Source organism: Methylobacterium sp. J-118 (genome assembly GCF_057836565.1).
In genome coordinates this window covers 3114266-3169935 of record NZ_JBYQFA010000001.1, presented here as the reverse complement: position 1 = coordinate 3169935, position 55670 = coordinate 3114266, and the positions used below count along the sequence as shown (strand labels likewise).

Genomic DNA, 55670 nt, shown 5'->3' with positions numbered 1-55670 from the left:
TATGAAGAAGCGAGGCATCGGCCCGAAGCGTCTCGAGAAGAGGTAATGCTTCGCAATCATTGCTCTAGCTATGGTTAACGAGCACTTAATTTCGGGGCTGGACGGTTTTAACGGCCAACCGGCCTAAAGACCAAGAACGCCTGAAACCATCGTCACAGCCAGAACGAGCCTCCAGCCCGCGCCCTCATCCTGAGGTGCCGCGCTCACGAGCGCCAGCGCAACTCCCGTCGCTCCAGCGGATTGGCGAATGCGCGCCCGTCGCGGGCCGATTCCAGCGCCTCGCGCTTCAGGCGGAAGTACCATTGCGAGGGCAGGTCGCCCTGGCCGAACAGCACCATCGTGGGCTTGCGGTCGAGGCCGTCCTGCGCGTGCTGGAGCACCTGCTGATCCTGGGTCAGGAACTGGCGCATCAGCGGGCGGGCGACCGGCCTGAGCAGGTTCAGGGCCGGCATGCTCCAGTAGAGGGCGTTGGTGAGCAGCGTCCGGTCCGGCGTCAGGGGCGTCGCGAAGGTGTAGTTGGCGACACGCTTCGCACCGGCGCGGATCCGCTCCAGGCGCACGCCCGGCAGGCGGAACTCGATCTCGACCTCCGGTACGCCGCCGAGCAGGCGGTAGACCGGCGAACTCGTCGTGGTGGCGTGACTCGTCATGACGAAGCCGTGGGGCACCGGCTGGAAGGTCTTCACCTTCTCGCGGAGCTGCTTCGAGGGCCGGAACCACCAGGAATCGTGGACGAAGGCCACGTGCCCCGGATCCACCAGGCTCAGGGTTGTGAGATCGAAGGAGGCTTCGACCACGAGTTCCACCACCAGAGCGCCCACCGGCGCGAAATCCAGGTCCGGCACGGCCGGCACGTCCCCGCCGTCCGGTCCCGTATGCGGATTGACCCAGAGGAAGCCGGCGCTCTCACGCACCGGGAAGCGCTGGACCTGGATGCGGGAGAAGTCGGCGGCGTCGTGTTCCGACAGGGTCGGCACGTCGCGGCAGCGCCCATCCGTGCCGAAGCGCCAGCCGTGGAACGGGCACATCAGCGTATCGCCGTCGAAGCGGCCCTTGGACAGGGCCATGCCGCGATGCGGGCAGCGGTCGCGGAGCGCGAACGCGGTCCCGTCGGGGGCGCGGCCCAGCACGATCTGCTCGCCGTTCAGTTCCACGGCGCGGAGGCCGGTCTTGCTGCCCGGCGGGCCGAGGCCGCGGGCCTGGCCGACGCAGTACCACGCGTTCCCGAGCGGCTGGCGCATCGCGTCGGGGTCGAGGGCGGCCTCGTCGGTGGGACGCGGCGGGTTGGTGAAGGGGGCGTTCAAAGGGGTTCGGGCTGACCACGGGGCACCCGTCATACGCCCGGCAGGCGGGGCGGGAAAGCGCGCCCCCGGGGAGGACAAACGGGCGCAGCCCCGGGGCTTCACAAGCCGGCCCGGGCCGCCTACCTTCGCTTCACCCGCAACGAACGAAAGGAGGTGATCCAGTGTCTCATTGTCATCAGCCGTGTGTCTCGGCTCATCGGACCTGGACCGTCGCCTCCGGCGCGTCGCTCTAAGACGCGTCAGAGACCCGATCTCGGGACAGTTCCGCCGGACGACACGGTTCGGCAATGGAAGGGCCACCCTCGCGGGTGGCCCTTCGATGTTTCAGGGTCCTGTCCGAGGGTCGCGTCAGCGCTTCTGAAGCTGGAACAGCGGCTGGGCCAGCGCCTCGGTCCGGGCGCGCCACAGGTCGCGCTCCTCGCGCAGGGCATCGCGCTCGCCGACCAGGGCGAGGCGCTCGGCCGAAGTCCGTTCACGCTCGGCCTTCATGGCCTCGCGCTCGGCGTGGAACCGCTCCCGCTCGGCGCGGATCTCCGCCTGCTCGGCCCGCAGATCGTCGAGTGAGCCGATCTCCTCTTGGATGTGCGCGCGCAGAACCCGGATCTCCTCCGCGAGGATCGCCTGGAGCTCGTCCTGATGCTCGGCCTCCAGACGGAGCTTCGCCTTCAGCATCAGGTTCTCGGCCATCAGCTCGGAGATGTCGGCATCCTCGGCCGCCGCATCCGGCCCGGACGGGGCGACGAACCGGGGCGACCACGTGGTATCGGAGGTGTCGCGCCCGGACTTCGCGTCCGGGCGGATCTCCTCCGGCCGCGGCTCGGCCGGGCTGTGCGTCTTCATCGCCGAGAGCCAGTCCCGCAGCGGGCCGGGCGCGGGACGGCCACCGGCCTCGATCGGCGGCAGGGAGCGGGCGGGTTCCGACATCGGCGGCGTCCTGAGCGAAGAGGACCCGATGACAATCCGAACATGCTTAACGATCGGTAAAGGCAACGCGCTTGGCCGACCTCGATCGCGACGCCACGGCGCAGGAAATTGACTTTCCGTGCCGGCGCGGCTACGCCCCGCCCTCCCGATCCGTAGCAGATCGACCAAAGCCAAGCCGACCGGTCCCGCGAGACTGGAGGTCAACGCCCGACAGCGCGTGTGCGCCCTCGGGCGCGATGGGCGTTGGCCGATCCGCCGCGCCGGGACCCGCCGGCCGAGGCACCCGCATGACGCGAGACCAGCAAGCGTTGACTGAAGCGCTGACCATCGAGGACGCGATCAACGAGACCTGCCCGTGGTCGGGCAAGCCGATCTCGGCCGACTCGCTCACCCTCTACAAGGGCGCCGTGGTCGGCTTCTGCAACCCGGAGTGCCGGGACAAGTTCGCCGGTGCCCTGCGCAGCTTCGAGGCCGCCCTCCAGGCGCGCCGCGTCGAGCGCGCCGGGCTCGAACAGTAAGCGCGGGTCCAGAGCATGTTCGAAGGCCTGTCCGACCGCCTCTCCGGCATCCTCTCCGGGCTCACCCGCCGGGGTGCGCTCACCGAGGTCGACGTCACCGCTGCCATGCGCGAGGTGCGCCGCGCCCTGCTGGAGGCCGACGTCGCCCTCGAAGTGGTGCGCGGCTTCACCGACAAGGTGCGCGAGAAGGCGGTCGGCGCCGTCGTGCTCAAGTCGGTGACGCCCGGCCAGATGGTCGTGAAGATCGTCAACGACGAGCTCGTGGCCATGCTCGGCACCGACGCCGAGACCCTGGACCTCAACGCCCCCGCCCCGGTGCCGATCCTGATGGTCGGCCTCCAGGGTTCGGGCAAGACCACCACCACCGCCAAGATCGCCCGGCGGCTCACCGAGCGTGAGAAGCGCAGGGTGCTGCTCGCCTCCCTCGACACCCGCCGCCCGGCCGCGATGGAGCAGCTGGCGGTGCTGGCGAAGCAAGTGGGCGTCGAGAGCCTTCCGATCATCGCCGGCCAGTCGGCGGTGCAGATCGCCAAGCGCGCCCTGGATGCCGCGCGGCTCGGCGGCTTCGACGTGGTGATGCTCGACACCGCCGGCCGCACCACGGTGGACGAGGCCCTGATGGCCGAGGCCGCCGAGGTGAAGGCCGCTACGAGACCCCACGAGGTGCTGCTCGTCGCCGACGCGCTCACCGGCCAGGACGCGGTCAACACCGCCCGGGCCTTCGACGAGCGGCTCGGCGTCACCGGCATCGTGCTGACCCGGATGGACGGCGATTCCCGCGGTGGTGCGGCCCTGTCGATGCGCGCCGTCACCGGCAAGCCGATCAAGCTCGTCGGCGTCGGCGAGAAGGTCGACGCGCTGGAGGAGTTCCACCCGGCCCGGGTGGCCAACCGCATCCTCGGCATGGGCGACATCGTCTCCCTCGTCGAGAAGGCCGCCGAGACCATCGACCACGAGCAGGCGCTCCGCACCGCGGAGAAGATGCGCAAGGGCAAGTTCGACCTGGAGGATCTCTCCATGCAGCTCGGCCAGATGGAGAAGATGGGCGGCATCGGCGGCCTGATGGGCATGCTGCCCGGCATGGGCGCGATCAAGAAGCAGGTCGAGGGCGCCAACCTCGACGAGAAGATGTTCAAGCGCCAGCGCGCCATCATCTCGTCGATGACCCCGCAGGAGCGCAAGAACCCCGATCTCCTCAAGAACAGCCGCAAGAAGCGCATCGCGGCGGGGTCGGGGGTCGACGTCTCGGAGATCAACAAGCTCCTGAAGATGCACCGGACCATGGCCGACATGATGAAGGCGATGGGCTCCGGCAAGCGCGGGATCGGGCAGGCGCTGGGCTCGATGTTCGGCCTGGGCGGGGGCGGCATGGGCGGCGGCATGCCCGGCCTTCCCCCCGGCATGCCGGAACCGACGCCGGAGCAGATCGCGCAGATCGAGAAGCAGTTCGGCGGCAAGCTGCCGCCGATGCCGCCGGGCCTGGGCGGGGGCGGGATGCCCAAGATGCCGGGGCTCCCGGGCCTGGGCGGTCCGAAGCTTCCGGGTCTCGGCGGGTTCATGCCGGGGAAGAAGAAATGAACGTGCTCGCGGCGCAGGCCGTCGATCCCGAACTCGCGCGCCTGCGCGACAGCATCGACAATTTCGATGCGGCGCTGATCCATCTCCTCGCCGAGCGTTTTCGCTGCACGCAGCGGGTCGGCGAGCTCAAGGCCCGAAAGGGGATCCCCCCTTCCGATCCGGACCGGGAGGCCCGTCAGGTCGCCCGGCTCCGCACGCTCGCGGTCGAGGCCAAGCTCGACCCCGATTTCGCCGAGAAGTTTCTGGCCTTCGTGGTCAAGGAAGTCATCCGGCACCACCAGTCGATCGCGGCGACGCACGAGTCGGCGACCGACACCGAGAGAAAGTCGTAAGAAAATGGCCCTGAAGATCCGCCTCACCCGCGGCGGCGCCAAGAAGCGCCCCTATTACCGCATCGTCGTCGCCGACGCCCGCGCCCCCCGCGACGGCCGCTTCATCGACAAGGTCGGCGCCTACGACCCGATGAAGGCCAAGGACGATCCGGCCCGGATCGTGCTCGACAACGAGAAGATCCAGGGCTGGCTCGCCAAGGGCGCGCAGCCGACCGACCGGGTCCTGCGCTTCCTCGACCAGGCCGGCCTCGCCAAGCGTCCGACCCGCAACAACCCGCAGAAGGCCGAGCCCGGCGACAAGGCCAAGGAGCGCGCCGCCAAGCGCGCCGAGAAGGCCGCCGCCCCCGCCGAGGACGCCGCCGCTTAAGGGCCGCGTCATGGCGCGCCGCCCCGCAGGTCCCTCCCCCCGCGACGGCGGCCGCCGCGGCCGCGCGGCCGTCGGCGCGATCGCGCCCGACGCCGCGACCTCGCCCAAGGCGCCGGCCCCGAAGCCGGCCCCGCCGGCCGACCCGAGCCTCGTCCTACTGGGCGAGTTCGGGCGGGCGCACGGGCTCAACGGCGAGGTCCGCCTCAAATCCTACACCGCCGACCCGCTGGCGATCGCCGGCTACGGCGCCCTGATGACGGCGGATGGGCGCAGCCTGTCGCTCGCGGAGGTGCGCCTCGCGCCGGGCTCCTCGCCCGACATGCTGATCGCCCGGGTGACGGGTGTCTCCGGCCGCAGCGCCGCGGAGGCACTGAATCGCCTCGCCCTGTTCGTCCCCCGCGATCGGCTCGCTGCCCCCGGGGACGACGAGGTCTACGCCGCCGACCTGATCGGCGCCACGGCCGTGGACGAGGCCGGGACGGAGATCGGCACGATCGTGGCCGTGCCGAATTACGGCGGCGGCGATCTCCTCGAACTGCGCCCCCCCGGCGGAGGCCCCACGGCGCTGCTGCCGTTCACGAAGGCCTTCGTGCCGCACCTCGACGTGGCGCAGCGCCGCGTCACCGTGCTGGCGCCGGAGGATCTGTTCGCGCCGCCGGGGTTGAAGCCGACCGACGATCCGGGCTGAGCGTTCGAGGCCTCTGCTTCGCTCCGGCTCGTCAGGATGAGGGGGATGGTTTTCCCTCGGCCGAACCGGAGGGATGCCCTACGGCGCCGCCACCGCGGCCCGGGCGATCACCAGCGGTTCCGCGCTCATCGCCAGCGGCCCGTCGAAGGGGCGCTCGTGCAGGGCGATCAGGCCGAGGGTGGTCACCATCGCCAGCGAGAAGGTCGTCAGCACCGTCGCCTGGGCGGCCGGGTGCTCCGTGTGAACGAGCCCGAGGGCCACCAGGGTCAGCGCCGCCAGGATCAGGAGGGTCAGCCATTTGGTTCCGTCGCTGGCGGTCTGGCTGAGCGCCAGCCGTTCGCCGCGGTCGCCCCGCAGGGCCATGGCGGCGCCGACCAGCGCGGTGTGGGTGGGCGCGCCCGCCTCCGCGGTGATCTTCGGGTCGGACACCGCCTCCAGGAGCCGCCGCAACCCGACCCCGGCCTCCGGGGCGTAGCCGCCCTCGCTCATCCGCGGCCATTCCCGCTCGATCACCGCGTCGAGATAGCCGACGAGGGCCGCCCGGATGTTGCGCATGTCGGAGGCCGAGGCGAGGCTGAGATCGTAGAGCGCCAGGGCGTCGGCGCGTTCGGCCTGGAGGGCGCGGGCGGCCGAGCGCTGGCGCTCCCAGGCATCGTTGGCCACGAAGCCCGTGAGCAGGGCCAGCAGGGTCGCGAGCGCGGTGAAGTAGGTCGGCACCATGCCGGCGCCGAGGCGGCGCATCATCGGACGCGTCCGGCGCAGATGCGACAGCCCGTACAGGACCGCGCTGAGGAGGCCGAACGACAGGGCCAGCACCGCGAAGATCGCCCAGAGCGGTTGATCGAGCCAGAGTCCGAGGAGCATGCGGCGGCCTGCAGCGTGGGCGACGAGCCGCGATGCTGACAACCTTGGGCTGAGAAACCGTGAAGGTCCGCGCCGATTCGCAGGCGTTACCGCCGGGTCGCCCCGTCCCGGCAGGGGTGGATCGCCTCCGGCGCCGGCCGCTGCTCGGGCGCGGGTGCGGCGAACACCGCGAGGTAGGCTCCGCCCTTCAGCGGGTGGAAGCCGGTCTCCCGGTAACCCGCGGCCTTGAGCTCGCAGCGCAGGAGCGCCGGCGGTGTGCCGTGGCGGGAGGGGATGTCGTCGGCGTCCACGATGCCGACGCGACCGCCCGGGCGCATCGCCGAGGCGAGGTTGTGGAGCAGGCCGAAGGGCTGGGTGATCTCGTGGTACATGTGCACGAGGATCGCCGCGTCGACGGCGTTCGGGGGCAGGCGCGGATCGTGCGGCTCGCCCTGCACCACGGTGACGTTGGACAGATCCTTCACCCGGGTTTCCAGGGCGGCGAGGTACTCCGGAGTGACGTCCTCGGCCAGCACGCGGCCGCCCGGGCCGACCCGGGGGCTCAGCCGGACCACGTAGTAGCCGCTGCCGGCACCGATATCGGCCACCGTCTCGCCGGGCACGATGCCCATTCCCCTGGCGACCTGATCGAACTCGCCCGCCTTGTCGCGCTCGGCCTCCGCGGACCAGCGGGGCGCCACGATCTCGGCCACCGGCCGATCGGGCTTCGGGAACGCCCCCGTGGGCGCGCCTGGAGGGGCCAGCGGTCCGGCCGCGAGGGCCGGACCGGCGAGGACGAGGGAGAGAAGGGCCGCCACGCGCATCATCGCCGACAACCCACCGCGCGCGGATCGGTGCCCGGGCCGTTGACCGTGCCGCACCCCGCGCGCGATCAAGCGCCATGACGCGCGCGGACACGCCCTGGCGGGCCACGATCCTGACCCTCTACCCGGAGATGTTCCCCGGGCCCCTCGGCATCTCGCTCTCGGGCGACGCGCTCGCCCGGGGCACCTGGAGCCTGGAGGCCCGCAACATCCGCGAGCACGGGCTCGGCCGCCACCGGGCGGTGGACGATACGCCCGCCGGCGGGGGCGCCGGCATGGTGCTGCGCTGCGACGTGCTGGCCGCCGCCATCGACGCCGCGAGCCCGGCCGACGACCCGCGCCCGCGCCTGCTGATGTCCCCCCGCGGCCGGCCGCTGACCCAGGCGCGCGTGCGCGACCTCGCCGCGGGGCCGGGGGCGCTGATCGTCTGCGGCCGGTTCGAGGGGGTCGACGAGCGCGTCATCGCCGGGCGCGGCCTGGAGGAGGTCTCGATCGGCGATTACGTGCTCTCGGGGGGCGAGATCGCCGCCCTGGTGGTCCTCGACGCCTGCGTCCGGCTCCTGCCCGGGGTGATGGGCAAGGTCGCATCCGGCGTCGAGGAGAGCTTCGAGGGCGGGCTCCTCGAATACCCGCACTATACGCGGCCCCGGGACTGGGAGGGCCGGCCGATCCCCGACGTGCTGTCCGGGGGCAACCACGGCGCCATCGCCCGCTGGCGGCGGGCGGAGGCCGAGCGCATCACCGTCGAGCGGCGCCCGGACCTGCGCGGCACCGGCGCGCCAAATCAGGCCACCTCGAGGTCGATCACCGGGCCGTCGCGATCGTGATCCAGCGGATCGCGCCGCAGCGGCTGGCGCAGCGGCCGCCGGAGATGGCTCGGAAGCGCGACATGGGCCGTTAAGGCTCCAATAACCACAAGCAGAGCAGACCAGACCGCCAGTATCGCGGCGCTGTGGATGGACATGGGCGTACCTCGAACACAACACGGCACGCTGTTAAGGCTAATGCCCGTGGCTTAATCGACGGTTCCACGCCTGTCCGCGGAGAGTCCCGGCCGGGGGCAGGCAGCGAAGATCGCTGGCCCGGCGGGCGCTTGCAAGACAGACGCTTTGGGCGCATGCGCGAGCGCGGGAGGCGCCGCCCCGCCGCGGAGCATCCCCTGCAAGGATGGATTGCGATGACCAGCCGCCCCGCGCAGCGCCCGCGCGTGCCCCATTTCTCCTCCGGCCCCTGCGCCAAGCGCCCCGGCTGGACCCCCGCCGCCCTCGCCGACGCCGCCCTCGGCCGCTCGCATCGCTCGGCCCTCGGCAAGGCCAAGCTCGGCCGGGCCATCGACTTGACGCGGTCGGTCCTGCAGGTGCCCGCCGATTACCGCATCGGGATCGTGCCGGCCTCGGACACCGGCGCCGTCGAGATGACGATGTGGACGATGCTGGGGCCGAGGCCGGTCGAGGTCGCCGCCTGGGAGGCCTTCGGCAAGGAGTGGGTCACCGACGCGCTGAAGCAGCTCAAGATCGATCCGCGCATCCACCAGACGCCCTACGGCGTCCTGCCGGATCTCGCGGCGATCGACACGCGAGGCAGCGACGTGGTCTTCACCTGGAACGGCACCGCGGCCGGCGTGAAGGTGCCCGACGGCGACTGGATCGCCGCCGACCGTGCCGGGCTGACGATCTGTGACGCCACCTCGGCGGCCTTCGCGCAGCCGCTGCCCTGGGACAAGCTCGATGTCGTCACCTTCTCCTGGCAGAAGGTGATGGGCGGCGAGGCGGCGCACGGCATGCTGGTGCTCTCGCCCCGGGCGGTCGCGCGCCTGGAGAGCCACACGCCGGCCTGGCCGCTGCCGAAGGTGTTCCGCCTCACCAAGGATGGGAAGCTGATCGAGGGCATCTTCAAGGGCGACACGATCAACACGCCGTCCATGCTGGCGGTCGAGGATTACCTCGACACCCTCGACTGGGCGGCGCGGATCGGCGGCCTGCCGGCGCTCCACGCCCGGGCGGACGCGAATGCCAAAATCATCTACGATTGGGTGGCGCGCACGCCCTGGATCGCACCGCTGGCGGTCGATCCGGCGACCTACTCGAACACCGGCGTCTGCCTGGTGATGGCCGATCCGGACGTGCTCGCCCGGGGCGACGCGGCGGTCTCGGCCTTCGCGGCCGGGATGGTCGAGCGCCTCGACCGGGAGGGCGTCGCCCTCGACATCGGCGCCTACCGCGACGCCCCGGCGGGCCTGCGGATCTGGTGCGGCGCCACGGTGGAGACGGCGGATCTCGAAGCGCTGACGCCCTGGCTCGACTGGGCCTTCGCCGAGGAGAAGGCGGCGCTGAGCAAGGCGGCGTAGGACCGTTCGCTTTGGCGTGCCAACCGGGGCCGCGGATACGCGACCCCGTATTCGAGAGGGTCTCGTTGCGTCCCTCGATTCGCGCGATGCCTGGGCGCGCTTCAGGAACCTCGCCATGACACGCCACGCCGTCGTCCGCTGTGCCTGGGATCCGGACGCGGCGGTCTGGTACGTCTCCGAAAGTGACGTCCCGGGCCTCGCTACGGAAGCCGAGTCGCTTGACGGACTCAGGCGCAAGCTCCCGGGGATGATTCAAGATCTGCTGGAAGACCTGCAGGACGGGGATCTCGAAGTTGACCTCATCGCCTACGCGCATGATCGTGTGCGCGTTGGGGCGGCGTGACCGATTATACGCCCGATCTCAAGAAACTGCTCCGTGCCAGCGGTTATCGATTCTTCCGCATGGGTCGCGGCGACCATGAGATCTGGCAGCACGCGGAGACCGGCCGCTAGGTCGTCATCGATGGCAGCATCAAATCCCGTCATACGGCAAACGGCGTCCTGAAGCAGGCCGGCCTTCCGAAGGCATTCTGAGAGCCTGTTCGACGAAGGCGGCGTATCCTGGCGCGTGCGCTGAAGGATCGGCCGCACCGCGATCGTACGGTCAAGCACGTGCCTCCCCAAACAAAAAACCCCGGCCCACGCGGAGCCGGGGTTTTCCTCTGGAGGACGCGGCCCCGCAGGGCCGCGCCGGTCGCTCTCAGTAGTTGTAGGCGCGCTCGCCGTGATCGGCGATGTCGAGGCCCTCGCGCTCCTCCTCCTGCGTCACCCGCAGGCCGATGGTCAGGTCGACCAGCTTGTAGAGGATCGCCGAGCCGACGCCCGACCACAGCAGGGTCAGGCCGACCGCTTCGGCCTGCACGATGAACTGGCTCATCATGTCGTAGGCCCCGACCACCATCTCGCCCGGCTTGGTGGAGTAGTCCGGAATGCCGACGCCGCCGAGGTTCGGATCGACCAGGATGCCCGTCGCCAGGGCGCCCAGGATGCCGCCGACGCAGTGCACGCCGAACACGTCGAGCGAGTCGTCGTAGCCGATGGCGTTCTTCACCGTTGAGCACATCACGAAGCAGACCACGCCGGCGACGAGGCCGAGCACGATCGAGCCCATCGGGCCGGCGAAGCCCGAGGCCGGGGTGACGGCCACGAGGCCGGCGATCGCCCCCGAGACCATGCCGAGCAGCGACGGCTTGCCCTTGAGCGCCCACTCGGCGAACAGCCACGCCACCGCGGCCGCGCAGGTCGCCACGAAGGTGTTGAGCATCGCCAGCGCGGTGGTGCCGTTGGACTCGAGGTTCGAGCCGGCGTTGAAGCCGAACCAGCCGACCCAGAGCAGCGAGGCGCCGATCATCGTCATGGTCAGCGAGTGCGGGGCGAGCAGGTCGCGGCCGTAGCCGATCCGCTTGCCGAGCATCAGGCATCCGACGAAGCCCGCGATCCCGGCGTTGATGTGCACCACGGTGCCGCCGGCGAAGTCGAGGGCGCCCTTCTGGAAGAGGAAGCCGGCATCCTTGTTGACGGCGTCGAGGGCCGCCTGCGCGGTCGCCTTCGAGGCATCGTCGGTGGCGGCGGCCAGCGCCTTGGCGGCGTTGCCGACGGCATCCGGGCCGCCCCAGTACCAGACCATGTGGGCCATCGGGAAGTAGATGAGCGTGACCCAGAGGATCATGAACACCACCAGCGCCGAGAACTTCATCCGCTCGGCGAAGGCGCCGACGATCAGCGCCGGAGTGATCATCGCGAACGTCATCTGGAAGCAGATGTAGACGTATTCGGGGATCACGACGCCGTTGGAGAAGGTCGCCACGGTGGAGTTCGGGTCGACGCCCTTCAGGAACGCCTTCGAGAATCCGCCGACGAAGTCGTTGATGCCGGCGCCGTTGGTGAAGGCGAGGCTGTAGCCGTAGAACACCCACAGCAGGCCGACGATCGCCACGATGGCGAAGACCTGGGTCAGGACCGAGAGCATGTTCTTGGTGCGCACGAGGCCGCCGTAGAACAGGGCCAGGCCGGGGACGCTCATCATCAGCACCAGGGCCGAGGAGATCAGCATCCAGGCCGTGTCGCCCTTGTTGGGGATCGGGGACGGCGGCGGCGCCGCGGCTTCGGGTGTCGGCGTCTGCGCGAGGGACGGCTCGATCAGGATGGCGGCGATGGCCGCCCCTCCCAAGCCGAGCATGAGGGCGTGACGAAGTTTCATGGGCACGTGGCTCCCGGTCGTGATTCGTATCGTTTCAAGGAAGTCGGGGGTCTGCGGGCCCGGGCGTGCCGGGCCGCGGATCAGAGGGCGTCGGCGTCGGTCTCGCCGGTCCGGATGCGCACCGCCTTCTCCAGCGGCATCACGAAGATCTTGCCGTCGCCGATCTGGCCGGTGCGGGCGGCCCCCGCGATGGCGTCGATGACGCTCGAGGTCAGATCCGAGGCGACGGCGACCTCGATCTTCAGCTTGGGCAGGAAGCTCACGGCATATTCGGCGCCGCGGTAGATCTCGGTATGGCCCTTCTGCCGGCCGTACCCCTTCACCTCCGTCACCGTCAGGCCGTGGACGCCGATTCCGGTGAGCGCGTCGCGCACCTCCTCGAGCTTGAACGGCTTGATGATGGCCATCACGATTTTCATGGGCGACGCCCCCTTCGCAGTCCGTGGGAACCGTTGCCGACGCCCGATCCGCGCGACGACCCGGCCGGGGTCGTCCGCAGGCTCGGGATGGCCCGCGGTTGAACGTCGCCATTCAAGGACTATGCCACGCAAGCTTGGCCGGGAACCTTTCCGCCCCGGCCAATTCTGCCCATGGATTAGCCGCCGCGGATCAGATCACGCGCACCCGCCGGCGCCGAAATGCACATCAGGCGGGCAATTTGCCCCACGTGCGTGCATGATTCCGTGCCGTTGGCGGACACGGGCGACGCGGCATCTTAATCCGCCTGGGGACGGATAAGCCCCTCCTGCGCCACCGAGGCCACCAGGTTTCCGGCCCGGTCGAAGATCTGGCCGCGGGCGAATCCCCGGGCGCCGCCCGCCACCGGGCTGTCCTGCGCATAGAGCAGCCAATCGTCGATCCTGACCGGCCGGTGGAACCAGAGCGCGTGGTCGAGGCTCGCCGCCTGGATGGTGGGATCGAAGACCGAACGCCCGTGCGGGATCAGCGACACGTCGAGCAGGGTCATGTCGGAGGCGTAGGCCAGCACGGCCCGGTGCAGGGCCGGATCGTCCGGCAGGGCGGCAGCGGCGCGCAGCCAGACGTTGAACACCGGCTCGGGCGGTCGTCCGCCCCCCCCGGCGGGGACGTACCGGTTCAGGTCGACGGGACGCAGGGCGATCGGCCGCGCCCGGCCGAAATAGGCGGCGATCGCCTCCGGCATGCCGCCGCCGCCGGCCGCCGCGAGGGCCTGGCCGTCGAGGAGCCCCTCCGGCCCCGCCACCGCGGGCATCGCCGGCTGGTGGACGAAGCCGTCCTCCGCCACCTGATAGGAGACCGTGGTGGCGAAGATCGCCCGCCCGCGCTGGATCGCCTTGACCCGGCGGGTGGTGAAACTCCGGCCGTCGCGGATGCGCTCGACCTCGTACACGATGGGCGTGCGGGGATCGCCGGGCAACATGAAGTAAGCGTGGAGCGAGTGAACCGGGCGGTCGTCCGGCACCGTGCGGGTGGCGGCGACCAGCGCCTGCGCCACCACCTGGCCGCCGAAGACCCGCCGCCAGCCGGTCTTCGGGTTCTGACCGCGGAACAGGTCGGTCTCCAGCCGCTCCAGGTCGAGGATGGCGATCAGCTCTGCGACGGCATCGGTCATCGCGTCGGTGTTGGCGTCGGTCATGACCCGCGGGGTTTCCGTTCGTTGCGCGCGTGCGACATAGGCCTTTCGGACGAACCAATCCACGCGTCCCGCCCGCGGGATGCACACCGGAGATCCGCCCCATGACGGCCGAGACGCCCCGCCCCGGAAGCCGCAGCCTCCTGATCGCCGGCGGCGGCCTGCCCAGCCTCGCCCTGGCGCTGGCCCTCAAGCAGGCCCACGGCCCGGCTTTGGCCGTGACGGTGATCGATCCGGGGGCCGCCGACCCGGCCCGGCACCGCGGCCGCGCCTACGCGGTGGCGGCGGGCGGCCGACGGATGCTGGAGCGGCTCGGCGTCTGGGACCGGGTCTCGGTCGCGGCCGAGCCGATCACCGAGATGGTGATCAGCGACAGCCGCCTGGCCGACCCGGTGCGGCCCACCTTCCTCACCTTCGGCCGGGAGGCGGGGGACGACCGGGACGACGGCACGCCCTTCGCCCATATGGTCGAGGCCGAGCCGCTGGCCGCGGCCCTGGCGGAGGCCTGCCGGGCGGCGGGGGTGGGCTTCGTCACCGCGGGGGTCGAGCGCGCGGTGGCGGACGGCGCGGCGATCCGCGCGGCGCTGACGACCGGCGACAGCCTGCGGGGCGACCTGCTGGTGGCCGCCGACGGCGCGCGCTCGCGCCTGCGGGAGGCGGCGCGGATCGGCTGGGTCGGCTGGTCCTACCCGCAGATCGGCATCGTGGCGACCATCGGCCATGCCCGGCCGCACGGGGGACGCGCGGTCGAGCATTTCCTGCCCTCGGGCCCCTTCGCGATCCTGCCGCTGCGGGACGGCGGGACCCTGGGCCATCGCTCCTCCATCGTCTGGACCGAACGGTCCGACGAAGCCGACGCCCTGCTGTCGGGCGAGCCCGACGAGGTGCTGGCCGAGATCGAGCGCCGCTTCACCCTGGATCTCGGGGCCCTCGCGCTGGAACACGGGCCGAGCCGGCACCCGCTGGCCTTCGGGCTCGCCCGGGCCTACCACGCCGAGCGCCTCGCCCTGCTGGGCGACGCCGCCCACGTGATCCATCCGATCGCCGGGCAGGGACTCAATCTCGGGCTCGCCGATGCCGCCGCGCTGGCCGAAGCGGTGACCGGTGCGCTGCGCCTGGGCCTCGACCCCGGCGGTCCCGACGTGCTGCGCACCTACGAGCGCGCCCGGCGCTTCGACAGCTTCGCCATGGCGGCGGCCACCGACGGGCTGAACCGGCTGTTCTCGAACGACGCGCTGCCGCTGCGGATCGCCCGCGACCTCGGCCTCGGCATCGTGGACCGGCTGCCGAGGCTCAAGCGGTTCTTCATCGGCGAGGCCGCCGCCGCCCGCGGCTCGCGGCCGCGGCTGATGCGGGGGGACGGGCTGTAGGGGGCGACACGCCGGTGCGGATGCGTGCCGTTCGGAAGCATCGTCCGGTCGAGGGATGGGGCAGTCCGGAGCCGGCGGGCGCCCGCCCTCCCCCCCCCTCTGCGGGGGCGGGTGGCCCCTGCCTCAGCAGGGGTCGGGCCGGGACGTCGTCCTGCAGGAGGGGAACCGGCTTCCGAACAGGGCAGAGCCGGTTTGAAGCGCACAGCCCTTTTCTGAATCGTCGCTCCCCTCTCCCGACCCCCTTCGGGGGCCACCCTCCCCCGCAGAGCGGGGAGGGAGAGACGCAGGTTTGGCCGTTGCGTGCATCCGTGCGCCTCGTCACTCAGGGAGCATCGGTCAGGCCGCCGCCTCCGCCCGGCGCTCCGTGATCCAGCGCGTCGCCTCGGCCCGGGGGGCGACCACGTCGATGTCGGTGCGCAGCTGCGGGCTGTAGGCCGGATCCTCCGCCAGCACGTCGTTCCAACGGCGCAGGAAGCGCGCGATCTGCGGGCCCGGGGCGAAGCTCGCCTGCCGCGAGGCGCTCTCGTGGTGCGCCATCTCGGCGAACGGCGTGTAGACGATCCGGTAGCCGAGCTGGCGCAGCTTGAGGCACAGGTCGACGTCGTTGAAATCGAGGGCGAAATCCGCGTCGAACCCGTTGACCGCCTCCAGCACCGCCTTGCGCGTGGCGAAGAGCGCGCCGGTCACCGCCGAACAGTCGCGCTGGGTGAGCGCCCAGTCGCCGTAGGTCGGCTCGGCCGCATCCCGGTTGTACCAGGGATGGGCGAAGACATCGAAGATGCCGCCGGTCATGCCGGCGTGCTGGAGCCTGCCGTTCGGGAACAGCAGCCGGCCGCCGACGCCGCCGACGCCGCGGTCCAGGGCGAAGGTCAGGAGCGCCTCGATCCAGCCCGGCCGGCGCACCACCAGGTCGTCGTTCATGAGGATGACGAGGTCGGTCTCGGCGGCCCGCCAGAGCAGGTTCATCTTGGCGGCGTAGTTGAACGGCTCCCCCGGCGCCCGGGTCGTGAGCAGGCGGGTCACCCGGAAGCGGTCGTTGCGGCCGCGGTAGATCGCGTCGTTGTCCGTATCGTCGCCGATCAGCACATGGATCCGGTCGGCCGAGTAGGTGCTGCGGCCGAGACTGTCGAGGAGGTTGATCACGTGCGGCTTGGCACCGTCCAGCGCCCGGCCGTCATCGTCCTTCGGACGGCTCTGGTTGGTCGGCACCACGAGGGTGACGGCCGGCCGCGCGTCGAGGCTCCGGCGGATCTCCAGCGTGTCGGGCGTCAGCCCCGGGGTCGCGCGCAGGGGCACGCCGGTCGTCTCGAACCACCGGTCCAGGGTGTGGCCGCGGGCCGTGCGGGTCGCCTTCGGGCGCTCCAGCGGCGAGGCGATCAGCGTCTCGGGGATGCGGTCGATCCCGATCCCCGCGGAAATCGCCGCGAGCAAGAACCGGAACCAGGCGGCGCTGCCGTGGCGCAGGCCGAATTCGGGGCCGATTCCCGTTAGGACCGAGGCGCGGATCAGGAGCGGGAAGCCGATATAGTCGTCGGCCATCAGCAGGGCCGGGTTGAAGGCCGGCTTGCAATGGACATTCCGGACCTGACCCGCGCCGTCAACCACGGCGTCGTCGCCGTAGAAGATGCCGATATCGGGCCACGCCGCCATCGCGGCCGTGAGATGCGCCACGAGGGCGGGGTGCAGCTCGGAGGCCGCGGGCGCTACGAACAGAGCCCGGCAGGCCGGCAATTGCCCGGCGGCAACCTGGCCGAGCCGGCGCTCGTCGACGGGGCGGAACTGCGCGTCGAGGGGCAGCGGCAGGATCGAGTCCGGCCACGGACACGCCCCCCAGGAGGCCGACGGGGCCGGGACCGGTTTCTTCTTCAGCACGGGTCGCGTCTCCGGGGCGTCAGGAACGTTCGGCGGCGAGGAGACGCGACAGGCTCGCCTCCATGGCGGAGGCCACCGCGGCGATCGACAGCCGCGCGCGGATGCGCGCCCGGGCAGCGGCACCGATCCGCCCCGCATCCCCGCTCGCCACCGCCCGGGCGGCGTCGGTGAGCGCCCGGGCGAGGTCGGCCTCGTCCACCTGGCCCCACTCGGCGCCGCGCAGGTACGGACCGTAGGTCCGGTCCAGGGCGGCGATCTCGGCCTTCACCGGGAAGCCGCAGGTCGCGTCGAGGAAGTCGCGGCTGCCGCCGTAATCGGTGGCGACCACGACCTTGCCCATCTCCATCGCCTCGGCGATCGTCAGGCCGAACCCCTCGGACGAGTGCGACGAGGCGTAGACCGCACAGAGTTCGAACAGGGCGCCGAGTTCGTTCTGGGAGAGGGGCTGGTCGATCACCACCACGTCCCCGGTCCTGCCCACGAGGTCGAGGAGCTTCCTGCCCTCCTCGGGCAGGTCGAAGACGTGCTTGGTCTTGAGCACGAGCTGCCAGCCCGCCTGCCCCAGTCCGGCCGCCCGGAAGGCCCGGATCAGGGCATGCGGGTTCTTGCGGGCGAGGTAGCTCGACCCGTCGAAGGCGTAGAGGATGACCTTCTTGGTGGCATCGATGGCGAAGGCCTTGCGGAGGTTGGACTTGGCGGCGGCGCTGGCCGGCTCGCCGGCCTCGTTCTCGACCACGTAGGGGACGACATCGACCGGGATGTCGGTGATCTGCCGGAAGATCGCCGCGCAGAATTCCGTGGGCGCCCAGATCGCGTCGAGCCCGTCCACGGTGGGGAGCCAGCCCCCGGGCACGTGGGAGGTCTCCCAGACGAACAGCCCGACCTTCAGCCGCGCCTGCGCGGCGATGGCCTGCTGCCGGTCGCTCATCAGGGAATGCCAGCTGTCGCCGTTGAAATGCACCAGGGCGACGTCGGCCGGGCCCGAGAAGGTCCGGGCCTGCCAGGCCGGCGCCACCCGGGCGTGGACGTGGAACGGCCGCTCCATCGGATGGACGTTCAGGGCGAAGGGGGCCCGGTGCAGGGCGCGGGCGTAGCTGCGGGCCGCGACGCCGAGCCCGTTGGCGTAGTTCATCGGCGAGACGAAGGCGACGCGCAGGGGCCGGTCCGGCGCCTGGGGGCTGCGCAGGTCGGCCCAGATCTTCGCGCCCGGATACGTGTAGGTCACATCGAGCCGGTCGAGGTCGAAGCCGCGCTCGGCGATCGCCTCCCGCACGGCCGCGCCGCCGATCGCGGCGTGCTCGCCCAGGAGCGAGCGCTTCACGAACGGGAAGCCCTGCGCCAGCATGTTCTCCCAGTCGAACAGGGTGCGGTTGTTGCGCGGGTCGTTGACCAGCGACATGTGCTTGTTCTGCGCCGAGAACAGGCTGCGCATGCCGAGCCCCGCCGCCCGCATCCGTCCGGAGAAGGTCAGCTCGTACTCGGTGATGACCGCGTTCTTGTCCGGCCAGTTCGCCACCGCCTGGAGGAAGCGGTTGAACGCATAGGACGACAGGCAGCGCCGCTTCAGGGCCAGGAAGAAGCTCTGCAGGTGGTGACTGTAGTAGAAATTGTCGGCGAGCCCGATCACCGCCTCCGGGAAGGCGTCGATCTTGGCCAGCAGCCCGGTGAAGTCGCCGCGGTCGAGGGGGCCGACGAGGCTGTCATTGGCGAGGTACAGGGTCTCGCAATCGAGCAGGTCGACATCCTCCAGCAGGACATGCGCCCAGGCGGCGAAGTCGAAGCCCCGGTTCTCGCGCAGGTAGACGGAGGCGCAGAGGTCCAGGATCGCCTGCGGGACGGCGTTCTTGTGCTGGTCGGCCGCGATGATCAGGACGATGTCGATACCGTTCTGCGCGAAGGCCTCGAGATAGGGCTCGACATGGCCCCGGATCCGGCCCTCGGGGGCGTGGGTGATGAACAGGGCGGTGCGGTCGTGCCGGCGCGGTTCCCGCTTCAGGCAGGACAGGCGGGCCTCGGCGGCTTCCGGCACGGCGGCCTCGGCGACCCGGCGGGTCAGGCGCCCGGCCTCCAGGCCGGTGGTGACGTAATCCACGAGCGGGTTGAGCCCAAGGGCTGCCACCTTCGGATAGCGGGCGCGGTACCAGGGCGCGTCGAAGCGCGGCGACGGGCTGGTGGTGCGGCCGCCATCGGCGAGGAAGTGGACCAGCGGGTTTGGCCCGGCCGGATCGTCGGCGAGATGGGTCTTCGTGTACCAGCGCGTGTCGAACCAGGGGCCCGGATCGAGCCCCTCGGCGGCGCCGTGTTCCAGATAATGCACCAGGGGGTTGAGGCTGTCGGCCCGCACCGCGGCGGATTGGGCGGCGTACCAGTCCGGATCGAACAGCGGGTGCGGCGCGTGGCGGCGGTAGCCGCCGGCCATCACGTAATGCTCCAGCGGCTCGAGCCCGCTGGTCTCGGCCTCCGGGCAGCGCCCGCGGTAGAAGGCGGCATCGAACAGGCCGGACCGGCGGATCAGGTCGACATGCCGCGACAGGCCGGCGAATTCCTCCGGGTTGCGCAGGTAGCCCTGCTTCCGGCCGGTCTCGTAGAAGTGGCTCAGGGCATTGCCGCCGGCCGCGCGGGCATCCGGATAGCGGGACAGGTACCAGGCGCTGTCGAACAGCGGCGATGGGTCGGTGTCGGTCCGGCCCAGGAAGTCGAGGAACGCCCGGCCGCGCTGCCCGGCGCCGCCGAGATAGCGCTCGGCGTACCAGTCGGGATCGAACAGCGGGTTCGGGCGGATCCCCGCCGCGGCGCCGCGGTCGAGGTAGTGGAGCACCGGGTTGATGCCCTCCGCCCGCAGCCCCGGGACGGAATCGAGGTAGAGGTCGCCGTGGAACAGCGGGTGCGGCCAGCGTCCCTCGCGACCGCCATGGACCGCGTAGTGGAGCGCGGGGTCGAGCCCCTCGCCGACCACGTCGGGGTAGCGCCGGGCGTACCAGGCCGGGTCGAACAGGCCGGATTCCTTCACCGCGCGGATGAGATCCGCCTGCCGGGGCTCGGTGCGGCGGCGGCGCTTCAGCCGCCGGGTCAGCGGACGCGCGAGGGTTTGCGCCGCCCCGGCGAGGCCGGCTTTCTCCGACGATCCGGCGACGAACACATCTCGAAAACGCATGGTCAGGTCCGGATACGCGGGAAGCCCGCAAAGCTGCCCACGCCGCGATCCGCGAGAGACATCAGAGGGTTCGGCCGGCGGTCGCAGGCACGACCGTCCCGGCATGCGCGCCTTCCTAATGGTCCGGGCCGCCCGCGCCAAGGGCGGGGTCCGGTGCCGTCCCGGTCGCGGATCGGGGTGGATCGGCGCCGAAGGCGGGCGCCCCGTGCCGGAACGCGTGCTAGGGGAGACCCATCGGGCACGCCGCGCGACACGATCGGGCGCGCTCGCACGCCAAAATCCAAGCCGTGACCCATCAAGCCGTGACCCATGGAGTCGACCGTATGAGCGAACGCATCATCCTCCGCGCCGGCGAGGCGCTCGTGGCGGGCGGGCCGCCCAACACCGCCTCCGAACCGGAGGTCATCATCGGCGAGCTCGACGGGCCGGTCGGCACCGCGATCGCGACGCTGACCGGCGATCAGGTCGTCGGCCACAGCCGGGTCTTCGCGCTGCTCAACACCGACATCATGGTCCGGCCGGTGACGCTCTGCGTGTCCAAGGTGAGCGTCACCGAGAGCAAGTACACCTCGATCCTGATGGGCACGGTCCAGTTCGCCATCGCCAACGGCGTGCTCGACGCGGTGCGGGCGGGCTACATCCCCAAGGAGAAGGCCAACGATCTCGGCATCATCTGCTCGGTCTGGCTGAGCCCGGGGGTGATCCAGGCCGAGACGGTCGATCACAAGGCGCTGTTCGAGATCCAGCGCAGGGGCATGACCGAGGCGATCCGCAAGGCCATGACCAACGAGCCGTCGATCGACTGGCTGCTGGAGAACCAGGACAAGATCGTGCACAAGTATTACACGATGGGTCTTGAGGGGAAGATCTGATTATTTAAGCGCAAAGATCTCCCGGAACCGTTGGCCGCAAACCGGGCACGACCTCCGCGGATCCGCCGGGCGCCGCGTGAGGCCCCCGCGCGCCGCGTGAGGCCGCCGCGGAGGCGTCGCCATGGCGCAACGATGGCGGCGTCTCCGAGCCCGTCACTTCTCGCGCCCCCGGATCTCCCCGCGAATCACCGTGCGGCGATCCCGACCTTGCCAGCCCGGTGCGAACGGCCCCACATTGGCCGGATGACCGGTGGGGTCCCGCGGGACTCCGGGGGCAGGAGATGGACATCGGCATGACGCAGGGGATCAGCCCGGCCACCACCCTCGACGACGGTATCGTCGCCACCGCGGAGAGCTGCCTCGCCGCCGTCGGCGCGGCCCGGGACGCGATCCACGGGGTGATCTTCGGGCAGGAGAAGGTCGTCGACCTCGCCCTCGTGACCATCCTGGCCGGCGGCCACGGCCTGCTGGTCGGCCTGCCCGGCCTCGCCAAGACCAAGCTCGTCGAGACGCTGGGCACCGTGCTCGGCCTCGACGCGCGGCGGGTGCAGTTCACCCCGGACCTGATGCCCTCCGATATCCTCGGCACCGAGATTCTCGAGGAGGATGCCGACCGCCGCCGCGCCTTCCGGTTCGTGCAGGGACCGGTCTTCACCCAGCTCCTGATGGCCGACGAGATCAACCGGGCGAGCCCCCGCACGCAATCGGCCCTGCTCCAGGCGATGCAGGAGGGCCACGTCTCCGTGGCCGGCGCCCGCCACGACCTGCCGCGGCCGTTCCACGTGCTCGCCACCCAGAACCCGATCGAGCAGGAGGGCACCTACCCGCTGCCCGAGGCCCAGCTCGACCGGTTCCTGCTGGAGATCGATGTCGGCTATCCCGATCGCGCCGCCGAGCGCCGGATCCTGATCGAGACCACCGGCGTGAACGAGGTGCGCCCGCGGGCCGTGATGTCCACCGAGCAGCTGCTCACCGCCCAGCGCCTCGTGCGCCGGCTGCCCGTGGGCGAGGCCGTGGTCGAGGCGATCCTCGACCTCGTGCGCGCCGCCCGGCCCGAGGGCGGCGCCGCGCTGGTCAAGGACAAGCTCCTCTGGGGGCCCGGCCCCCGCGCCAGCCAGGCGCTGACGCTCGCCGCCCGCGCCCGGGCACTGATCGAGGGCCGGGTCGCTCCCTCAGTGGCCGACGTGAAGGCCCTGGCCGAGCCGGTGCTCAAGCACCGGATGGCCCTGAGCTACACCGCCCGCGCCGACGGCGAGACCATCGAGGGCCTGATCGGCAAGCTCGCGGAGACGATCTGACCTTGGTCGCCACCCACGCCCTCGACGCAGGCAGGCGCATTCCCGGCCGGCGCGAGAGCGAGGGCGCGACGGCGCTCTCGGACAAGATGCCCCGCCTCGTCCTGGAGGCGCGGCGCGTGTCGAGCCTGCTGGCCCACGGCCTGCACGGCCGTCGCCGGGCGGGACCCGGCGAGAGCTTCTGGCAGTTCCGCCCCTTCGTCACCGGCGAGGCCGCCGCGCGGGTCGACTGGCGGCGCTCCGCCCGGGACGACCGGCTCTACGTGCGCGAGCGCGAATGGGAGGCGGCCCACAATATCTGGCTGTGGATGGACCGCTCCGCCTCCATGGGCTTCTGTTCGGACCTGGCGTCGGCGCCCAAGGTCGAGCGTGCGCTCATCCTCGGTCTGGCGCTGGCCGACGCCTTCGTGGAGGGCGGCGAGCGGGTCGGGCTCCTGGGGCTGACCCGGGCCACCGCGTCCCGGGGGATCGTCGAGCGGATGGCGCAGTCCCTCGTGGCCGACAAGGCCGGCCTGACCCAGGATCTGCCGCCGCAGGCCCATCCCGCCCGGTTCGATGAGGTCGTGCTGATCGGCGACTTCCTGACGGAGCCCGACCGGATCGCCGCCTCGGTCCAGAGCCTCGCCGGCCGTGGCAGCCGCGGGCATCTGCTCATGATCGTCGACCCGATCGAGGAGACGTTCCCGTTCACCGGCCAGGCCGTCCTGCACGACCTCGAAGGCGGCCTCAGCCTCGATATCGGCGATGCCGATGCCTGGGGTGCGCGCTACCGCGCCCGGATCGCCGCGCACCGGGCGGCGCTGGCCGCCATCACCCGCGGCCAGGGCTGGACCCTGACGATCCACCGCACCGACCGGCCGGCGAGCGAGGGGGCCCTGCGGCTCGCCACGCTGATCGCCGCCCGCGGCCCGGAGTGAGGGCGCCATGCTGGGTCTGACCTTCGCCGCCCCGCTGGCGCTCGCCGCCCTGATCGGCCTGCCGGCCCTGTGGTTCCTGCTGCGGGTGACCCCGCCGCGGCCCCGGCGGATCGAGTTCCCGCCGCTCAAGCTCGTGGCCGACCTGATCCCGCAGCGGCAGAATCCGGCGCGCACGCCGCCCTGGCTGCTGCTGCTGCGTCTGCTGATCGCCGCGGCCCTGATCCTGGCGGTGGCCGGGCCGGTCTGGAATGCCGGGGGCGTCGGCGCCGGGGGCGGGCGCAGCGCGCTCCTCGTACTCCTCGACAACGGCTTTCCCGCCGCCCACGATTGGCGCGACCGGCTGCGGGTCGCCACCGATGCCGTGGAGGGCGCGGCCCGGGACGGCCGGCCCGTGGCGGTGATCGGCCTTGCCGACGCTCCGGCGGCTTTCGAGGCGAGGACCCCGGCCGCCGCCCTGGAGCGCCTGCGCGCCCTGGCGCCCCGCCCGATCCTGCCCGTCCGCGACGCGCATCTCGCGACGATCGAGACCTTCCTGGGCAAGAACCGGGGCGCCGGCCTCGTCTGGATCAGCGACGGCGTCGCCGGAGCCGCCGACGAGCGCTTCGCCAAGGGCCTCGCCGACCTCGTCGGCGGCAGCGGTGCGGCGCTGACGATCCTGCGGGCCGACCGGCCCCCGGCGCTGGCGCTCACCGCCACCGAGAATGCCGGCACCCTCGTCGCCCACGCCCTACGGGCGGCGCCGAACGGGCGCGACACCGGCGTGATCCGGGCGCTCGACCAGAAGGGCCTGCCCCTCGCCGAGCGCGACTTCGCCTTCGCGGCCGACGCGACCGAAGCACAGGCCGCCTTCGAGATGCCGGTGGAGCTGCGCAACAGCATCAGCCGCCTGGAGATCGCGGGCGAGCGCTCGGCCGGGGCGGTGGTGCTGCAGGACGAGCGCGGCAAACGGCGGCGGGTCGGGCTGGTCTTCGGCGGCACCCTCGACCAGGCCCAGCCCCTGCTGGCGCCGACCTACTACCTCGCCCGGGCGCTCCAGCCCTTCGCGGACGTGCAGGAGCCCCGCGGCGCCAAGGGTACGGCGGAGTCGATCAACCAGCTCCTCGACAATCAGGTCTCGGTGCTCGTCCTCGCGGATGTCGGCGCCCTGGACGACAAGACCACGGCCCGGATCGAGAGCTTCGTGAAGGCGGGGGGCATGCTGCTGCGCTTCGCCGGCCCGCGCCTCGCCGCCGGCAACGATCCCCTCGTGCCGGTGCGGCTGCGCCGGGGCGGCCGGACTCTCGGCGGGACGCTCTCCTGGGACAGCCCCAAGACCCTGGCGCCGTTCCCGCCCGAGAGCCCGTTTGCCGGCCTCAAGCCGCCGGCCGATATCGGTGTGCGCCGCCAGATCCTGGCCGAGCCGGACGGCGATCTGCCGAACCGCACCTGGGCCTCGCTCCAGGACGGCACGCCGATCGTCACCGCGCAGAAGCGCGGCCAGGGGACGATCGTGCTGTTCCACGTCACCGCCGACACGACGTGGTCGAACCTGCCGCTCTCGGGCCTGTTCATCGACATGCTCCGGCGGGTGGTCGCGCTCGCCGGCGCCGCGACGCCGATTCCGGGCGAGGCGCCGCGGGCGGCCGCCCCGGTCCTGGCCCCCCGGGTGACGCTGGACGGGTTCGGCGCGCTGGGCTCGCCGCCCGCCTCGGCCACGGCGGTGGCGGCCGACTATGCCGACCGGGCGAACCCGGAGCATCCGCCGGGCTTCTACGGCCCGCCGGACGGAGGAATCAGCGTGAACGCCCTGAAACCGGACGATCGGCTGAAACCCCTCGACGCCGTCGCCCTCGACGGGGCCCGCACCGGCTCCCTCGCCGGGGCCGAGACCGTCGATCTGCGCCCGAGCCTGTTCACCCTGGCGCTGCTGCTGCTGGCCCTCGACACCCTGGCGGGGCTGTGGCTCGGCGGGTTCCTGAGCCGGAGCGGGCTGATCGGACGCCTGCGCGGACGCCCGGCGGTGCTGGCCTTCGCGGGCCTCCTCCTGATCGCGGCCCTGCCGATTCAGCCCGTGCGCGCCGAGGAGCCGCCGATCAACCGGCCGAACGGCATCGAATCGGCGCTGGTGACGCGCCTGGCCTACGTGATCACGGGCGATGCCGCCGTCGACGAGGCGAGCCGCACCGGCCTCACCGGCCTGACCCAGATGCTGGCCTCGCGCACCGCCCTGGAACCCGGCGAGCCCGCGGGGATCGATCCGGCCAAGGACGAGCTGGCCTTCTACCCGCTGATCTACTGGCCGATCGCGCCGTCTCGGCCGCAGCCCTCGGAGACGACGATCCGCAAGATCGACGCGTTCATGCGCAACGGGGGCACCGTGCTGTTCGACACCCGCGACGCGCTCACGGCCCGGCCCGGCGGGCCGCCCTCCCCGGAGGCCGCCTACCTGCGCAAGATGCTGGCGACGCTCGAGGTGCCCGAACTGGAGCCGGTGCCCCTCGACCACGTGCTGACCAAGGCGTTCTACCTCGTGGACAGCTTCCCCGGCCGCTACGCCACCGGCCAGACCTGGGTGGAGGCCCTGCCGCCGGCCGCCGAGGGTGCCGAGCGCCGCCCGGCCCGGGCCGGTGACGGGGTCAGCCCGATCATCATCACCGGCAACGACCTCGCCGCCGCCTGGGCGGTGGGCCGGGGTGGGGAGCCGCTCTACCCGGTGGTCGGCGGCGACCAGCGGCAGCGCGAGATGGCGTTCCGGGGCGGCGTCAACATCGTGATGTACACGCTCACCGGCAACTACAAGGCGGACCAGGTCCACGTGCCCGCGCTGCTGGAGCGGCTGGGGCAGTGATTTTTTTTCATGACGAGACGCGCAACGCCGCTCCCCCTCCCCCCTCTGTGGGGGAGGGTGGCCCCCGGAGGGGGTCGGGAGAGGGGCAGCGCGACGTCTCAGGATCTGACGCCCGTCGCGACCTCTTCGGCACCGTCGCTCCCCTCTCCCGACCCGGCCTGACGGCCGGCCCACCCTCCTCCGCAGAGGGGGGAGGGAGACGCCGCATCACGGATCCGGAGCGCTCCGCCCCATGCTGAGCCTCAGCTTCACACCCCTCCTGCCCTGGCCGGCCATCGCCGTGCTGGGCGTCGTCGTGGCCGTCCTGGCGGTGTTCGCCGTCCTGGCACGGGGGCGGACCGCCCTGCTCCGCGTCCTCGTCCTCGCCCTGGTGCTGGCGGCGCTGACCAACCCCGCGCTCGTGCGCGAGGACCGGGAGCCGGTGAAGGACGTGGCCGCCATCGTGGTCGACCGGTCCGGGTCCCAGCAGCTCGGCGACCGGCCGCAGATGACCGACACGGTCCGGGCCGAGTTGCAGCGCCGCTTCGGGGCGCTCACCGACATCGAGCCCCGCTTCATCGACGTGCCCGACGCCAAGGACGGCGACGACGGCACCAAGCTGTTCACGGCGCTGGGCCAGGCCCTCGCCGATGTGCCCCCCGAGCGCCTCGCCGGGATCGTGATGCTCACCGACGGGGTGGTCCACGACATCCCCGCCTCCCTGGCGCAGCTCGGCATCAAGGCGCCGCTCCACGTCCTCGTCACCGGCCATCCGGACGAGCGCGACCGGCAGATCAAGCTGCTCGAGGCGCCCCGCTTCGGCATCGTCGGCAAAGACCTGACGATCCGCGCCGAGGTCATGGAGCGCGGCGGCACCGGCCATGCGGTGGTCACCATCCGCCGCGACGGCGAGGAGATCGGCCGGCGGGACGTCGCCACCGACAAGCCGTTCTCGCTGACCACCCGGATCGAGCATGGCGGCCCGAACGTGGTCGAGATCGAGGTCGAGCCGCTCCAGGGTGAACTGACCAACGTCAACAACCGCGCGGTCCTGCCGATCGAGGGCATCCGCGAGAAGCTTCGGGTGCTCCTCGTCTCCGGGGAGCCCCACCAGGGCGAGCGCACCTGGCGCAACCTGCTGAAGTCCGACGCCAACGTCGATCTCGTCCACTTCACCATCCTGCGCCCGCCCGAGAAGCAGGACGGCACGCCGATCTCCGAACTCTCCCTGATCGCCTTCCCGACGCGCGAGCTGTTCGTCCAGAAGATCAAGGATTTCGACCTGATCATCTTCGACCGCTACGCCAACCAGAGCGTGCTGCCGCAGGCCTATTTCGACAACATCGTCCGCTATGTCCGCGAGGGCGGCGCCCTGCTGATCGCGGCCGGACCCGAATTCGCCGGGCCAGCGAGCCTCGCCCGCACCCGGCTCGCCGGCATCCTGCCGGGGGACCCGGACGGTCGGGTGGTCGAGAAACCCTACAAGGCGACGCCGACCCCGATCGGCCAGCGCCACCCGGTGACCCGTGCCCTGCCGGGTTCGGACACCAATCCGCCCGCCTGGGGCGATTGGCTCCGCATCGTCGAGGCGCGCACCCGGCCCGGGATCGAGCCGATCCTGTCGGGGGCCGAGGGCCTGCCGCTACTGGCGCTCTCCCGGGAGGACAAGGGCCGCGTCGCCCTGCTCCTGTCCGACCATGCCTGGCTCTGGGCCCGGGGTTACCAAGAGGGCGGCCCCTATCTCGACCTGCTCCGCCGCCTCGGCCACTGGCTGATGAAGGAACCGGCCCTGGAGGAGGAGGCCCTGCGCGCCCAAACCACCGGGCGCGGCCGGGAGGTGCGGGTCGAGCGCCAGACCATGGCGGATCAGGCCGAGCCGGTCACCGTTACCGGCCCCACCGGCAAGGTGACGACGCTGACGCTCAAGCCTCAGGAGCCGGGCCTGTTCAGCGCGACCTTCGAGGCCGAGTCCCTGGGGCTGCACACGCTCCGCTCCGGCACCCTCGTGGCCTTCGTCAGCGTCGGCCCGGCCAACCCGCGTGAACTCGCCGACGTGTTCAGCGACACCGAGCGACTGAAGGGCGTGGCGGAGGGTTCCGGCGGCTCGATCCGGCGGATCGCCGAGGCCGGGAGCGCCATCCAGGTGCCGCGCCTCGCCACCGTGCGCAGCGGCCGCCTCGCGGGGGGTGACTGGATCGGCTTCCGGCCGAGTGACAGCGCCAATATCCGCGGCGTCGAGGTCTATCCCCTGACGCTGGGACTGGCGGCGCTCGCCGCTCTGGCGGCAGCGGTGCTGGCCATGTGGCTGGTGGAGGGAAGGCGCGGGCGGACGGTTTGAGGTTTCGTTCTCTCGCGCGTTGAGAGCTGGCCAACCGGATCGTAAAACCGCAACGCCCTCCCCCCTCGGCGGGGGAGGGAACCGTGCGACGCGTCACGCCTCGTTCGCGCACCGACCCGCAGACATCCGATCTCGACGCCCGGGCCGCCCCCGGCCTAAGACCTTCGTGAACGCTGAATGCCCCCGCACCCCCTGGTGCGCCGACATGGAGACAGCCTGCCCGTGACCGGACGCCTCCTCGCCGCGACGCTCCTCGCCGCCTGCCTCCAGCTCGCCCCGGCCCGCGCGCAGGAGCCGTCCGCGATGCCGTCGCCGCCGGCGACCCTGCCCGCCGCCACCGGCCAGTGGACCCACGCGATCACGCTGATGGGCCAGCCGAAATACGGCCCCGACTTCACCCATTTCGACTACGCCGACCCGGCCGCCCCCAAAGGCGGCCTCGTGCGCCTCGGCACGCAGGGCGGGTTCGACAATTTCAACATCATCGTCTCGGGCCTGAAGGGCGACCTCGAAGGCGGCATCCAGCAGATCTACGATCCGCTGATGACCCAATCCTCGGACGAGCCGTTCACCTCCTACGGCCTGATCGCCGAGGCGGTGCGGATCGCCCCCGATCTCGGCTCGGTCTCGTACCGGCTGCGCCAGGACGCCCGCTGGCACGACGGCCGGCCGATCACCCCCGAGGACGTGGTCTGGTCCTTCGACGTGCTGAAGGCCAACAGCCCGTTCTACGCCGCCTATTATCAGACGGTGGCCAAGGCCGAGGCGACCGGGCCGCACGAGGTGACCTTCACCTTCACCGAGACTGGCAACCGCGAGCTGCCCCAGGTGATCGGGCAGCTCCGCGTCCTGCCCAAGCACTGGTGGACCGCCAAAGATTCGAGCGGCAAGCCGCGCAACCCCACGGAGACCACCCTCGAGCCGCCGCTGGGCTCCGGCCCGTACCGGCTCGCGAAGTTCGACCCCGGCCGCAGCGCGACCTACACCCGCGTGCCCGATTATTGGGGCAAGGACCTCCCGGCCAATGCCGGCCACTACAACTTCGATACCGAGCGCTACGAGTATTTTCGCGACGGCACCGTGCTGGTCGAGGCGCTGAAGGGCGACCTCTACGATTTCCGCGTCGAGAACATCGCCCGGAACTGGGCCACGGCCTACGACGAGTTCCCGGCGGTGAAGGAGGGGCGCCTGATCAAGGAGGCGTTCCCCGACCGCGGCATGGGCATCATGCAGGCCTTCGCCTTCAACACCCGCCGGGACAAGTTCAAGGATCCGCGAATCCGCCGAGCCTTCAACCTGGCGATGAACTACGAGGAGATGAACAAGGCCCTGTTCTACGGCCTGTACAACCGGATCAATTCCTACTTCTTCGGCTCGGAACTCGCCTCCTCGGGCCTGCCGGAGGGTGACGAGAGGGCGATCCTCGAGAGCGTCAAGGACAAGATCCCGGCTTCGGTCTTCACCACGCCCTACGCCAACCCGACGAACGACACGCAGGACGCCGTGCGGAAGAACCTGCGCGAGGCGGTCGGCCTGCTGCGCGAGGCGGGCTACGAATTGCGCGGCGGCAAGATGGTCAACAGGGCGACGGGTGAGCCGCTGACCGTCGAGTTCCTGGAGTTCCAGAACACCTTCGAGCGGGTGATCCTGCCGTTCTCGGCGCAGCTGAAGCTGATCGGCATCGACGCCACCCTGCGGGTGATCGATGCGGCGCAGTACCAGAACCGGATCCGCAACTTCGACTTCGACATCACCACGACCTCGTGGGGCGAGTCGCTCTCGCCGGGCAACGAGCAGCGCGAATACTGGGGCTCTGCGGCGGCCGACAAGCCGGGCTCGCGCAACCTGATCGGGATCAAGGATCCCGGCATCGACGAGCTGATCGAGAAGGTGATCTTCGCCAAGGACCGGCCGGCGGTGATCGCGGCGACCCGGGCCCTCGACCGGGTGCTGCTGGCCCACGATTACGTGGTGCCGCAATGGTCCTCGAACCAGCAGCGGACCCTGCGCTGGAACCGGTTCGCCCACCCGGCGATCCTGCCGCTCTATGCCAGTTCCGGCTTCCCGACGACGTGGTGGTACGACGACAAGCTTGCGGCCAAGACCGGGGCGCCCCGTTGACCGGCGCCCCCTGGCCCCCGAGCCGGCGGGCCCTCCTCCTCGGCGCGGGCGCCCTTGCCACGGTCCGGCCAGTCCTGGCAGCCGACGCGGAGCGCCACGGCCTCTCGAGCTTCGGCGAGCTGAAGTATCCGCCCGGCTTCGAGCATTTCGACTACGTGAACCCGATCGCGCCGCGCGGGGGGCGCTTCTCGGCGCAGCTCGCGGCGACCATCGGCAACCAGGCGCTCAACACCTTCAACACGCTTAACATCTACGTGCTGCGTGGCGAGGGTGCCGCCGGGATGAACCTGACCTTCGACAGTCTGATGGTCCGCGCGCTGGACGAGCCGGACGCGGTCTACGGGCTGGTGGCGCGCGCCGTCGCGGCGAGCCCGGACGGGCTGACCTACACGTTCTCCCTCCGTCCACAGGCCCGGTTCCATGACGGCTCGCGGCTGACCGCGCGGGACGCCGCCTTCAGCCTCAAGCTCCTGCGCGACAAGGGCCACCCGGAGATATCCGAGGTGATCCGCGCCATGACCGATGCCCGGGCCGAGGGCGACGAGCGGCTGGTCGTCACCTTCGCAGCCGACCGCGCCCGGGACCTGCCGCTGTTCGTGGCGCAATTGCCGATCTTCTCCGCCGCCTATTACGGCACCCGCGACTTCGAGGCCTCGAGCAAGGAGGCGCCCCTGGGCTCGGGCCCCTACCGGGTCGGCACCGTCGATCCCGGCCGCTCCATCGGGCTCGAACGGGTTCCGGATTACTGGGCCGCCGAATTGCCGGTGAATGTCGGCCAGAACAACTTCGACACCCTCCGCTACGAGTATCTTCGCGACCGCACCGTGGCGTTCGAGGCGTTCAAGAGCGGCGCCTTCACGTTCCGGGAGGAGTTCACCGCCCGGGTCTGGGCCACCGGCTACGACTTCCCGGCGCTCGCCGAGGGCCGCGTGGTCCGCGAGACGGTACCGGATTCGCGGCCGAGCGGCACGCAAGGGTGGTGGATCAACACCCGCCGCGCGGCGTTCCGCGATCCGCGCGTGCGCGAGGCGATCGGCCTGTGCTTCGACTTCGAGTGGTCGAACCGCAACCTTATGTACGGCGCCTACGCGCGGACCGCCTCGTTCTTCGAGAACTCGGATCTCAAGGCGACGGGCAAACCCTCCGCAGCGGAACTCGCCCTGATGGAGCCCCTGAAGGACCTCCCCCCGGAGGTGTTCGGCGAGGCCTGGACGCCGCCGGTGTCGGACGGGTCGGGCCAGGACCGGGCGCTTCTCAAGCGCGCCGACGCGCTGCTGCGCGAGGCCGGCTGCACCCGGCAGGGCGGCAGCCTCCTGCTGTCGGGCGGGCAGCCGCTGACCCTCGAATTCCTCGACAACGATCCCGTGTTCCAGGCGGTCACGCAACCCTTCATCCGCAACCTGGGCCTGCTCGGGATCAGGGCCACGCTGCGCACCGTCGATCCGTCGCAATACGAGGCCCGCCTCAAGGAGTTCGACTTCGACCTCACGGCGCGCCGCTACGGCAGCGGCGTGACCCCGGGGGCGGAGCTGCGCGAGACCTACGGGTCCCGGTCGGCCGGGACCGCCGGGTCCAACAACCTGTCGGGGATCGCGGACCCGGCGATCGACGCGCTGCTCACCGCCGTCGCCGACGCCCAATCCCGGGCGGACCTGACCACGGCGTGCCGGGCCCTCGACCGGGTGCTGCGGGCCGGGCGCTACTGGGTGCCGATGTGGTACGGCTCGACCCACCGCCTCGCCCTGTGGGACGTCTACGGCCGTCCGGCCAAAGCACCGACCTACGACCTCGGCGCACCGGGGACGTGGTGGTTCGACGCCGGGAAAGCCAAGCGGATCGGGCGGGACTGACGCGATGATCGCCTACATCCTGCGCCGCATCGGCCTGATGATCCCGACCCTGTTGGGGATCATGCTGATCACCTTCACCATCGTGCAGTTCGCCCCGGGCGGGCCGGTGGAGCGGGTTCTGTCGCAGCTGCAGGGCCAGCGCGACGGCACGATGTCGCGCGTGACCGGCGGCGGCGGCGACCTCGGCGGCGGCAGCCGGCCGGCCGGCGGCGGGGAGGCGAGTTCCCGCTACCGCGGCGCGCAGGGGTTGAGCCCGGACTTCATCGCCAAGCTGGAGAAGCAGTTCGGCTTCGACAAGCCGGCCCCGGAGCGCTTCGCCAAGATGCTGTGGGACTACGTCCGGTTCGATTTCGGCCGCAGCTACTTTCGCGATGTGACGGTGATCCAACTGATCCGGGAACGCCTGCCGGTCTCGGTCTCGCTGGGCCTGTGGATGACCCTCCTGTCCTACGCGATCTCGATCCCGCTGGGCATCCGCAAGGCCGTGAAAGACGGCGAGCGCTTCGACCGCTGGACCTCCTTCGTGGTGATCATCGGCTACGCGATCCCGGGCTTCCTGTTCGGGCTGATGCTGATCATCCTGTTCGCGGGCGGCTCGCTCTACCAGTGGTTCCCGCTCCGCGGCCTGACCAGCGAGGGCTGGGAGGGGTTTTCCCCCTGGCACAAGGTGACCGACTACGCCTGGCACATGGTGCTGCCCCTGACCGCCCTGGTGATCGGCGCCTTCGCCACCTCGACCCTGCTCACCAAGAACTCGTTCCTCGACGAGATCCGCAAGCAATACGTGCTCACCGCCCGGATGAAGGGCCTGTCCGAGCGGCGCGTGCTCTACGGCCACGTCTTCCGGAACGCCATGCTGATCGTGATCGCGGGGTTCCCGGGCGCCTTCATCTCGGCCTTCTTCACTGGATCGCTGCTGATCGAGACGATCTTTTCGCTGGACGGCCTGGGTGAGCTGTCCTTCCGCGCGATCGTGGGACGCGACTATCCGGTGGTGTTCGCCACCCTCTACATCTTCTCGCTCCTGGGGCTGGCGGTGAACCTGCTGTCGGATCTGATCTACGTCTGGATCGACCCGCGGATCGATTTTTCCGCGCGGGCGACGTGAGAAGACCCAGCGGCATCAGCCCGCGCGCCGTCAGAGGACCAGCTTGGATCGGCTGACCAATCCGGGCGGACGCCGCGGATTGGACGGAAAGGCATTGAACTTCATCACGCCAAGCCCCGTCGCGATCAACCTGTTGACGATAAGATATCCGTAATTCGACTGGATCGCGCCGAGTCCAGTCAGTGTCAAATTGGTCGACGGGGCGTAGATGGTACCGTTAAGGCTTATCGAACTGCTACCAATCAAGTTCAGTGCCGAATTTGCCGCCGATCGAGAATAGAAAACGACGATCCCTTGATAGACCCCGTTCGGAGGGGCAGTGAGATTGATCGACGCCAGGCCGACCATCGTGAATCTCGATGCCGAATCGAGGTAGATCATGACCCCGTCGCCCTGGAGAATTGATCCTCCCAGAAGATTTAAAGTCGCGCTCTGGAACTGATAAATTCCGGGATTGAGGGTTACAGATCCGATTACGGTGATCGTTCCCGCATAACATCCCGGATTGAGGACCCCTCCGATCGCCGTGACGTTCGAGTTTTGGCAATTCGCGAAAGGAGCCGGCTCGGGGATGGTCGACAGGGGATCTGTTTTCACAGGACATCCGGTTGTCGGATTGGGCGTGAAGACGCCCACGCCCAGCGATAGATAGCCACCGACGTCACAGATCTGACTGACGTTGACGGTATACAATCCGACCGTGGTAATGGCGCTGTTGCTGCTCGAGTTGACTTGTAACCCGCAACTGGAGGTGAACGTCACGCCGCCAACGAATTGCACGGCGCCGGAGGAAGATGGATCCAGCGCATAAAGGCATGTGCTTGTTGATGCGGTGGCAATCGATGAAGCGTGGACAGAGTAACCGCTCGATAGGCCGATCGCTCTCGTAAAGACCCCCTGGATCGCGTTTCCATGCGCGAAATCACGGGCCGTCTTCACGCGGACTGCGGTCGGATTCGACGCTGTGACTTGAAATGCTCGGCTCGACGCGTCGTAGATACCGAGATCGATATCGGACGCACCGACCACGTTTGACGTGCCTTGCGGAGCATTCATCTGCGCCAGCTGAGCCGCGCTCGCTTTCGCCGTTGCCGGATTGCTGATCGCATCCGCCCCCGCTAGGGCTCCGGCATCGGCCGCCAATTGCAGTTGCGCCTGATTGTACCGAAGATTGGCGAGGTCGAAGGTCAGCGCGCACAATCCCATCGCGACGGGCAGGATCAACGCAAAGATGATCGACACCCCGCCGGCCCGGCTCCTCGCAAGGTTCATCAGCCCCCCTCCGAAATAAACGACGCTTTTGTCGTCAATGTCGAAGGTCCGTAGACCGTTTTGAGAAATTTGATCGGCGTAGCGTCAGCGATGGCGATCGTTACCGTTACAGTATAGATACCATTCGACAGGACGACGGGTGGAATTACGGCCTTCGATTGAACCCAGGCGGGCAATTGATTCCGCACGGTCGAGGCGGCATTCGTGGCTTGCAATTGTCCAATCGCGACCTGTCGAGCGACTTGCCAACCACTCTGTTGTGCGGAATTGAACGTGTAATATATGAAACTGAAATCGATCAAAGCGCCAATCATCGCAATCAATATTGGCGATATCAGCGCAAATTCGACGGCAATCGAAGCATTCGCTTTGCGGCCGAATGCGGTGATTGGAGCCCTACGCAGCCAAACGGCAAAGTGGTATGATTTCCTCATCCGAAATCAGCCTTGCGGAAGCGGTCATCGCTATACGCCTTCCCTTACCAAAATACTAATTTCTAGTTGTATTCAATAATTGTTCGCCCTCAGGTTGCAGTGCCCGATCGGCGAATTGCCTCGACCGCTCTGTAGGCCCCCGAACCGTGAGCGTGTTGCAACCCGGAGTCCCGGAGGTGTCAGCGGCAAGATCCACCTGGTTTCCGGATTTCGTTCACCGCCTGATGCGGCAAGCCGACACCGGACGGCCGGGCGGATGTCGAGCCGCAGAACCAATCCTCACGGCGCGCCGCTCACGACAGGGGTGAGCCGGGATCCGGCAGCGCGATGGTCGAGGTCGCCTCGAGGATCTGGTCCGGGCCGCCCTTCGGCGGCCACAGGCCGGACGCGTAGACCTCCCCGCGGAGACGCGCCCGTTCCTCCAGGCTGGAGAAGGCCCAGATGTGCATGATCCGCGGTGCGCCGTCGAGGGCGTACAGGTTGGTCACGAGATGGGCGGTGTAGGTCCGGGCCGGCCCCATCGCCGCCTCCCAGGCCGCCAGTGTCGGTGCGAGGCCGCCGGGCCGGAGCCGGTAGGTGCGGACCTCGTAGACGCCCCCGCGCGGGCCGGTCCGCAGGGGCGGCAGGAACGGAAACGGCGCATAGCTGTCCATGGTCAGACCCGTGAGCAGATCGCCGACGTGGAACGGCCCGGCGCTCATCAGGGCGCGCCGCCGCTCCGTGGTCATCGCCTCGGGGGTGTCGAAGCCGCGCAGGACGAGCACCCGTCCGAGGGTGCCGATCTCGGTCCGCCAACAGCCAAGCAGCGTCCCGGCCTCCGCCTCGGCGGCCCAGTTCCGCGCCCGCGTGCAGACCTCGCCGACGGCGAGCAGCGGGCAGGACAAGGTAGCGAGTTCGTAGAGCATGGGTCGCTTATCCCGGTTGGCGCCGTCCGGTGATGCGGCATCCGGCGCGCAGCATAGCGGCCCAGCCCGGCACGATGTCGACAGCCTGGCCCGCGGGATCGCCTGGCTCCGCACGCAAGGACGGCGGCACCAGAACCGGCGGCCGGGACGGGTACCTACCCTCGGTCGCCACGCCGCGCGGTCGAAGCTGGATCGCTTCTCCGTACCGACACGGATCAGGCGGGCGGTTGGCGGGCACCCGCCGGCCCCAGCAGCCGCATCACCGTGCTCCGAAGCGCCTGCCCGCTCCGGTAGCCCACCGCCGCCGCCACCGCCCGGGGCGGCCGCCCCTCGGCCGTGAGGGCGAGCGCCCGGATCACCCGGGCCCGGGCCCGCCAGTCGCCGAAGCTCAGGCCCGTCTCGGCCCGGAATCCCCGGGTCAGCGTCCGCCGGCTCGCCCCGGCCCGGTCGGCCCAGGCATCGAGATCCGCCTCGGAGGCCGGATCCGCGATGAGGCCGAGGCAGACTCGGCGCAGGCGCGGATCGCGCGGCAGCGGCAGGGTCAGCGGCGTCGCCGGGGCGCGGCCGATCTCGTCGAGGACCAACGCGGCGAGATGGCCGCCGCGGCCGTCGACCGCGTAGAGCACCGGCTCCTCTGCCAGGGCCACCAGGGCGGCCGACAGCAAGGGCGATACTGCCACCACCCGGCAGGTGTCGGGGAAGGTCGTGACCACGGTCCGGTCGAGATAGGCCGTGCACAAGGCCACGGGCCCGTGCGCGACCGTCGCGTGCGGCAGGCACGCGGGAATCCAGAGGGCGTGGCCCTCCGGAACGACCCAGGTGCCGTCCTCGGCCGAAGCGGTCATCAGCCCCGCCGTGGCGTAGAGCAGCTGCGCGCGAGAATGGTGGTGCAGCCCGGTCTCGCTTCCCGCCGCCAGGGGCTTGCGGACGACCGCGACCGGGCGGGGCACGTGCTGATAGTCGGCCGCCGCAGTCGAGCGCGGCACCGCCGTCGAGAATGGCCCGTTCGCATCCATATCCGGCCCGACACCGCCATCGGGCCAGGCTATCAGGGTCAGATCCCGGAGGATACGCCGCGATGGATCCCACAACCCTGTCCCGCCGCACCCTGCGCTTCGTCAACGTCGCGCACGCCCTCGACCATTTCGTGCTGCTGATCTACCCGACGGCGGTCATCGCCATCGCGGCCCAGACGGGGCTCGGCTACGGCGAGCTGATCGGGCTGGCCACCGGCGCCTTCGTGGCCTTCGGCCTGTGCTCCCTGCCGATGGGCTCGCTGGCCGACCGGTTCGGGCGGCGCACCATGCTGGCCCTGTTCTTCTTCGGCTACGGCCTGTCCTGCCTCGGCGTGGCGAGCGCCTCGACCCCGCTCGGCTTCGCCCTGTGGCTCTGCGTGCTCGGCCTCGCCTCGGCGATCTACCACCCGGTCGGCTCGGCCATGCTGGTGACCCATGCGAGCCGGCTCGGGCGTGATCTCGGCCTCAACGGCGTCTGGGGGAATCTCGGCGCGGCCTCGGCCTCGGGCGTCACCGCCCTGCTGGCCGCAACGGTCGGATGGCGCGCGGCCTTCGTGGTCCCGGGCCTCGTCTGCCTCGCCTGCGGCGCCGCCTTCGTGGCTTTGGTGCCGGGCGACGGTGAGGCTTCGGCCAAGAAGGCCGGCGGCGCGGCGGTGATCCCGGTGACCCGGCCCTGGGCGCTGATGGCGATGTTCGCCGTGGCGATCTTCGCGGGCGGCCTGACCTTCAACCTGACGACGATCAGCCTGCCCAAGGTCATCGACGAGGGCGTCGGCCACGCGCTGCCCCTGGCGCTGATCGGGTCGCTCGCCACCGTGGTGTTCCTGTTCGGGGCCCTGATGCAGCTCGCCATGGGCCGGCTGATCGACCGCTACAGCCTGCCGGCGCTGTTCGTGGCGCTCTCGATCCTGCAACCGTTGGGCCTGGGGATCGCCGCGCTCTCCACCGGCCTGCCGCTGCTCGCCGGGCTCGTGCTGGCCATGACGGCGATCTATGGGCAGGTGGTGATCAACGACGCGATGATCGCCCGCTACGTGCCGCCCGCCTACCGGGCGCGGGCCTACAGCGTGCGCTACTTCGTGGGCTTCACGGCGAGCGGCTTCGTGGTACCGGCCATCGCGGTGCTCCACGACCGCGGCGGCTTCGCCCTGGTGCTCGGCATCGCGGCCGCCTGCGGCGCGGTGATCTGGCTCTCGGCGCTGGGCTTCCTGAAGCTGACGCAGGCCGGCGCACGGCCTGCCCTGGCGGCGGCGGAGTAGCCGCGGCGCCGGAGGGCGCGGCCCGATCTCAAGCGACGCAGATGCCCGGAACGGCGATCGGCCGGAACAGGTGCGGGCTGACCGTCGCGCCCTCGGGATAGGCGGCGAGCTGGGCCCGGAATTCCGGATTCGCGAACGCCGCCCGGAACTGGGCGACCGATTCCCACACGGCGTAGTTCAGGAACGCGCCGCTGCCGGCGATGCCGCGATGCAGCTGGGTCGAGATGAACCCCGGCTGCCGCTTCATGACCGCGGCGTCGGCACGCCATGCAACCAGCAAGCGGTCGGCCTCCGCGGGCGGCACGACGAAGGTATTGACGAGGACGACGGGTCCGTCCGCGCCGCCATCCTTGAGCTGATCCTCCAGCATCACGGTGCGGTCGGTCTCGATGAATGTCGGCATGTCAGCACGTCTCCAGGGTGTCCGGTGCGGTGGCGGGGGACGGATCGGGACCGGCGAGGCGAACCCGTAGGACACGCAGGACACCGTCGGCGGCCTCGATGATCTCGGGCGGCAAGTCGGCGGCCAGGGCATCCGCCCAGGTTTCCTGGCGCCGACTCGCGGCGCGGTAGGCGGCCTCGCCCGGCTCCGTCATCCTCACCAGCGCGGCGCGCCGATGGTGGGGGTTCGGCTCCAGGCGAACGAGACCGTCCGCGCGCAGCTCGGCGACGGAGCGTTGGACCGCCTGTCGGGTCAATCCCATGGTGCGGGCGAGGTGCGCCACGGGCAGCGGCGCCGGCACCAGCGCGATGGCCCCCAGCACCTGCCAGCGGGCGCTGGTCAGCCCGAGATCCGCGACCAGGGCGTCGCCGGAGGCGAGCAGCGCGCCGTTCAGCCGGAACACGTCGAGAATCAGGTCCGTCAGCGCTGTGCGGCGACGGCCTTCGGCACTGGGGGCGTCCGCTTGCCTCATGGCGGCCATCCTACATGAAGGCAGCAAGCTGTCAATTTGACAATGTGTTGTCAAATAGATGGGTCGGTCCCGGGGCGTCCGGCCATCCCGGGCCGTGAAATGGCGCCGGACCGCCGCTGCCGTTTGCCGGGCCGAGCCGACGCTGCTACGCGGCCATCGTCCGACCCCGTGAGCCTGCCCGTGACCTCCCTCTCCCTCGTCATCCGGCCCGAGCGGCCGGAGGACGCCCCCGCCATCGCCCGGCTCCAGGGCCGGGCCTTCGGCCCGGGCCGCTTCGCCCGCGCCGCCTATCGCCTGCGCGAGGGGGCGGCCGAGCGGCGGGACCTCGGTGTCACCGCGTCGGTGGGCAGCTTCCTCGTCGGCTCGGTGCGGATGGGCCCGGTGCGGACCGGTCCGACGCCCTTCGTGATGCTCGGCCCCCTGGCGGTGGATCCGAGTTTTGCGGGCCGCGGCATCGGCACTGCCCTGGCCCGCGCGGCGATCGAGGCGGCCCGGCAGGCGGGCGAGGGGCTGGTGCTCCTCGTGGGAGACGCGCCCTACTACGCCCGCTTCGGCTTCGCGCCGGTGCCGCCGGGGCGGCTGGCCCTGCCGGGCCCGGTCGATCCGGCGCGCCTCCTGTGGCTGGAACTCACCGACGGGTTTCGCGACGGCGTCTCCGGCCTCGTGGAACCGGTGCGCGCCTGAGGGTCAGGCCCGCCGGAGCGCCAGGGCCGCGATCAGGCCGGCGGCCAGCAGCGCCAGCGCCACCGGCGTGGCCGTGGTCGCGGGCCAGGCGGAGGCGGCGGCCGTGAACAGCGCCCCGAAGGTCATCTGCGTGAAGCCGTACAGGCTGGAGGCGGAGCCGGCCGCGTGCGGATCGACGTTCATCAGGCCCGCCACCGCGTTCGGGCTGAGCAGGCCGACGCCGACCGCGTAGGCGAAGAGCGGCGCGATCAGGCTGACGACGCCGAGCTGGCCGGTCCGATCGACGAGCAGCAGCGCCAAGGCCGCGGCGATGCAGAGGAGATTGCCGCGGCGCGCCGCCCTGCGGATCGGCACCCGCGCGGCGAGGCGGCTGGCCAGCATCGCTCCGCCAACCATGCCGAACACCACCATCAGGCAATCGAACCCGACCTCCTGGGAGGAGCGGCCGAGCCGGTCCACGAGCAGGAACGGCGCCACCGCCAGGAACGCGTAGAGGCTCGTGCCGCCGCAGGCCCCCGCCACCAGGTAGGCGCGGAACACCGGGATCCGCACCAGCCGCAGGTAGCCGGCCAGCACCGCGACGAAGCCGGGCAGCGCGACCTTGTGCCGGTTGGTCTCGGGCAGTCTGAACACCACCAGGGCCCCCAGCACGGCCACGAGGCCGGCGAGCACAACGAACACGGCCCGCCAGCCGAAGGCCTCGTTCACGACCCCGCCGATCGCCGGCGCCAGCGCCGGGGTGAGGGTCATCGCCGTGGTGAGAATCGCGAGTTTCCGGGCTGCATCCTCGCGGGTGGAGACGTCGCGCACCATCGCCCGGCCGATCACCAGGGAGCCGCAGGCCCCGAGGGACTGAAGCACCCGCGCCACCAGCAGCACGCCGATATTCGGCGCCGGGATCGCCAGCAGCAGCCCGGCGAGATAGAGGCCGAGGCCCCCGATCAGGATCGGGCGCCGCCCGTACCGGTCTGAGAGCGGACCGTAGAGCAGCTGGCCGCCCGCGAGTCCGATCAGGTAGACCGTGATGGTGAGCTGCGCCCCGGCCGCATTGGTGCCGAGATCCGCGGCCACGGCGGCGAGCGCCGGCACGAAGATGTGCAGCGCGACTGTTCCGGTCATGGTCACGGCGACCAGCAGCGGCAGGGGCGCCGGGCGCTCCCCGGAACTGAGACTTCGCTCTGGCAAGGCCACTCCTTCACGGTTCTCCAACCCGGCCGAATGGTGGGTCGCGGCCGCCGAAAGGCAAAGGTCGGGCCCGGCGCCCCGCGCCCTGCGCCGGATCGAGGGCCGGCGCGTCGGACCGCATGGCATCGGCGGAGGGCGGGGGGCCGATCCGCCCGCCGATTGCATGGGCCGGGTCGGGAACCGGGCCGGGCCCTGCAGGACGGTTACGGGGTCTGGCGCCCTGTATCCGCCCCCATGCGGCGACCGGCCCGCGCGGCGCTCGCCGGTGCCGAGCCGGTGGCGCCCGTCGAGCCAGGCCTGTCACGGCGTTTCCGGAGGTGCCGGGACACCGGCCAGACGCGCGCGCCTTCCCACAAGAGCCAGGATGGTCACATCTCGGCTCGGGACGGCGCGACAAGCCCCCCCGGGACAGGGGACCCGCGGCCCTCATCCAGCACCCGTGTACCCCCCAGATCGATCCGTGAGTCCGCAAGTCCACAAGGAGAAGAGGCACCACGCAGCTGTCTGACAATGTCGCAGCCGGAATCGCGATTCCCGCACCCAGCGCGAACACCTTGGAAACAGGGCCCGTCGAGCCTTTGGCCCAGGGGATCCGGCGGCGCGCACCGTCCCCTGCGGCTGGGACCATCGCTCCGGGTCAAAGGGCCGAGATCACCGGCGCGGATCCGCGGTTGCAATCAGACGGCGTGCCCAGGCGAATCAGGCGGGATGCGTTCGCCACTTGATCGCTGCAGCCCGGTGCCGCCCGCGCACCGGTGCGGCCCTACGGCTTCGGCGCGTTCGGGTCCTTGCTCGGGACGGTGATGTTGAGATCCTTCGCCCGGTCGACCGCCTCGGGATTGGCCTGCGCGGGCGGCTCCTTGGCGGCCGGCGCCGCGGGGGCGGTCGGCTCGGCGGGGATCGCGCTCGACGGCTGGCCCTGCTGGTCGCCGTCATGGGCGCCGGCCGGTGGCGACGGCGCATTGCGGTCGCTGGACTCGCTGGGTGCGCGGGGGCTGCCGGGGGACTTCTCCTCGACCGGCTTGGCCGTGCTGGTATCCGCCGGCTTGGCCGGGCTGTCCTTGCTCTCGGACGCCTTGGAGGCCGCCGGCTTGGCGGCGGTCGGCTTGTCGGCCGGTGCCTCCGCGGGCTTGGCCGCCGCGGGTTCAGCCGCCGCAGGCTTGGCCGCCGCGGGGGCGGCCGCAGGTGCCGGCGCCTCGGTCTTCTCGACGGCCGGCAGCGGCTTCGGATCCTCCGCGTTCGAGCGCAGATAGGCGATGACGTTGGCGCGCTCCTGGGGCGAGGCGATCCCGGCGAAGGCCATCTTGGTGCCCTTCACGTACCCCTTCGGATTGGTGAGGAACTCGTCGAGTTCCGCGTAGGTCCAGGCGCCGCCCTTCTCCTTCATGGCCGCGGAATACTCGAAGCCCGGATGCGCCCCCTTCGGCCGCTCGACGACACCGTACAGGACCGGCCCGACCTTGTTCGGCCCGCCCTTCTCGAAGTTGTGGCAGGCATGGCAGGCCTTGGTGCCGGCCTCGCCCTTCTCGACATTGGCGCTGGCGAGACGGACCGCGATCGGCTCGACCTTGGCCTCCGGGGCGGCCTCAGCGGTCTTCGGCTCCGGCTCGGGCAGGTCGTAGCCGGCCTTGCCCGCCGGCCGCGGGTGGTAGATCAACTCGGCGACGAAACCCGATCCGGCCGCGAACAGCAGAGCGCCGAGGACCGCGCCCAGGACCTTGTTCACCTCGAACGCGTTCATGCTCTACTCGCGTCTCGGCCCGGGCCCGTCGCGCGCCTGATCACGAGCGAGCGCATTCGGACGCCGGACATTTGGAAGATTTCGAAGTTGCCTTAGCCGTTCGCAGCGGCACCTGACAATGCCGGCGGCGGCCCCCGCGGCGCTGCAGCGCAGAATTATGCCGGTGAATCGTCAAGCTTGTCACCGAACGGCATCTTTTCGCCATTCGGGTTCTCCGGCTCTGGGGGACGACAACGGGGGGCCGGCCTGATAAGCAGCCGGCCCCGCATGCGGTGCGGCCGTCCGGCCCTTGCCCGCGCTGCGAATCGTCGGGTCCGAACGCGATGTCCGATCCCCTGGTCCTGATCCCCGCGCGTCTCGCGGCGACACGCCTGCCGAACAAGCCGCTGGCCGATATCGCCGGCGAGCCGATGATCGTCCATGTCTGGCGGCGCGCGGTCGCGGCCGGGATCGGCCCCGTGGTGGTGGCCACCGACGCGGCGGAGATCGCCCGGGTCGTGGTGGCAGCGGGCGGCATCGCCGTGATGACCCGGGCCGACCACCCGTCGGGCTCGGACCGGCTCGCCGAGGCCCTGGAGAGCGTCGATCCGGAGGGCCGCCACGACGTGGTCGTCAACGTGCAGGGTGACCTGCCGACCATCGACCCGGCGATCATCGGCGCGGCCATCCTGCCGCTGGCCGACCGCACCGTCGACATCGTCACCCTCTGCGCGGCCATCACCGATCCGCACGAGGCCGACAACCCGAACGTGGTCAAGCTCGTCGGCCACCATGTCGGCCCCGGGCGGCTGCGCGCCCTCTATTTCACCCGCGCCCGCGCCCCCTGGGGCGACGGGCCGCTCTGGCACCATATCGGCCTCTACGCCTACCGGCGCACGGCGCTCGGCCGCTTCGTCGCCCTGCCCCCGGGCGAGCTGGAGCAGCGGGAGAAGCTGGAGCAGTTGCGGGCGCTCGAGGCCGGCATGCGCATCGACGCCGTCATCGTCGACGATCTGCCGCTCGGCGTCGACACCCAAGCCGACCTGGACCGCGCCCGCGCCCTGCTCCGGGGCCGGCGCCTGAACTGACCTCGCGAACGAATCCCACCGCCATGACCGACCGCACCATCGCCTATCAGGGGGAGCCCGGGGCCAACTCGCACATCATCTGCGCGGAGGCGTATCCGGACTGGACGCCCCTGCCCTGCCCCACCTTCGAGGATGCCTTCGCGGCGGTCACGGAGGGCCGGGCCCGGCGGGCGATGATCCCGATCGAGAATTCGATCGCGGGCCGCGTCGCCGACATCCACCACCTGATCCCGACCTCGCCCCTGCACATCGTCGCCGAGCACTTCCTGCCGATCCATTTCCAGCTGATGGTGCTGCCCGGCGCTTCGGCCGAAGGATTGCGCAGCGTCCACAGCCACGTCCACGCCCTGGGTCAGTGCCGGCGGCTCATCCGCCGCCTGGGCCTCAAGGCCGTGGTGGCGGGCGACACCGCCGGCGCGGCCCGGGAGATCGCGGAATTGGGTGATCCGAGCCGGGCCGCGCTGGCGCCGGCGCTGGCCGCCGCGGTCTACGGCCTCGACATCCTGGAGCGGGACGTGGAGGACGAGGCGCACAACACCACCCGCTTCGTGGTGCTCTCCCCGGAGGCCGACCCGGTCGCCCCCGGGACGGAGCCCTGCGTGACGAGCTTCGTGTTCCGCGTCCGCAACATCCCGGCGGCCCTCTACAAGGCGCTGGGCGGCTTCGCGACGAACGGCGTCAACATGTCGAAGCTCGAGAGCTACATGATGGACGGCGAGTTCACCGCCACCCAGTTCTACGCCGAGGTCGACGGCCATCCCGAGGATCCGGGCCTCAGCCGGGCCCTCGACGAGCTCGGCTTCTTCTCCCGCGAGGTGCGGGTGATCGGCACCTACAGGGCCCACCCGTTCCGCGAGGCGGCGCGGCCGGCGGCGGAGTGACGTAGAGTCTGCCCGCGCATCGCCCCGAAAGCCGGCACCAGCTTCCGCAGCGATGCGCTAACTGCCAGTGGCGCTGACCAGAGCCGCCTCGATGAAGGCCGAACGGCTGAGGCCCCGGGCTTCAGCCGCCTCGTCGGTCAGCCGCAGCAATCCCTTGTCGATCATGATGTTGACGCGCACGCGCTCGCCCGGAACCCGTCGCGGGGCGATGAGCTGGACCATGGCGTCCTCCAGTTCCTCCGCCACGGACGGATCCGCACGGAGCTCCGCCAGCGTGCGCGCAGGCGGCGGTGCCAGCCCGTCCGTGATCAGCATGGCGAGATGGCCGGACAGGGCCTCGCGCGCCGACTCAGCCGCCACCTCGAAGCTCGTACCTGCCGACACACATCCCGGAACGTCCGGGAACGTGACACCCCACTCGGAGACGCCGGCTGGCGGGTGCATGAGACCGATATAGCCGTTCATGTCTGTTTGCCTCTGCCCGTGGAAACAAACTCTAGAGACCGGCCGCCTTCAGGATGGCCCTGACCGTCTTCGGGTGCATGTCTTTCTTGGGATGCGGGATAGTGATCTTTCCAGGCTTGGACGGATGCTTGAAATGCCGATGGCTTCCGGTCGTCGAATGCCAAACCCAGCCCGCGCCCTCGAGCGTGCGGATCAAGTCTTTCGAGTCCACGCCGCCCCCGCACGCGTCACCCTTGGACCGCCGCACCCGGCAACCCGGGGAGAATGTGGAACGGGTGTGTAATCCTTGCAAGATGTCGGCGCATCCGATGGCCGAGACCCGTGAGGCTCACTCCCGCCGCAGCAGCCGGTCCGCGGCGAGGTCCGACCAGAAGCCCGGCCGGAAGTCGCGCTTGAGCGCCTCCGGATCGTAGATCGTCTCGACCCAGGTCAGGAAGTCGATCCCCTGCGCCTCGCCCTCGGCGCGGTAGCGGGCGAAGAACGCGTCGAGGATGCCGGTCTTGGCGAAGCGGAGATGGCCGTAGCGGGCCGAGAGTTGCCGGGCCGCCTCGGCGACGGGGCGGCCCTCGTGCAGGATCAGGTAGAGGGCCGAGGCGAGGCCGGCCCGGTCGGCGCCCGATTTGCAATGCATCACGGCCGGGTATTCGATGCCCGCGAAAAACGCCTTGGCGCCCAGGATGGTCGCCCGGTCCGGCGCCTCCCGGGAGCGCAGCACGAACTCCACGAGCCTCAGCCCGTGGCGCTCGCAGGCCTCCCGCTGCAGCGGCCACGATCCGTGCTCCCGGCCGCCGCGGAGCGAGATGACCGTGCGCACGCCCTCGGCGCGGAAACGCGCGAGCTGGTGCGGTCCGGGCTGGGCCGAGCGCCACAGCGCCCCCGTGCCGACCCGGTGCCGGTTGAGATAGGCCAGGCGGAACACGCCGTGGTCGATCAGCAGCATGTTGGCCCAGGCCTTCAGCCGGTCGCCGGGGCCGGCGATCGGCCGCTCGAAGCGGGCGATTCGGGCCATGCGCCGCGCGTAGCGCGTCTCGGGCTTGAGGAAGCGGTTGAACAAGGCCGTGCTGCCGCGGGGAACGAGCGCCGGGCTCTATCAGCCGGCCGAGGGGCCGGCAATTCACCGCCGAACCGGCCGCGCCCCGTGGCCGCCTGGAGTTCGGCGCCGTTCTTGCCTTCACTCCGCCCGGATCGGCATCGAACCTGGGCGGACCGCGCGGGTTATCCGTCGGTCGGATGAGGGGAGGCCGGAAGCCCATGAGCACGCGCACCACGAGCATCCGCCGGGCCCGCGAGGCCGATCTCGGCGACTTGTCCAAGGTGTTCGATGCGTCCTGGCGCGAGGCCTATCGCGGGATCATTCCGGGCGTCGCCCTGGAGCGCCTGATCGCCGATCGGGACCGGGCGTGGTGGCGCGGCGCCCTGCGTCGCGGGCGGCCGATCGCCGTGGTGGAGACGGCCGATCGGGTCGTCGGCTACGCGGCCTATGGACGGACGCGCAGCCGCAGCCTCGGCACCGAGGCCGAGATCGACGAGCTGTATCTCCTTCCCGAATATCAGGGCGTCGGCCTGGGCCGGCGCCTGTTCCGGGCGGTCCGCAACGATCTCGGCGATCACGGCCTGACGCGGCTCGGCGTGTGGAGCCTGGAGGACAATGCCCGCGCCGGCGCCTTCTACGAGGGGCTCGGGGGCCGGCCCGGCCCGCGGGTGCTCGATCGCATGGCCGGAATCGCCCTGGCCAAGGTCGGCTTCCTGTTCGGCTAACGTTTTCCGGCACTCGTTGCCGGAGCGCGGCGACGACGGATTTGCAAGTTCCGGCGGCGTCTCTAAGAGGTCTGGGAAACTCAGAAGCCCGGATCCGGAAGCGACACGCCATGAAGATCGACGCCATCCCGCTCGGCAAGAAGCCGCCTCACGACGTCAACGTGATCATCGAGGTGCCCCTCGGGGGCGAGCCGATCAAGTACGAGATGGACAAGGACTCCGGCGCGCTGGTCGTCGACCGGTTCCTGTACACGCCGATGTTCTATCCGGGGAATTACGGCTTCATCCCCCACACCCTGTCGGGCGATGGCGACCCCTGCGATGTGCTGGTCGCCAACACCCGCGCCGTGCTGCCGGGGGCGATCATCAGCGCGCGGCCCGTGGGCGTGATGGTGATGCAGGACGAGGGCGGCGAGGACGAGAAGGTCATCGCGGTGCCCTCGCGCCACCTGACCAAGCGCTACGACCGGGTCGAGAACTACACCGACCTCCCCGAGATCACGATCCAGCAGATCCAGCACTTCTTCGAGCACTACAAGGACCTGGAGCCCGGCAAGTGGGTCAAGTTCGTCCGCTGGGGCGACAAGGAGGAGGCCCACCGGCTGATCGAAGAGGCGATCGAGCGGGCGAAAGCCAAGGCGTAAGCCGCGTCCACGGGCATCGTCCCCCCGGGCCGGCGGCAGCGATCGCCGGCCGCCGGCATGGCAGGGTGCGACTGCCGATGCTAAGGCTGCCGCCGCGCGCGAGGCGCGGATGGAGTTTACGGATGGCCCGGCTGCGCGCATCGATCGGCCTCGTCGGACTCCTGCTGAGCCAGGGCGCCGCGACGGCCGCGGATCCGGGTGCGGTTGCGCCGCCGCTCGACGGCTTCCGGGCCAGTTGCGAGGATCTCGGGACCTTCTGCTTCGCCGATGCCTGCGGCCGCGATCAGCTCGAGGCCGCCGAGAGCTGCCGGGCGCGCTGCCCGAGCGCGGCGATCATGAGCGTGGTCCCGGCCGCCTGCCGCCCGCCCGAGGCGCCGGTCACCGTCCTGCGCCGGCGCGGCTGAGCGCACGCTGCGCCCCGAGATCGGGCAGCGACAGGGTCCCGGCGCGAAAAATCAACGGCCCGCGGCAACGAATCGCGGCACGCGGCATTGACCATGTTCGACGTGTTGATCGACAGATGATGAGGGTGCGGTCAGATGCTCGCGAACGCGCGCGGTGCCCGCAAGCGAATGATGCGGACGAGTGATCTTCAACCACCCCGGGCGGGATTGAACGCGGACCCGGTCCTGTACGGTGTCGCCGCGGGTTTGGCGACGTTGTTTCCGCCCGTGACGATGCCGAAGGCGGCGGCCGAGCCGGCCCGCGCCGACGCGCAGGATACGTCCGAGGAGCCCTCCGGCGCCCCATGATCGGAGCGTGACGAGACGGCTCGTGCCGTCAGGTCGCGAGCCGGACGACGAGGAGCAGGGTGGCCAGCACCGGCACGGTGGCGGCGAGCCACAGGGCACCGGGGTGGAACCCGTCCGGGCCCGTGGATCGCGGGCTCCGCATCACCCCGGGGCGCAGGTCGGCGCCGCGCCCGATACCGATCCCGATTGGCATCCGTCACCTCCGCAATACTGGAGGCGTGATGCCCTAAGGTCCCCAAGACGGTCTGAATCGTCGCCCGCCTTCGTCCGACGTGGTGAACGGGTCCTTAAAGGGCGCGGTCGAACTTCAGTTCGCCGTTCGGGCTCTTGAGCACCAGTTGAGAGCCGACCAGGTCCCACACCGCCGAGGTGCGCAGGGCGACGAAGAAGGCCTGTTCGGTGGCCGCCAAGCCCTTGTCGCAGCTCTTCTTGGTGAGCGCGAGCGGGCCCACGGCGATGTGCTGCTCCTTGAGCGGGAAGGCGGTGGCCGCGAAGGTGTTGCAGCCGCCGTAGCCGCGGGCGCGGTACTGCTTGTCGATGATGAAGCTCGGCCGATCCCCGCCGGTGAACGGTTTGCCGTTGAGGCTGACGGCCGTCCAGGTGGAATCCAGCGGGAAGATCTTCTCGCTGGCCTTCGCCCCCGGGACGTATTGAGGCTTCTTCTCGTCCTCGCCGCCGGGACGACGGTTGCCCTTGCCGAATCCGGTGGGAGACCCGCCCCCCATCTGGGCCTGCGCCTGCGTCGCCGCGGACAGGTCCGCGGCCAGAACGGCACAGGCCAAGGTCGCGATCAGCGCCCCTCTCATCGTTCAGTCCCCATGTCGCGCGCTCCGCGCGCAGGCCATTCCGGATCCGGATATCCCGCGCCCGCCGCGCGGGACCGCCCCCCAAGGGGCCGATCCGAATCCATGCGCCTTGGCGGATGCGACAGGAATTCAGCACAATTATGGTCGGGCCTCGCTGCGACCGCCCGGAAACGATCCGCGCCGGCGGCCGTTGTCGAACATTGCGGATCGGGAGAGTGACCTTGGCAGGATCGGACGAGGGCCCGCAGAGCGGGGCGAGCGCGCGCGCGATGAGTCCGGCGCAGTCGCGGGCGGCCCGGGGGCTGCTCGGATGGTCCGAGGCGGATCTGGCCGCGAAGGTCGGTCTCGACGAGCGCTTCGTGCGCGATTTCGAGGGCGGCTACGGCGATGCGCCGAGCGGGCAGATCGAGGCCGTACGGAGTGCGCTCGGCGCGGCCGGGGTGGTCTTCACCGAGTCGCCCACCCCCGGCGTCCATCTGGCGAGCGAGTCGGGCACCGACGAGGGGACCCGTCTCGGCGGGCTCACCACTGAGAACGATCGGTGAAGTTCCGCCTCGACAGGCCACAACGGCCAGCCGAACGCGCCGCTCATGGCGCGTTCAGGCACCCGGTCCGATAGCCGGGGGGCACGAACCCGCGTGCCGCCCCGGAGCGATCCGTGACCGATCTCCCCCGCCTTCCATCCCGGAACGCCGTACGTTCCGCGACCCTCCCCGCCCAAACGGCGCCCCGCTGATGCGCGCCGACGCCTTCCTGGCGGCCGCCGACGCACTGCCCCTGGCGAGCCTCGACACGCTGGTCGGGGGTGGCGGCCTGGTGGTCGTCGCACCGCATCCCGACGACGAGAGCCTCGGCTGCGGCGGCCTGATCGCGGCCGCGCGGGCGGACGGGCGGCGCGTACATCTCGTCGTGATCAGCGACGGCTGCGGCTCGCACACGCATTCCCGCCTTTACCCGCCCGAAACGCTGCGCGCCCTGCGCGAGGCGGAGACCGTGCGGGCTGCGGCGATCCTCGGGCTCGGGGCGGAGGACGTGACCTTTTTGCGCCTGCCCGACGCGCACGTGCCGAGCGATGGGCCGGTCGCCGAGGCCGCCGCCGCGGCGGTCGCGCAGGCCGCCGCCGCCTGCGGCGCCGGCGCAGCGTTCGTGACGTGGCGGAACGACCCGCATTGCGACCACAGGGCGGCCGCCGCCATCGTCGCCCTGGCCCGGCCACGGATGCCGGGGGTGCGGGTCTACGAGTATCCGGTCTGGGGCTGGACCCTGCCGCCCGAGACCGAGGTCGGCGCGGCGCCGGAGGGTCTGCGCCTCGACGTCACCGCCTATCGCGAGACCAAGGCCCGCGCGGTCGCGGCGCACGAATCGCAGACCACGGACCTGATCTCGGACGATCCGCAGGGCTTCCGGCTCGAGCCCGACATGATCGCCCGGCTCTGCGGCCCCTACGAGCGCTTCGTGGCAATCCCCGCATGAACCGCCGGACCGAGACCCTGCCGGACGATTACTTCGCCGGGATGTACGCCAGCGATCCGGATCCCTGGGGCTTCACGACCTCGGCCTACGAGCGCGACAAATACGCGGCGACGCTGGCTGCCCTGCCCCGGGCGCATTACCAGACGGCCTTCGAGCCGGCCTGCTCGATCGGCGTCTTCACCCGCGCCCTCTCCGAGCGCTGCGACCGGCTGCTCGCCACCGAGCTGGTCCCGGCGGCGGCCCAGGCGGCCCGGGCCCGCTGCGCCGACCGGCCGGGCATCGAGATCCGCCAGGGCGCGGTGCCGGCCGACTGGCCGGTCGGCCAATTCGATCTGATCGTGTTCGGCGAAGTCCTGTACTTCCTCGCAGCCCCGGACCTGTCCGAGGTGGTACGCCGGACCGGCGCGGCGATCGCACCCGGGGGCGATCTCGTTCTGGTGCACTGGCTCGGCGAGACCGACTATCCGCAATCGGGCGACGGGGCCGCCGAGGCGTTCATCCGGCTCGCCGCGCCCTTCGCCCGGGTCCTGCACCAGTCGCGGACGGAGGCGTATCGGATCGACGTCCTGCGCGCTGGACCCGATCCGTGAGCACGGCCATCATCACCCTCAACAAGGGCCGGCGGCCGCACCTCATCCGCCTGCTCGAAGGGCTCGGCCGTGGCGCGCCGCCCGATGCCGCGATCGTCGTGGAGATCGGTGGCGACGACGCGCCCCTGCCCGTCCTGCCCTTCCCGGTGGAGCGCGTGCCCTTCCCGCGGGACGGCCTGCCGCTCGCGGCGGCGCGCAACGCCGGGCGCCGGGCGACGACGGCCGACACGCTGATCTTCCTCGACGTGGACTGCATCCCCTCGGCGGGGCTCGTGGCCGGCCTGTCGCGGGCGGCGGCCGAACACGACGGCCTGATCTGCTGCGCCATCGGCTATCTGCCGGCCGGTGCGGTCGGCGATGGCTGGCACGAGGCCGACCTGGAGCGGCTCGGACATCCGCATCCGGTGCGGGCCTTTCCGCCGCCGGGCGTGGTGGCGCCGGCGCCGCAGCCGGGCCTGTTCTGGTCGCTGGCCTTCGCGGTGCGCGCCGCCACCTATGACCGGCTCGGCGGCTTCGACGAGGATTTTTCCGGCTATGGGGCCGAGGATACCGACTTGGCGTTCAGGGCCGACGCGGCCGGGGTGCCGATCCTGTTCCTCGGCGGCCCGAAGGCCTACCACCAGCATCACCCGGGCTTCGACCCGCCGCTCCAGCATTTTCGCGACATCGTCGCCAATGCCGGCCGCTTCCACGCCCGGCACGGGTTCTGGCCGATGGACGGCTGGCTCGACGGCTTCGCCCGGCTCGGCCTGATCGCGGCGGACTGGCGCGCGGGGATCGTGATCCACCGCGACCCGACGCCGGACGAGATGGCGGCGGCGCGGCTGCCGGGCGACCGGCCGTTCTGAACGAAACCGTCCCTCCCCATTGGGGAGCAGGAGAAATCGGCGCTGCGCGCGCTGATTCTTGGCGAGGCGGGAGACTTCGCCTATGTTCGGAAGTGGAGCCGGTGATGGCTACACCGGCTCCTGGCGATCACCCGTTAGGGTTTAGCCATGTCCAGAAAAGCGGATGGGCGGCGAGGCGGAGGGTGAAGCTCCACTCGCCGCTTACCTTTCTGGCGATCGTCAGAACGATAACCATTCGTTCAACTCCCGGCCGCAACCGGCCGCGTGCGGCCAATCACGGACGGGCTGGTGAAGCCCGCGGGACACCCGTACCGACGCGCCCGGGAGAGGCGCAATCGACGTCGGGCGTCCTCGCTGGCTCAGCCCTTCATGGCATCCGCCTTCTCGATCAGCGCCTCGGCCATGCGGATCGAGGCGATGTCGATCAGGCGGCCGTCGAGGGAGACGGCGCCGCGGCCGGCCTTGGCGGCCTCTTCCATGGCCTCGAGGATGCGGCGGGCCTTGGTCACCTCGGCCTCGGACGGGGTGAAGACCTGGTTGGCCAGATCGATCTGGCTCGGGTGGATCGCCCACTTGCCTTCGAAGCCGAGCGCCGCGCAGCGCCGGGCCGCCGAGGTGTAGCCGTCAGGGTCGGAGAAATCTCCGAACGGGCCGTCGATCGGGCGCAGGCCGTAGGCGCGGCAGGCGATCAGCATCCGGTTCTGGGCGAACAGCCACGGGTCCTGCCAGTGGGTCTGGCGGTTGCCGCCCTCGTCCTTGTCGGTGAGCACCGAGAAGTCCGGGTTCACGCCGCCGATAACGGTCGAGCGGGCGCGGGTCGAGGCGGCGTAGTCGGCGACGCCGAACGACATCGCCTCCAGGCGCTTCGACGACTGGGCGATCGCCTCGACATTGGCCATGCCGAGGGCGGTCTCGATCAGCACCTCGAAGCCGAGCTTCTTCTCGCGCTTCTTGGCTTGCTCGATCTGGGTGACCAGCACGTCGATGGCGTAGACGTCCTGGGGCACGCCGACCTTGGGGATCAGCACCATGTCGAGCCGCGGACAGGCTTCGACGATGTCGACCACGTCGCGGTACATGTAGTGGGTGTCGAGACCGTTGATGCGGATCATCATGGTCTTGCTGCCCCAATCCAGGTCGTTGAGCGCCTGGATGATGTTGGTGCGGGCCTTCTCCTTGTCGTCGGGGGCGACGGCGTCTTCCAGATCGAGGAAGATCACGTCGGCGGCCGAGGAGGTCGCCTTCTCCATGAAGGTCGGGTTCGAGCCCGGGACGGCGAGTTCCGAGCGGTGCAGGCGGGCCTTGGCCTGCTGGATCAGGGTGAAGCTCATCTTGGGTTCTCTCTCCTGGTGACGGTTCTGATGCCGTTGCGGGATGCAATCCCGTTCATCGGCGGCAAATGGCGCGCGTAGGGTTCCCTGACAGGGCGCGGCGATGCGTTTCGGTCTGCTCCATCGGCTCATGACACCCGCGCGTCCCCCTCCCCCCTCTGCGGGGGAGGGTGGCCCCTGCGTCAGCAGGGGTCGGGAGAGGGGAACCCGGGTTCCGGATAAGGCGCGACTATTGGGACGGGTAAAGCCAGGTCCTGCACCGTCGCTCCCCTCTCCCGACCCCCTTCGGGGGCCACCCTCCCCCGCAAAGGGGGGAGGGAGAATCGCGCAATGCCTCATCCGGTCGACCCGAAGCCGACCGCGATGCAGTTGATCGACAGCAGCAGGGCCGATTTCACCGCCTCGCGCCGGTCCTCGTCGGTCTCGGCGCGGTAGCGGGCGAGCAGTTCGACCTGCTCGCGGCCGACCTGGTTGATCGTCGGCAGCCGCCCCTTGAGCCGATCCCGGAACAGCGGGAAGCGCTCGGCCAGCTCCGATCCGCCGCTCACCCGCAGGACCATCTCCCGGGTCAGGGCGTACTCGGCCTCGATGGCGGAAAAGATCCGGTCGCGGATCGACGGATCCTCGACGAGGCCCGCATAGGCCCGGGCGATGTCGAGATCGACCATCATCAGCGTCTTCTCGACCTCGTCGAGGACGAGGCGCAGCACCCGCGACTCGTGGAACAGGCGCTTCAGGGTCGCCTCACCCTCCCGGCCACGCACGTCGAGGAAGCTCGCCAGCCCCGAGCCGACCCCGTACCAGCCGGTGATCACGTGCCGGTTCTGCGACCACGCGAACACCCAGGGGATCGCCCGCAGATCCGAGAGCGACCGGGCGCCGAACCGGCGGGCCGGGCGCGAGCCGATATTCAGGAGCGCGATCTCGTCCAGCGGGCTCGCCGCCTGGAAGTAGTCGACGAGGCCGTCGGTCTGGAGTAGCTGGACATAGGCCGCCCGGGACGCCCCGGCCAGCGCCTCCAGGGCGTCGTCGTGGCCGGCCCCCGCCCGCTCGCCGTCGCCGGCCAGGGCGTGCTCGAACACCGAGGCGGCGAGCAATTCCATCTGGTAGGCGGCGGTGCCGCGGTTGGCGTATTTGAACGAGACGACCTCGCCCTGCTCGGTCGTGCGGAACCGGCCGCGGATCGAGCCCGGGGGCTGGGCCATGATGCCCCGGTGGGTCGGCACGCCGCCCCGGCTCACCGAGCCGCCGCGCCCGTGGAAGAAGGCGATGCCGACGCCGAGTTCCTGGCCGAGCCGGGTCAGCTTGCTCTGCGCCTTGTACAGCTCCCAGTTGGCAGCGACGAAGCCGCCGTCCTTGTTGGAGTCGGAATAGCCGATCATCACCTCCTGCACGCCACCCTGCCAGCGGGTGGAGCGGCGCACCACCGGCGTGCCGAGCAGCGCCCGCATGATCGCCGGGCCGGCGCGCAGGTCGTCGATGGTCTCGAACAGGGGCACGATCGGCAACGGGCAGATCTCGGTGCCGGCCGCGTCGAGGAACACCCCCGCCTCCTTGGCCAGCAGATAGGCGCCGAGCACGTCCTCCACCGAGCGGGTCATCGACAGCACGAAGGCGCCGAACGCCTCGCGGTCGAGGGCCTCGCGCATCTCGGCGACGAGGGCGAAGGTGGCCAGCGTCTCCCGGGCGGCGTCCGGCAGATCCTCGAAGGAGCGCTCGGGATCGCGCGGCCTGGCCAGTTCCGTGTCGAGCCATTGCCGCCAGGCGGCGGTGCCGAGGGCCGGCGGCTCGCCGTCGCCGTTGCGCTGGCGCCAGAGGGCGTGGAGCGTGTCGGTGGTGCGGGTGGTGTTCTCACGCAGGTCGAGCCGGACGGTCGAGAAGCGGAAGATCTCCACCATGCGCCGGACCGGGCGGACGAGGTCGCGGGCCAACGCCGCGCATTTGGCCTCCGCCAGCCCGCGCTCCAGGACGCGCAGATCCTCGATCAACCCGTCGGCGCTGGCGTAATCGGGGCCGGACGGGTGCTCGCCCTCGTTGCGGGCGATGGTCGCCTCGATCTTGCGCAGGACGCAGGAGAGATACTGGCGATACGGCTCGCCGGGGTTGCGCCGGGTGATCGCCCGGGCCTGCCCGCTCTCGGCGAGCTGCCGGTCGAGTTCCGCGCGAAAGCCCTCGGGCAGCGGCAGGGTGCGCTCCGTGAGCGACAGGGTCCGCCCCAGCTCGCGCACGCCGTCGCGGTAGCGGGTGAGCGAGGCCAGCGCGTTGCGGTGCAGGGTCTGCCGGGTGACGGCGGCGGTGACGTAGGGGTTGCCGTCCCGGTCGCCGCCGATCCACGAGCCGAACTGGAAGAACGGCGGCACCGTGAAATCCGTGCCCGGATAGGTCTCGGCGAGCGCCTCCTCCAG

General features: G+C 70.8%; 53 protein-coding genes (2 of these 53 running past the window's edge). 28 read left to right on the top strand and 25 right to left on the bottom strand.

Annotated features, from left to right (window positions below):
- The 3 genes from AC3IF3_RS15265 to AC3IF3_RS15255 all read right to left on the bottom strand — a co-directional run.
- Positions 1 to 18: the beginning of a DUF6894 family protein gene (locus AC3IF3_RS15265; protein WP_243968382.1), read on the bottom strand. 219 nt of this gene lie to the left of the window's left edge; the window shows 18 of its 237 coding nt (coding positions 1-18); the start codon lies at positions 16 to 18; its stop codon lies off the left edge, out of view.
- A 185-nt stretch (positions 19 to 203) separates the two neighbouring features.
- Positions 204 to 1241 carry an aromatic ring-hydroxylating oxygenase subunit alpha gene (locus tag AC3IF3_RS15260; protein ID WP_489231307.1) on the bottom strand — a complete coding sequence of 346 codons (1038 nt, stop codon included), beginning with the start codon at positions 1239 to 1241 and terminating at the stop codon, positions 204 to 206.
- Positions 1242 to 1652: 411 nt separating this feature from the next.
- Complete coding sequence (locus AC3IF3_RS15255) at positions 1653 to 2228, bottom strand: ATPase (protein WP_489229415.1); 576 nt, start codon at positions 2226 to 2228, stop codon at positions 1653 to 1655.
- Positions 2229 to 2515: 287 nt separating this feature from the next.
- Between AC3IF3_RS15255 and AC3IF3_RS15250 the strand changes: the two genes are divergently transcribed.
- The 5 genes from AC3IF3_RS15250 to rimM are packed head-to-tail and all read left to right on the top strand — an operon-like array spanning position 2516 to position 5711.
- On the top strand, positions 2516 to 2746 hold the full coding sequence (locus AC3IF3_RS15250) for an eL24 family ribosomal protein (RefSeq protein WP_243968385.1): 231 nt from the start codon (positions 2516 to 2518) through the stop codon (positions 2744 to 2746).
- A gap of 15 nt (positions 2747 to 2761) precedes the next feature.
- Positions 2762 to 4324, top strand: coding sequence for a signal recognition particle protein (gene ffh / locus AC3IF3_RS15245; RefSeq protein WP_489229414.1), 1563 nt, complete (start codon positions 2762 to 2764; stop codon positions 4322 to 4324).
- Positions 4321 to 4656, top strand: a complete 336-nt coding sequence (locus AC3IF3_RS15240; RefSeq protein ID WP_243968388.1) for a chorismate mutase — start codon at positions 4321 to 4323, stop codon at positions 4654 to 4656. Before ffh ends, AC3IF3_RS15240 begins: the two co-directional genes overlap by 4 nt.
- Positions 4657 to 4660: 4 nt before the next feature.
- A complete protein-coding gene (gene rpsP, locus AC3IF3_RS15235) occupies positions 4661 to 5023 on the top strand; it encodes a 30S ribosomal protein S16 (RefSeq protein WP_243968389.1) in 363 nt (120 codons plus the stop codon).
- A gap of 10 nt (positions 5024 to 5033) precedes the next feature.
- Positions 5034 to 5711 carry a ribosome maturation factor RimM gene (gene rimM, locus AC3IF3_RS15230; RefSeq protein ID WP_489229413.1) on the top strand — a complete coding sequence of 226 codons (678 nt, stop codon included), beginning with the start codon at positions 5034 to 5036 and terminating at the stop codon, positions 5709 to 5711.
- A 78-nt stretch (positions 5712 to 5789) separates the two neighbouring features.
- Here rimM and AC3IF3_RS15225 read toward each other — a convergent pair whose 3' ends face one another.
- Positions 5790 to 6575 carry a bestrophin-like domain gene (locus tag AC3IF3_RS15225; protein ID WP_489229412.1) on the bottom strand — a complete coding sequence of 262 codons (786 nt, stop codon included), beginning with the start codon at positions 6573 to 6575 and terminating at the stop codon, positions 5790 to 5792.
- An 86-nt stretch (positions 6576 to 6661) separates the two neighbouring features.
- On the bottom strand, positions 6662 to 7381 hold the full coding sequence (locus AC3IF3_RS15220; protein ID WP_489229411.1) for a class I SAM-dependent methyltransferase: 720 nt from the start codon (positions 7379 to 7381) through the stop codon (positions 6662 to 6664).
- 74 nt (positions 7382 to 7455) lie between these two features.
- Between AC3IF3_RS15220 and trmD the strand changes: the two genes are divergently transcribed.
- The 3 genes from trmD (at position 7456) to AC3IF3_RS15205 (ending at position 10068) form a co-directional block, all read left to right on the top strand.
- Positions 7456 to 8205 (top strand): tRNA (guanosine(37)-N1)-methyltransferase TrmD, encoded by a 750-nt coding sequence (trmD, locus tag AC3IF3_RS15215; protein WP_489229410.1) that lies wholly within the window; start codon positions 7456 to 7458, stop codon positions 8203 to 8205.
- A 350-nt stretch (positions 8206 to 8555) separates the two neighbouring features.
- Positions 8556 to 9725, top strand: coding sequence for a phosphoserine transaminase (locus AC3IF3_RS15210; RefSeq protein ID WP_489229409.1), 1170 nt, complete (start codon positions 8556 to 8558; stop codon positions 9723 to 9725).
- A gap of 115 nt (positions 9726 to 9840) precedes the next feature.
- Complete coding sequence (locus AC3IF3_RS15205) at positions 9841 to 10068, top strand: DUF1902 domain-containing protein (RefSeq protein ID WP_489229408.1); 228 nt, start codon at positions 9841 to 9843, stop codon at positions 10066 to 10068.
- Positions 10069 to 10425: 357 nt separating this feature from the next.
- Here AC3IF3_RS15205 and AC3IF3_RS15200 read toward each other — a convergent pair whose 3' ends face one another.
- The 3 genes from AC3IF3_RS15200 to tesB all read right to left on the bottom strand — a co-directional run bounded on the left by AC3IF3_RS15200 (position 10426) and on the right by tesB (position 13540).
- Positions 10426 to 11925 (bottom strand): ammonium transporter, encoded by a 1500-nt coding sequence (locus tag AC3IF3_RS15200; protein WP_243968403.1) that lies wholly within the window; start codon positions 11923 to 11925, stop codon positions 10426 to 10428.
- A gap of 80 nt (positions 11926 to 12005) precedes the next feature.
- Positions 12006 to 12344, bottom strand: coding sequence for a P-II family nitrogen regulator (locus tag AC3IF3_RS15195; RefSeq protein WP_010683623.1), 339 nt, complete (start codon positions 12342 to 12344; stop codon positions 12006 to 12008).
- 296 nt (positions 12345 to 12640) lie between these two features.
- Complete coding sequence (tesB, locus tag AC3IF3_RS15190) at positions 12641 to 13540, bottom strand: acyl-CoA thioesterase II (protein ID WP_489229407.1); 900 nt, start codon at positions 13538 to 13540, stop codon at positions 12641 to 12643.
- Positions 13541 to 13641: 101 nt separating this feature from the next.
- Here tesB and AC3IF3_RS15185 point away from each other — a divergent pair, with 101 nt between their 5' ends.
- On the top strand, positions 13642 to 14907 hold the full coding sequence (locus tag AC3IF3_RS15185) for an FAD-dependent monooxygenase (RefSeq protein ID WP_489229406.1): 1266 nt from the start codon (positions 13642 to 13644) through the stop codon (positions 14905 to 14907).
- 336 nt (positions 14908 to 15243) lie between these two features.
- Here AC3IF3_RS15185 and AC3IF3_RS15180 read toward each other — a convergent pair whose 3' ends face one another.
- Positions 15244 to 16779, bottom strand: coding sequence for a glycosyltransferase family 2 protein (locus AC3IF3_RS15180; RefSeq protein WP_489229405.1), 1536 nt, complete (start codon positions 16777 to 16779; stop codon positions 15244 to 15246).
- Between the two features lie 19 nt (positions 16780 to 16798).
- The gene (locus AC3IF3_RS15175) at positions 16799 to 19933 is read right to left on the bottom strand and encodes a rhamnan synthesis F family protein (protein ID WP_489229404.1); all 3135 of its coding nucleotides are present in this window, start codon (positions 19931 to 19933) and stop codon (positions 16799 to 16801) included.
- 323 nt (positions 19934 to 20256) lie between these two features.
- Here AC3IF3_RS15175 and AC3IF3_RS15170 point away from each other — a divergent pair, with 323 nt between their 5' ends.
- The 8 genes from AC3IF3_RS15170 to AC3IF3_RS15135 all read left to right on the top strand — a co-directional run bounded on the left by AC3IF3_RS15170 (position 20257) and on the right by AC3IF3_RS15135 (position 33240).
- Complete coding sequence (locus tag AC3IF3_RS15170) at positions 20257 to 20805, top strand: formaldehyde-activating enzyme (protein WP_243968413.1); 549 nt, start codon at positions 20257 to 20259, stop codon at positions 20803 to 20805.
- 293 nt (positions 20806 to 21098) lie between these two features.
- The gene (locus AC3IF3_RS15165; protein ID WP_489229403.1) at positions 21099 to 22103 is read left to right on the top strand and encodes an AAA family ATPase; all 1005 of its coding nucleotides are present in this window, start codon (positions 21099 to 21101) and stop codon (positions 22101 to 22103) included.
- A gap of 2 nt (positions 22104 to 22105) precedes the next feature.
- The gene (locus AC3IF3_RS15160) at positions 22106 to 23017 is read left to right on the top strand and encodes a DUF58 domain-containing protein (protein WP_489229402.1); all 912 of its coding nucleotides are present in this window, start codon (positions 22106 to 22108) and stop codon (positions 23015 to 23017) included.
- A gap of 7 nt (positions 23018 to 23024) precedes the next feature.
- Positions 23025 to 25844, top strand: a complete 2820-nt coding sequence (locus AC3IF3_RS15155) for a DUF4159 domain-containing protein (protein ID WP_489229401.1) — start codon at positions 23025 to 23027, stop codon at positions 25842 to 25844.
- A gap of 232 nt (positions 25845 to 26076) precedes the next feature.
- On the top strand, positions 26077 to 28161 hold the full coding sequence (locus AC3IF3_RS15150) for a hypothetical protein (protein WP_489229400.1): 2085 nt from the start codon (positions 26077 to 26079) through the stop codon (positions 28159 to 28161).
- A 177-nt stretch (positions 28162 to 28338) separates the two neighbouring features.
- Positions 28339 to 30282 (top strand): extracellular solute-binding protein, encoded by a 1944-nt coding sequence (locus AC3IF3_RS15145; protein ID WP_489229399.1) that lies wholly within the window; start codon positions 28339 to 28341, stop codon positions 30280 to 30282.
- Positions 30279 to 32132: an extracellular solute-binding protein gene (locus AC3IF3_RS15140; RefSeq protein ID WP_489229398.1), complete on the top strand. Its 1854-nt coding sequence runs from the start codon at positions 30279 to 30281 to the stop codon at positions 32130 to 32132. The genes AC3IF3_RS15145 and AC3IF3_RS15140 overlap by 4 nt, the downstream gene beginning before the upstream one ends.
- 4 nt (positions 32133 to 32136) lie before the next feature.
- Positions 32137 to 33240, top strand: coding sequence for a microcin C ABC transporter permease YejB (locus tag AC3IF3_RS15135; protein WP_489216970.1), 1104 nt, complete (start codon positions 32137 to 32139; stop codon positions 33238 to 33240).
- Positions 33241 to 33270: 30 nt separating this feature from the next.
- Here the strand turns inward: AC3IF3_RS15135 and AC3IF3_RS15130 are convergent, their stop codons facing one another.
- The 4 genes from AC3IF3_RS15130 to AC3IF3_RS15115 form a co-directional block, all read right to left on the bottom strand.
- Positions 33271 to 34512 (bottom strand): pilus assembly protein TadG-related protein, encoded by a 1242-nt coding sequence (locus AC3IF3_RS15130; RefSeq protein ID WP_489229397.1) that lies wholly within the window; start codon positions 34510 to 34512, stop codon positions 33271 to 33273.
- Positions 34512 to 34946: a TadE/TadG family type IV pilus assembly protein gene (locus AC3IF3_RS15125; protein WP_489229396.1), complete on the bottom strand. Its 435-nt coding sequence runs from the start codon at positions 34944 to 34946 to the stop codon at positions 34512 to 34514. Before AC3IF3_RS15125 ends, AC3IF3_RS15130 begins: the two co-directional genes overlap by 1 nt.
- A 293-nt stretch (positions 34947 to 35239) precedes the next feature.
- Positions 35240 to 35851, bottom strand: a complete 612-nt coding sequence (locus tag AC3IF3_RS15120) for an NIPSNAP family protein (protein ID WP_489216964.1) — start codon at positions 35849 to 35851, stop codon at positions 35240 to 35242.
- Between the two features lie 215 nt (positions 35852 to 36066).
- Positions 36067 to 36867, bottom strand: a complete 801-nt coding sequence (locus AC3IF3_RS15115; protein WP_489229395.1) for an AraC family transcriptional regulator — start codon at positions 36865 to 36867, stop codon at positions 36067 to 36069.
- 62 nt (positions 36868 to 36929) lie between these two features.
- Between AC3IF3_RS15115 and AC3IF3_RS15110 the strand changes: the two genes are divergently transcribed.
- Positions 36930 to 38126 (top strand): MFS transporter, encoded by a 1197-nt coding sequence (locus AC3IF3_RS15110; RefSeq protein ID WP_489229394.1) that lies wholly within the window; start codon positions 36930 to 36932, stop codon positions 38124 to 38126.
- 28 nt (positions 38127 to 38154) lie between these two features.
- On the opposite strand, the gene AC3IF3_RS15105 is transcribed toward AC3IF3_RS15110, so the two are convergent.
- Complete coding sequence (locus tag AC3IF3_RS15105) at positions 38155 to 38529, bottom strand: antibiotic biosynthesis monooxygenase family protein (protein ID WP_489229393.1); 375 nt, start codon at positions 38527 to 38529, stop codon at positions 38155 to 38157.
- A 1-nt stretch (position 38530) separates the two neighbouring features.
- The gene (locus AC3IF3_RS15100) at positions 38531 to 39040 is read right to left on the bottom strand and encodes a MarR family winged helix-turn-helix transcriptional regulator (RefSeq protein WP_489229392.1); all 510 of its coding nucleotides are present in this window, start codon (positions 39038 to 39040) and stop codon (positions 38531 to 38533) included.
- A gap of 180 nt (positions 39041 to 39220) precedes the next feature.
- Between AC3IF3_RS15100 and AC3IF3_RS15095 the strand changes: the two genes are divergently transcribed.
- Positions 39221 to 39724, top strand: coding sequence for a GNAT family N-acetyltransferase (locus AC3IF3_RS15095; protein ID WP_489229391.1), 504 nt, complete (start codon positions 39221 to 39223; stop codon positions 39722 to 39724).
- A gap of 3 nt (positions 39725 to 39727) precedes the next feature.
- Here the strand turns inward: AC3IF3_RS15095 and AC3IF3_RS15090 are convergent, their stop codons facing one another.
- Both AC3IF3_RS15090 and AC3IF3_RS15085 read right to left on the bottom strand, forming a co-directional pair.
- Positions 39728 to 40909 carry a multidrug effflux MFS transporter gene (locus AC3IF3_RS15090; protein WP_243964753.1) on the bottom strand — a complete coding sequence of 394 codons (1182 nt, stop codon included), beginning with the start codon at positions 40907 to 40909 and terminating at the stop codon, positions 39728 to 39730.
- A gap of 763 nt (positions 40910 to 41672) precedes the next feature.
- Positions 41673 to 42650, bottom strand: coding sequence for a c-type cytochrome (locus tag AC3IF3_RS15085; protein ID WP_489229390.1), 978 nt, complete (start codon positions 42648 to 42650; stop codon positions 41673 to 41675).
- A gap of 323 nt (positions 42651 to 42973) precedes the next feature.
- Here AC3IF3_RS15085 and AC3IF3_RS15080 point away from each other — a divergent pair, with 323 nt between their 5' ends.
- Both AC3IF3_RS15080 and AC3IF3_RS15075 read left to right on the top strand, forming a co-directional pair.
- Positions 42974 to 43717 carry a 3-deoxy-manno-octulosonate cytidylyltransferase gene (locus AC3IF3_RS15080; protein WP_489229389.1) on the top strand — a complete coding sequence of 248 codons (744 nt, stop codon included), beginning with the start codon at positions 42974 to 42976 and terminating at the stop codon, positions 43715 to 43717.
- A gap of 23 nt (positions 43718 to 43740) precedes the next feature.
- Positions 43741 to 44598, top strand: a complete 858-nt coding sequence (locus AC3IF3_RS15075; RefSeq protein WP_243964756.1) for a prephenate dehydratase — start codon at positions 43741 to 43743, stop codon at positions 44596 to 44598.
- A gap of 57 nt (positions 44599 to 44655) precedes the next feature.
- On the opposite strand, the gene AC3IF3_RS15070 is transcribed toward AC3IF3_RS15075, so the two are convergent.
- The 3 genes from AC3IF3_RS15070 to AC3IF3_RS15060 form a co-directional block, all read right to left on the bottom strand.
- Positions 44656 to 45042, bottom strand: a complete 387-nt coding sequence (locus tag AC3IF3_RS15070; protein WP_489231306.1) for a type II toxin-antitoxin system HicB family antitoxin — start codon at positions 45040 to 45042, stop codon at positions 44656 to 44658.
- 52 nt (positions 45043 to 45094) lie between these two features.
- Positions 45095 to 45259: a type II toxin-antitoxin system HicA family toxin gene (locus AC3IF3_RS15065; protein ID WP_489229388.1), complete on the bottom strand. Its 165-nt coding sequence runs from the start codon at positions 45257 to 45259 to the stop codon at positions 45095 to 45097.
- 132 nt (positions 45260 to 45391) lie between these two features.
- Positions 45392 to 46117: a tyrosine-protein phosphatase gene (locus AC3IF3_RS15060; protein ID WP_243964759.1), complete on the bottom strand. Its 726-nt coding sequence runs from the start codon at positions 46115 to 46117 to the stop codon at positions 45392 to 45394.
- Positions 46118 to 46314: 197 nt separating this feature from the next.
- On the opposite strand from AC3IF3_RS15060, the gene AC3IF3_RS15055 reads away from it, so the two are divergent.
- From AC3IF3_RS15055 to AC3IF3_RS15045, 3 genes are all read left to right on the top strand, one after another.
- Positions 46315 to 46821, top strand: a complete 507-nt coding sequence (locus AC3IF3_RS15055; protein WP_489229387.1) for a GNAT family N-acetyltransferase — start codon at positions 46315 to 46317, stop codon at positions 46819 to 46821.
- A gap of 110 nt (positions 46822 to 46931) precedes the next feature.
- Positions 46932 to 47465 carry an inorganic diphosphatase gene (gene ppa / locus AC3IF3_RS15050; RefSeq protein ID WP_489229386.1) on the top strand — a complete coding sequence of 178 codons (534 nt, stop codon included), beginning with the start codon at positions 46932 to 46934 and terminating at the stop codon, positions 47463 to 47465.
- 122 nt (positions 47466 to 47587) lie between these two features.
- Positions 47588 to 47869, top strand: coding sequence for a hypothetical protein (locus AC3IF3_RS15045; RefSeq protein WP_489229385.1), 282 nt, complete (start codon positions 47588 to 47590; stop codon positions 47867 to 47869).
- Positions 47870 to 48245: 376 nt separating this feature from the next.
- Here the strand turns inward: AC3IF3_RS15045 and AC3IF3_RS15040 are convergent, their stop codons facing one another.
- Together AC3IF3_RS15040 and AC3IF3_RS15035 are read right to left on the bottom strand one after the other, a co-directional pair.
- A complete protein-coding gene (locus tag AC3IF3_RS15040) occupies positions 48246 to 48410 on the bottom strand; it encodes a hypothetical protein (protein WP_489229384.1) in 165 nt (54 codons plus the stop codon).
- Positions 48411 to 48504: 94 nt separating this feature from the next.
- Positions 48505 to 49023 carry an META domain-containing protein gene (locus tag AC3IF3_RS15035; protein WP_243964766.1) on the bottom strand — a complete coding sequence of 173 codons (519 nt, stop codon included), beginning with the start codon at positions 49021 to 49023 and terminating at the stop codon, positions 48505 to 48507.
- Between the two features lie 221 nt (positions 49024 to 49244).
- Between AC3IF3_RS15035 and AC3IF3_RS15030 the strand changes: the two genes are divergently transcribed.
- The 4 genes from AC3IF3_RS15030 (at position 49245) to AC3IF3_RS15015 (ending at position 51934) form a co-directional block, all read left to right on the top strand.
- Positions 49245 to 49568, top strand: coding sequence for a helix-turn-helix domain-containing protein (locus AC3IF3_RS15030; protein ID WP_243964767.1), 324 nt, complete (start codon positions 49245 to 49247; stop codon positions 49566 to 49568).
- A 190-nt stretch (positions 49569 to 49758) separates the two neighbouring features.
- The gene (locus AC3IF3_RS15025) at positions 49759 to 50496 is read left to right on the top strand and encodes a PIG-L deacetylase family protein (protein WP_489229383.1); all 738 of its coding nucleotides are present in this window, start codon (positions 49759 to 49761) and stop codon (positions 50494 to 50496) included.
- On the top strand, positions 50493 to 51086 hold the full coding sequence (locus AC3IF3_RS15020; RefSeq protein ID WP_489229382.1) for an SAM-dependent methyltransferase: 594 nt from the start codon (positions 50493 to 50495) through the stop codon (positions 51084 to 51086). The genes AC3IF3_RS15025 and AC3IF3_RS15020 overlap by 4 nt, the downstream gene beginning before the upstream one ends.
- Positions 51083 to 51934, top strand: a complete 852-nt coding sequence (locus AC3IF3_RS15015) for a glycosyltransferase family 2 protein (protein ID WP_489229381.1) — start codon at positions 51083 to 51085, stop codon at positions 51932 to 51934. Before AC3IF3_RS15020 ends, AC3IF3_RS15015 begins: the two co-directional genes overlap by 4 nt.
- Positions 51935 to 52293: 359 nt before the next feature.
- On the opposite strand, the gene AC3IF3_RS15010 is transcribed toward AC3IF3_RS15015, so the two are convergent.
- Both AC3IF3_RS15010 and AC3IF3_RS15005 read right to left on the bottom strand, forming a co-directional pair.
- On the bottom strand, positions 52294 to 53265 hold the full coding sequence (locus AC3IF3_RS15010; protein ID WP_243964771.1) for an HpcH/HpaI aldolase/citrate lyase family protein: 972 nt from the start codon (positions 53263 to 53265) through the stop codon (positions 52294 to 52296).
- Positions 53266 to 53600: 335 nt separating this feature from the next.
- Positions 53601 to 55670, bottom strand: partial view of a phosphoenolpyruvate carboxylase gene (locus AC3IF3_RS15005; protein WP_489229380.1) — the 3' portion only. 681 nt of this gene lie beyond the right edge of the window; the window shows 2070 of its 2751 coding nt (coding positions 682-2751); the start codon falls outside the window, past its right edge — the gene reads right to left on this strand; its stop codon occupies positions 53601 to 53603.

Bases quoted from the DNA above. Each gene is read 5' to 3' on its own strand.
- trmD (WP_489229410.1), top strand. From the start codon at position 7,456: ATGACGCGCGCGGACACGCCCTGGCGGGCCACGATCCTGACCCTCTAC.
- tesB (WP_489229407.1), bottom strand. From the start codon at position 13,540: ATGACCGACGCCAACACCGACGCGATGACCGATGCCGTCGCAGAGCTG.
- AC3IF3_RS15210 (WP_489229409.1), top strand. From the start codon at position 8,556: ATGACCAGCCGCCCCGCGCAGCGCCCGCGCGTGCCCCATTTCTCCTCC.
- AC3IF3_RS15115 (WP_489229395.1), bottom strand. From the start codon at position 36,867: ATGGATGCGAACGGGCCATTCTCGACGGCGGTGCCGCGCTCGACTGCG.
- AC3IF3_RS15250 (WP_243968385.1), top strand. From the start codon at position 2,516: ATGACGCGAGACCAGCAAGCGTTGACTGAAGCGCTGACCATCGAGGAC.
- rimM (WP_489229413.1), top strand. From the start codon at position 5,034: ATGGCGCGCCGCCCCGCAGGTCCCTCCCCCCGCGACGGCGGCCGCCGC.
- AC3IF3_RS15010 (WP_243964771.1), bottom strand. From the start codon at position 53,265: ATGAGCTTCACCCTGATCCAGCAGGCCAAGGCCCGCCTGCACCGCTCG.
- AC3IF3_RS15125 (WP_489229396.1), bottom strand. From the start codon at position 34,946: ATGAGGAAATCATACCACTTTGCCGTTTGGCTGCGTAGGGCTCCAATC.
- AC3IF3_RS15080 (WP_489229389.1), top strand. From the start codon at position 42,974: ATGTCCGATCCCCTGGTCCTGATCCCCGCGCGTCTCGCGGCGACACGC.
- AC3IF3_RS15205 (WP_489229408.1), top strand. From the start codon at position 9,841: ATGACACGCCACGCCGTCGTCCGCTGTGCCTGGGATCCGGACGCGGCG.
- AC3IF3_RS15240 (WP_243968388.1), top strand. From the start codon at position 4,321: ATGAACGTGCTCGCGGCGCAGGCCGTCGATCCCGAACTCGCGCGCCTG.
- AC3IF3_RS15110 (WP_489229394.1), top strand. From the start codon at position 36,930: ATGGATCCCACAACCCTGTCCCGCCGCACCCTGCGCTTCGTCAACGTC.
- AC3IF3_RS15035 (WP_243964766.1), bottom strand. From the start codon at position 49,023: ATGAGAGGGGCGCTGATCGCGACCTTGGCCTGTGCCGTTCTGGCCGCG.
- ppa (WP_489229386.1), top strand. From the start codon at position 46,932: ATGAAGATCGACGCCATCCCGCTCGGCAAGAAGCCGCCTCACGACGTC.
- ffh (WP_489229414.1), top strand. From the start codon at position 2,762: ATGTTCGAAGGCCTGTCCGACCGCCTCTCCGGCATCCTCTCCGGGCTC.
- AC3IF3_RS15020 (WP_489229382.1), top strand. From the start codon at position 50,493: ATGAACCGCCGGACCGAGACCCTGCCGGACGATTACTTCGCCGGGATG.
- AC3IF3_RS15155 (WP_489229401.1), top strand. From the start codon at position 23,025: ATGCTGGGTCTGACCTTCGCCGCCCCGCTGGCGCTCGCCGCCCTGATC.
- AC3IF3_RS15045 (WP_489229385.1), top strand. From the start codon at position 47,588: ATGGCCCGGCTGCGCGCATCGATCGGCCTCGTCGGACTCCTGCTGAGC.
- AC3IF3_RS15070 (WP_489231306.1), bottom strand. From the start codon at position 45,042: ATGCACCCGCCAGCCGGCGTCTCCGAGTGGGGTGTCACGTTCCCGGAC.
- AC3IF3_RS15105 (WP_489229393.1), bottom strand. From the start codon at position 38,529: ATGCCGACATTCATCGAGACCGACCGCACCGTGATGCTGGAGGATCAG.
- AC3IF3_RS15120 (WP_489216964.1), bottom strand. From the start codon at position 35,851: ATGCTCTACGAACTCGCTACCTTGTCCTGCCCGCTGCTCGCCGTCGGC.
- AC3IF3_RS15135 (WP_489216970.1), top strand. From the start codon at position 32,137: ATGATCGCCTACATCCTGCGCCGCATCGGCCTGATGATCCCGACCCTG.
- AC3IF3_RS15195 (WP_010683623.1), bottom strand. From the start codon at position 12,344: ATGAAAATCGTGATGGCCATCATCAAGCCGTTCAAGCTCGAGGAGGTG.
- AC3IF3_RS15225 (WP_489229412.1), bottom strand. From the start codon at position 6,575: ATGCTCCTCGGACTCTGGCTCGATCAACCGCTCTGGGCGATCTTCGCG.
- AC3IF3_RS15165 (WP_489229403.1), top strand. From the start codon at position 21,099: ATGACGCAGGGGATCAGCCCGGCCACCACCCTCGACGACGGTATCGTC.
- AC3IF3_RS15200 (WP_243968403.1), bottom strand. From the start codon at position 11,925: ATGAAACTTCGTCACGCCCTCATGCTCGGCTTGGGAGGGGCGGCCATC.
- AC3IF3_RS15025 (WP_489229383.1), top strand. From the start codon at position 49,759: ATGCGCGCCGACGCCTTCCTGGCGGCCGCCGACGCACTGCCCCTGGCG.
- AC3IF3_RS15185 (WP_489229406.1), top strand. From the start codon at position 13,642: ATGACGGCCGAGACGCCCCGCCCCGGAAGCCGCAGCCTCCTGATCGCC.
- AC3IF3_RS15145 (WP_489229399.1), top strand. From the start codon at position 28,339: ATGCCCCCGCACCCCCTGGTGCGCCGACATGGAGACAGCCTGCCCGTG.
- AC3IF3_RS15085 (WP_489229390.1), bottom strand. From the start codon at position 42,650: ATGAACGCGTTCGAGGTGAACAAGGTCCTGGGCGCGGTCCTCGGCGCT.
- AC3IF3_RS15100 (WP_489229392.1), bottom strand. From the start codon at position 39,040: ATGAGGCAAGCGGACGCCCCCAGTGCCGAAGGCCGTCGCCGCACAGCG.
- AC3IF3_RS15175 (WP_489229404.1), bottom strand. From the start codon at position 19,933: ATGCGTTTTCGAGATGTGTTCGTCGCCGGATCGTCGGAGAAAGCCGGC.
- AC3IF3_RS15075 (WP_243964756.1), top strand. From the start codon at position 43,741: ATGACCGACCGCACCATCGCCTATCAGGGGGAGCCCGGGGCCAACTCG.
- AC3IF3_RS15055 (WP_489229387.1), top strand. From the start codon at position 46,315: ATGAGCACGCGCACCACGAGCATCCGCCGGGCCCGCGAGGCCGATCTC.
- AC3IF3_RS15170 (WP_243968413.1), top strand. From the start codon at position 20,257: ATGAGCGAACGCATCATCCTCCGCGCCGGCGAGGCGCTCGTGGCGGGC.
- AC3IF3_RS15260 (WP_489231307.1), bottom strand. From the start codon at position 1,241: ATGCGCCAGCCGCTCGGGAACGCGTGGTACTGCGTCGGCCAGGCCCGC.
- AC3IF3_RS15130 (WP_489229397.1), bottom strand. From the start codon at position 34,512: ATGAACCTTGCGAGGAGCCGGGCCGGCGGGGTGTCGATCATCTTTGCG.
- rpsP (WP_243968389.1), top strand. From the start codon at position 4,661: ATGGCCCTGAAGATCCGCCTCACCCGCGGCGGCGCCAAGAAGCGCCCC.
- AC3IF3_RS15220 (WP_489229411.1), bottom strand. From the start codon at position 7,381: ATGATGCGCGTGGCGGCCCTTCTCTCCCTCGTCCTCGCCGGTCCGGCC.
- AC3IF3_RS15040 (WP_489229384.1), bottom strand. From the start codon at position 48,410: ATGCCAATCGGGATCGGTATCGGGCGCGGCGCCGACCTGCGCCCCGGG.
- AC3IF3_RS15150 (WP_489229400.1), top strand. From the start codon at position 26,077: ATGCTGAGCCTCAGCTTCACACCCCTCCTGCCCTGGCCGGCCATCGCC.
- AC3IF3_RS15255 (WP_489229415.1), bottom strand. From the start codon at position 2,228: ATGTCGGAACCCGCCCGCTCCCTGCCGCCGATCGAGGCCGGTGGCCGT.